Source organism: Aromatoleum buckelii (assembly GCF_012910785.2).
GTDB classification, from domain to species: domain Bacteria; phylum Pseudomonadota; class Gammaproteobacteria; order Burkholderiales; family Rhodocyclaceae; genus Aromatoleum; species Aromatoleum buckelii.
In genome coordinates, this window is sequence record NZ_WTVH02000008.1 from 343,705 (window position 1) to 401,375 (window position 57,671).

48 protein-coding genes (2 of these 48 only partly in view) are annotated in these 57,671 nt (G+C 65.5%); 25 read left to right on the forward strand and 23 right to left on the reverse strand.

Annotated elements, in window-relative coordinates; all coding sequences use genetic code 11:
• The 4 genes from GO608_RS03495 to GO608_RS03510 all read left to right on the forward strand — a co-directional run.
• On the forward strand, nt 1–1,285 hold the 3' portion of the coding sequence (locus GO608_RS03495) for a DUF927 domain-containing protein (protein ID WP_247002825.1). Its footprint begins 806 nt before the window's first position; only the last 1,285 of its 2,091 coding nucleotides appear in the window; the start codon falls outside the window, past its left edge; the stop codon is at nt 1,283–1,285.
• Complete coding sequence (locus GO608_RS03500; RefSeq protein ID WP_169197881.1) at nt 1,272–1,814, forward strand: hypothetical protein; 543 nt, start codon at nt 1,272–1,274, stop codon at nt 1,812–1,814. Before GO608_RS03495 ends, GO608_RS03500 begins: the two co-directional genes overlap by 14 nt.
• On the forward strand, nt 1,811–2,497 hold the full coding sequence (locus GO608_RS03505; protein ID WP_169197882.1) for a hypothetical protein: 687 nt from the start codon (nt 1,811–1,813) through the stop codon (nt 2,495–2,497). The genes GO608_RS03500 and GO608_RS03505 overlap by 4 nt, the downstream gene beginning before the upstream one ends.
• A gap of 366 nt (nt 2,498–2,863) precedes the next feature.
• Nucleotides 2,864–4,537 carry a DNA methyltransferase gene (locus GO608_RS03510; protein WP_211159289.1) on the forward strand — a complete coding sequence of 558 codons (1,674 nt, stop codon included), beginning with the start codon at nt 2,864–2,866 and terminating at the stop codon, nt 4,535–4,537.
• Between the two features lie 66 nt (nt 4,538–4,603).
• On the opposite strand, the gene GO608_RS03515 is transcribed toward GO608_RS03510, so the two are convergent.
• Nucleotides 4,604–5,857, reverse strand: a complete 1,254-nt coding sequence (locus tag GO608_RS03515) for an IS256 family transposase (RefSeq protein ID WP_169200664.1) — start codon at nt 5,855–5,857, stop codon at nt 4,604–4,606.
• A 108-nt stretch (nt 5,858–5,965) separates the two neighbouring features.
• On the opposite strand from GO608_RS03515, the gene GO608_RS03520 reads away from it, so the two are divergent.
• The 7 genes from GO608_RS03520 (at nt 5,966) to GO608_RS03550 (ending at nt 15,740) form a co-directional block, all read left to right on the forward strand.
• Nucleotides 5,966–7,651, forward strand: coding sequence for a DNA methyltransferase (locus GO608_RS03520; protein WP_247002827.1), 1,686 nt, complete (start codon nt 5,966–5,968; stop codon nt 7,649–7,651).
• 8 nt (nt 7,652–7,659) lie between these two features.
• Nucleotides 7,660–8,523 (forward strand): hypothetical protein, encoded by an 864-nt coding sequence (locus tag GO608_RS03525; protein WP_169200629.1) that lies wholly within the window; start codon nt 7,660–7,662, stop codon nt 8,521–8,523.
• A gap of 211 nt (nt 8,524–8,734) precedes the next feature.
• On the forward strand, nt 8,735–10,294 hold the full coding sequence (gene istA / locus GO608_RS03530) for an IS21 family transposase (RefSeq protein ID WP_169200634.1): 1,560 nt from the start codon (nt 8,735–8,737) through the stop codon (nt 10,292–10,294).
• A gap of 22 nt (nt 10,295–10,316) precedes the next feature.
• Nucleotides 10,317–11,051 carry an IS21-like element ISAzo4 family helper ATPase IstB gene (gene istB, locus GO608_RS03535; RefSeq protein ID WP_169200633.1) on the forward strand — a complete coding sequence of 245 codons (735 nt, stop codon included), beginning with the start codon at nt 10,317–10,319 and terminating at the stop codon, nt 11,049–11,051.
• Between the two features lie 200 nt (nt 11,052–11,251).
• A complete protein-coding gene (locus GO608_RS03540) occupies nt 11,252–11,851 on the forward strand; it encodes an AAA family ATPase (protein ID WP_169198335.1) in 600 nt (199 codons plus the stop codon).
• A 367-nt stretch (nt 11,852–12,218) separates the two neighbouring features.
• A complete protein-coding gene (locus GO608_RS03545; RefSeq protein WP_247002829.1) occupies nt 12,219–15,308 on the forward strand; it encodes a BPTD_3080 family restriction endonuclease in 3,090 nt (1,029 codons plus the stop codon).
• Nucleotides 15,309–15,398: 90 nt separating this feature from the next.
• Nucleotides 15,399–15,740, forward strand: a complete 342-nt coding sequence (locus GO608_RS03550; RefSeq protein WP_169198336.1) for a hypothetical protein — start codon at nt 15,399–15,401, stop codon at nt 15,738–15,740.
• A gap of 234 nt (nt 15,741–15,974) precedes the next feature.
• On the opposite strand, the gene GO608_RS03555 is transcribed toward GO608_RS03550, so the two are convergent.
• Nucleotides 15,975–17,045, reverse strand: a complete 1,071-nt coding sequence (locus GO608_RS03555) for a YsnF/AvaK domain-containing protein (RefSeq protein ID WP_169198337.1) — start codon at nt 17,043–17,045, stop codon at nt 15,975–15,977.
• A 279-nt stretch (nt 17,046–17,324) separates the two neighbouring features.
• Between GO608_RS03555 and GO608_RS03560 the strand changes: the two genes are divergently transcribed.
• The 10 genes from GO608_RS03560 (at nt 17,325) to GO608_RS03605 (ending at nt 31,110) form a co-directional block, all read left to right on the forward strand.
• Nucleotides 17,325–17,801 (forward strand): DUF2382 domain-containing protein, encoded by a 477-nt coding sequence (locus GO608_RS03560; RefSeq protein ID WP_247002831.1) that lies wholly within the window; start codon nt 17,325–17,327, stop codon nt 17,799–17,801.
• A gap of 259 nt (nt 17,802–18,060) precedes the next feature.
• A complete protein-coding gene (locus GO608_RS03565; RefSeq protein ID WP_169198339.1) occupies nt 18,061–18,831 on the forward strand; it encodes a sulfite exporter TauE/SafE family protein in 771 nt (256 codons plus the stop codon).
• Nucleotides 18,832–19,153: 322 nt separating this feature from the next.
• A complete protein-coding gene (gene rsmB, locus GO608_RS03570) occupies nt 19,154–20,434 on the forward strand; it encodes a 16S rRNA (cytosine(967)-C(5))-methyltransferase RsmB (RefSeq protein ID WP_169198340.1) in 1,281 nt (426 codons plus the stop codon).
• Nucleotides 20,394–20,987 (forward strand): DUF4390 domain-containing protein, encoded by a 594-nt coding sequence (locus GO608_RS03575; RefSeq protein ID WP_169198341.1) that lies wholly within the window; start codon nt 20,394–20,396, stop codon nt 20,985–20,987. Before rsmB ends, GO608_RS03575 begins: the two co-directional genes overlap by 41 nt.
• A complete protein-coding gene (locus GO608_RS03580) occupies nt 20,984–23,104 on the forward strand; it encodes a sensor histidine kinase (protein WP_169198342.1) in 2,121 nt (706 codons plus the stop codon). Before GO608_RS03575 ends, GO608_RS03580 begins: the two co-directional genes overlap by 4 nt.
• A 3-nt stretch (nt 23,105–23,107) precedes the next feature.
• Nucleotides 23,108–24,352, forward strand: a complete 1,245-nt coding sequence (locus GO608_RS03585; protein ID WP_169198343.1) for a sigma-54-dependent transcriptional regulator — start codon at nt 23,108–23,110, stop codon at nt 24,350–24,352.
• Between the two features lie 79 nt (nt 24,353–24,431).
• Complete coding sequence (gene trkA, locus GO608_RS03590) at nt 24,432–25,835, forward strand: Trk system potassium transporter TrkA (RefSeq protein WP_169198344.1); 1,404 nt, start codon at nt 24,432–24,434, stop codon at nt 25,833–25,835.
• Nucleotides 25,836–25,840: 5 nt separating this feature from the next.
• The gene (locus GO608_RS03595; protein ID WP_169198345.1) at nt 25,841–27,298 is read left to right on the forward strand and encodes a TrkH family potassium uptake protein; all 1,458 of its coding nucleotides are present in this window, start codon (nt 25,841–25,843) and stop codon (nt 27,296–27,298) included.
• A 101-nt stretch (nt 27,299–27,399) separates the two neighbouring features.
• Complete coding sequence (hemE, locus tag GO608_RS03600; protein WP_169198346.1) at nt 27,400–28,470, forward strand: uroporphyrinogen decarboxylase; 1,071 nt, start codon at nt 27,400–27,402, stop codon at nt 28,468–28,470.
• A gap of 468 nt (nt 28,471–28,938) precedes the next feature.
• Nucleotides 28,939–31,110 carry a primosomal protein N' gene (locus tag GO608_RS03605; protein ID WP_169198347.1) on the forward strand — a complete coding sequence of 724 codons (2,172 nt, stop codon included), beginning with the start codon at nt 28,939–28,941 and terminating at the stop codon, nt 31,108–31,110.
• Nucleotides 31,111–31,205: 95 nt separating this feature from the next.
• Here GO608_RS03605 and can read toward each other — a convergent pair whose 3' ends face one another.
• From can to GO608_RS03625, 4 genes are all read right to left on the reverse strand, one after another.
• On the reverse strand, nt 31,206–31,862 hold the full coding sequence (can, locus tag GO608_RS03610) for a carbonate dehydratase (protein ID WP_169198348.1): 657 nt from the start codon (nt 31,860–31,862) through the stop codon (nt 31,206–31,208).
• Nucleotides 31,863–31,884: 22 nt separating this feature from the next.
• Nucleotides 31,885–32,616: a uracil-DNA glycosylase family protein gene (locus GO608_RS03615; protein ID WP_169198349.1), complete on the reverse strand. Its 732-nt coding sequence runs from the start codon at nt 32,614–32,616 to the stop codon at nt 31,885–31,887.
• Nucleotides 32,617–32,629: 13 nt separating this feature from the next.
• Nucleotides 32,630–33,925: an AmpG family muropeptide MFS transporter gene (locus tag GO608_RS03620; RefSeq protein ID WP_343316758.1), complete on the reverse strand. Its 1,296-nt coding sequence runs from the start codon at nt 33,923–33,925 to the stop codon at nt 32,630–32,632.
• A gap of 90 nt (nt 33,926–34,015) precedes the next feature.
• Nucleotides 34,016–36,403, reverse strand: coding sequence for a putative bifunctional diguanylate cyclase/phosphodiesterase (locus GO608_RS03625; RefSeq protein ID WP_169198350.1), 2,388 nt, complete (start codon nt 36,401–36,403; stop codon nt 34,016–34,018).
• 213 nt (nt 36,404–36,616) lie between these two features.
• Here GO608_RS03625 and GO608_RS03630 point away from each other — a divergent pair, with 213 nt between their 5' ends.
• Nucleotides 36,617–36,934: a hypothetical protein gene (locus GO608_RS03630; protein ID WP_169198351.1), complete on the forward strand. Its 318-nt coding sequence runs from the start codon at nt 36,617–36,619 to the stop codon at nt 36,932–36,934.
• A gap of 55 nt (nt 36,935–36,989) precedes the next feature.
• On the opposite strand, the gene metW is transcribed toward GO608_RS03630, so the two are convergent.
• From metW to GO608_RS03680, 10 genes are all read right to left on the reverse strand, one after another.
• A complete protein-coding gene (gene metW, locus GO608_RS03635) occupies nt 36,990–37,577 on the reverse strand; it encodes a methionine biosynthesis protein MetW (protein WP_169198352.1) in 588 nt (195 codons plus the stop codon).
• Nucleotides 37,578–37,579: 2 nt separating this feature from the next.
• Nucleotides 37,580–38,707 (reverse strand): homoserine O-succinyltransferase MetX, encoded by a 1,128-nt coding sequence (metX, locus tag GO608_RS03640; protein WP_169198353.1) that lies wholly within the window; start codon nt 38,705–38,707, stop codon nt 37,580–37,582.
• Between the two features lie 167 nt (nt 38,708–38,874).
• Nucleotides 38,875–39,681, reverse strand: a complete 807-nt coding sequence (gene siaD / locus GO608_RS03645; protein WP_169198354.1) for a biofilm regulation diguanylate cyclase SiaD — start codon at nt 39,679–39,681, stop codon at nt 38,875–38,877.
• Nucleotides 39,682–39,683: 2 nt separating this feature from the next.
• The gene (gene siaC / locus GO608_RS03650) at nt 39,684–40,061 is read right to left on the reverse strand and encodes a biofilm regulation phosphoprotein SiaC (protein WP_169198355.1); all 378 of its coding nucleotides are present in this window, start codon (nt 40,059–40,061) and stop codon (nt 39,684–39,686) included.
• A gap of 13 nt (nt 40,062–40,074) precedes the next feature.
• Entirely contained in the window at nt 40,075–40,617 is a 543-nt protein-coding gene (siaB, locus tag GO608_RS03655; RefSeq protein WP_169198356.1) for a biofilm regulation protein kinase SiaB, read from the reverse strand.
• A 2-nt stretch (nt 40,618–40,619) separates the two neighbouring features.
• The gene (gene siaA, locus GO608_RS03660) at nt 40,620–42,626 is read right to left on the reverse strand and encodes a biofilm regulation protein phosphatase SiaA (protein ID WP_247002833.1); all 2,007 of its coding nucleotides are present in this window, start codon (nt 42,624–42,626) and stop codon (nt 40,620–40,622) included.
• A 48-nt stretch (nt 42,627–42,674) separates the two neighbouring features.
• Nucleotides 42,675–44,405 carry a phosphoenolpyruvate--protein phosphotransferase gene (ptsP, locus tag GO608_RS03665; protein ID WP_169198358.1) on the reverse strand — a complete coding sequence of 577 codons (1,731 nt, stop codon included), beginning with the start codon at nt 44,403–44,405 and terminating at the stop codon, nt 42,675–42,677.
• A gap of 3 nt (nt 44,406–44,408) precedes the next feature.
• On the reverse strand, nt 44,409–44,678 hold the full coding sequence (locus tag GO608_RS03670; RefSeq protein ID WP_169198359.1) for an HPr family phosphocarrier protein: 270 nt from the start codon (nt 44,676–44,678) through the stop codon (nt 44,409–44,411).
• 15 nt (nt 44,679–44,693) lie between these two features.
• Entirely contained in the window at nt 44,694–45,077 is a 384-nt protein-coding gene (locus GO608_RS03675) for a PTS sugar transporter subunit IIA (RefSeq protein WP_169198422.1), read from the reverse strand.
• 160 nt (nt 45,078–45,237) lie between these two features.
• Nucleotides 45,238–46,875: an ABC-F family ATPase gene (locus GO608_RS03680; protein WP_169198360.1), complete on the reverse strand. Its 1,638-nt coding sequence runs from the start codon at nt 46,873–46,875 to the stop codon at nt 45,238–45,240.
• 151 nt (nt 46,876–47,026) lie between these two features.
• Here GO608_RS03680 and GO608_RS03685 point away from each other — a divergent pair, with 151 nt between their 5' ends.
• Nucleotides 47,027–47,590, forward strand: coding sequence for a DUF3592 domain-containing protein (locus GO608_RS03685; RefSeq protein ID WP_169198361.1), 564 nt, complete (start codon nt 47,027–47,029; stop codon nt 47,588–47,590).
• A gap of 12 nt (nt 47,591–47,602) precedes the next feature.
• Here GO608_RS03685 and trhP read toward each other — a convergent pair whose 3' ends face one another.
• Entirely contained in the window at nt 47,603–48,949 is a 1,347-nt protein-coding gene (trhP, locus tag GO608_RS03690; RefSeq protein WP_169198362.1) for a prephenate-dependent tRNA uridine(34) hydroxylase TrhP, read from the reverse strand.
• A 377-nt stretch (nt 48,950–49,326) separates the two neighbouring features.
• Here trhP and GO608_RS03695 point away from each other — a divergent pair, with 377 nt between their 5' ends.
• Both GO608_RS03695 and GO608_RS03700 read left to right on the forward strand, forming a co-directional pair.
• Nucleotides 49,327–49,650, forward strand: coding sequence for a c-type cytochrome (locus tag GO608_RS03695; protein ID WP_169198363.1), 324 nt, complete (start codon nt 49,327–49,329; stop codon nt 49,648–49,650).
• Between the two features lie 124 nt (nt 49,651–49,774).
• Nucleotides 49,775–50,356 carry a beta/gamma crystallin domain-containing protein gene (locus GO608_RS03700; RefSeq protein ID WP_169198364.1) on the forward strand — a complete coding sequence of 194 codons (582 nt, stop codon included), beginning with the start codon at nt 49,775–49,777 and terminating at the stop codon, nt 50,354–50,356.
• Nucleotides 50,357–50,464: 108 nt separating this feature from the next.
• Here the strand turns inward: GO608_RS03700 and GO608_RS03705 are convergent, their stop codons facing one another.
• The 6 genes from GO608_RS03705 to boxB form a co-directional block, all read right to left on the reverse strand.
• Entirely contained in the window at nt 50,465–52,516 is a 2,052-nt protein-coding gene (locus GO608_RS03705; protein ID WP_169198365.1) for a M1 family metallopeptidase, read from the reverse strand.
• 332 nt (nt 52,517–52,848) lie between these two features.
• Nucleotides 52,849–53,409 (reverse strand): phasin family protein, encoded by a 561-nt coding sequence (locus tag GO608_RS03710; protein ID WP_169198366.1) that lies wholly within the window; start codon nt 53,407–53,409, stop codon nt 52,849–52,851.
• A gap of 155 nt (nt 53,410–53,564) precedes the next feature.
• A complete protein-coding gene (locus GO608_RS03715) occupies nt 53,565–54,146 on the reverse strand; it encodes a hemerythrin domain-containing protein (protein ID WP_169198367.1) in 582 nt (193 codons plus the stop codon).
• Between the two features lie 29 nt (nt 54,147–54,175).
• Nucleotides 54,176–55,384 carry a 3-oxoadipyl-CoA thiolase gene (gene pcaF, locus GO608_RS03720; protein ID WP_169198368.1) on the reverse strand — a complete coding sequence of 403 codons (1,209 nt, stop codon included), beginning with the start codon at nt 55,382–55,384 and terminating at the stop codon, nt 54,176–54,178.
• Nucleotides 55,385–55,416: 32 nt separating this feature from the next.
• Entirely contained in the window at nt 55,417–56,667 is a 1,251-nt protein-coding gene (gene boxA, locus GO608_RS03725) for a benzoyl-CoA 2,3-epoxidase subunit BoxA (protein ID WP_169198369.1), read from the reverse strand.
• Between the two features lie 61 nt (nt 56,668–56,728).
• Nucleotides 56,729–57,671 carry the 3' portion of a benzoyl-CoA 2,3-epoxidase subunit BoxB gene (gene boxB / locus GO608_RS03730; protein ID WP_169198370.1) on the reverse strand. Its footprint extends 479 nt past the window's final position, so only the last 943 of its 1,422 coding nucleotides appear in the window; its start codon lies beyond the right edge, outside the window; its stop codon occupies nt 56,729–56,731.

Below are 57,671 nucleotides of genomic sequence, written 5' to 3' on the forward strand. Positions count from 1 at the left end.
CGGACCGCGCGCTGATGACGTGATCTTCCAGAGTGGCGAACGCTCGCACGACGAGCATGGGCAGGCGGGAACGCTCGAGCGATGGCGCGACGAGATCGCGGCGCGGGCGGTGGGTAATCCGCTGTTCCTGCTGGCGCTGTCGGCGGCATTCGCGGGACCATTGCTCAAGCGCACCAATACCGAGGGCGGCGGCCTGCATTTTGTGGGCATTTCCTCGACCGGCAAGACGACGATTTTGGAAGCTGCCTGTTCGGTATGGGGCGGGCCGGGCTACCGGCGAAGCTGGCGCGCGACGGCGAACGGCATGGAAGGCGCGGCGGCGCTGTTCAATGACTGTCTGCTGGCGCTGGATGAAATCTCCGAGTGCGATCCGCGCGAAGTCGGCGCAATCGTCTATTCGTTGGGCAACGGGCGCGGCAAGCAGCGCGCAAGCCGAACAGGCGCGGCGCGATCAGTGACGCGATGGGCCGCGTTCATCGTTTCGACCGGTGAGCGCACCATCGGCACAACGATGATGGAAGGCGGGCACCGCGCTAAGGCCGGGCAGGCGGTGCGGCTGCTCGACATCCCGGCGGTGCGGCGTTTCGGCTGCTTCGACGAACTGCACGGCTTCCCGTCTGGCACCGCGCTGTCGGATGCGATCAAGCGGGCTGCGAGTCAACAGCATGGCCGGGCCGGGCGCGCGTTCCTCGAACGGCTGACGCATGACGAGCGCGACATGGCCGAACTGCTGGAGCGCATCAAGAGGCTATCTCCCTTCAACCCGCCCGACGCCGAAGGGCAGGACAAGCGCGCAGCGAGCCGCTTCGCGCTGCTCGCGCTGGCGGGCGAACTGGCGACCGAGTACGGCATCACCGGCTGGCCGGAAGGCGCGGCGCTGGATGCGGCGGTGATCGGTTTCGATGCGTGGCGAGCGATGCGCGGGCGCGGCAATGACGAGCGGCGGCAAATCCTCGACCGGCTCGCCGGCTTCCTCGAACGGCATGGGGATAGCCGCTTTTCCGACTGGACGGCGGAAGGCGTGATGGTCCGCGACCGTGCGGGCTGGTGGAAGCCTGACGATGCGGGCGGGCGGCTGTATCTCTTCAATTCGGACGGACTGCGCGAGGCGCTGAAGGGTTTCGACTACAAGCAGGCGCTCGATGTGCTGGAGGCGTGCGGAGTAATCTCCAAAGCGAGCGCAACCGGCGAACGCTCGAAAACGGAGAACATTGGCGGGCGCAAGGTGCGCGTCTACCCAGTCCGGTCGAATGCGCTGCATGGGGTGAGCAATGGCGCTGGATGACCTGCTCGCCAGACGGGAACGGGAGGCCGGAACGGCTGGAACGGCAGGCGTTCCGCCAGACGTTCCGCCGAATCCCTTGCAAACATTGGGCGGCACGGCTGGAACGGCTGGAACGGCAGAAAACGACAAAGGCCACTGCAGTTCCAGCGAAACGCCAGCGGCCGTCACCGCGTCCCCGATCCGGGCAACCGGCTGGCTGCTGCACTATGCCGACCGCGATCCGCTGGAAGCGTGGTTCGCGCCGGCGGTCAGTCACGAGGAGGTGCTGGCTGCGCACCGGGGAGCGGTGGCGGCTGAGCCGCTGGCCGAGGTACGCACGCCAGTACGCAACGAGGTACGCGGGGAATCGGCAGGGCGCGGCTGCTCGACCTGCCTACGCTGCAAGAGGCCAGGCCTAGCTCTTGGCTACTGCGGCGGTGGGCGTGACGATCTGCTGCCTGCCTACGGCGCGAATCACCCGCTGCGCAAGCTCCCTGACGATCAGGGCGCGGGCTGTGCCAGCTACACCCCGCACGAGGGCGGACGATGACCAAGAAGAAAGCACCCACGATCCTGAAGCCGAGCAAGGCGATTCCCTGCGCAGCCTCACAAGACCCGGATGAGACGCATCGCAACTATGCGCGGGCGATCACTGCGCCAGAGGTAGCCGCGTTCCGTATCGTCTCGGCGTGCGAGAAAACGGGGCTGACTGCGCAGCTCGACACCCCGGCCATGATACGGATGCTCAAGGACCAGAGCGAAGCCTTCAACCGTGGCGACATGACGCACGCCGAAGCGATGTTGTCGTCCCAAGCGACAGCGTTGCAGACCTTGTTCACGCGGCTGGCCGAGCGGGCGATGGAGCAATCAACAATGGCACACCTTGAGGGCTTCATGCGGCTGGCGCTGCGTGCGCAGGCGCAATGTCGCGGCACGCTCGAAACCCTGTCTGCGATCAAGAACCCGCCTGTGATCTATGCCAAACAAGCGAACGTGACGACAGGGCCGCAGCAGGTCAATAACGGGGTGGCGGCGCCTTCGCGCACGGGGGAAATCGAAAACGAGCAGAACAAACTATTGGAGGCGGATGATGGCAAGTGGCTGGACCCCGGAGCGGCGGGCGCGACAAGCGGAGGCGATACAACGCTGGAAGCCGTGGGAAAGCTCGACGGGGCCGCGCTCGGAAACAGGCAAGGCGACCGTGGCGCGCAACGCCGGCAAGGGCGGCACTAGGGCAATGCTGCGCGAGCTACGCAAGGCGCTGCGCGAGCAAGCAGAGGCGCTGAAGATAATCTGATCCGTAACCCGCATCAGTTTGCAGACCCGGCACTGTGCCGGGTTTGTCGTTCCTGGGGTGGCGTTTGCGACGCGCCCTGCGGTGCAGCGTGAAAGGATGCGCGAGGGCCCCCGATCCGCCGGCGTGGTTTCCACCAGTTCGGTTACCACTGCGGTTACCCCCAGAATCGGCGGTCGGTATCCGCCGAAGCCGACCGCAGAAGCACGAGCGCGGATACGCAACGACTTCAGAGAACTTCAGCTAAATAAGCGCCAGGGCATGACTGGACTGCCGACGGTTGGAGGGCAGCCCCTGCATGACAAATGCAGCACTCACAAGCCATAATCGACCGCAAACCGCCGCTGGTGGCCTGCGAACAAGAAGATCAGGGAGTGCTTTCCGTGTCCAGCCTGCAAGATCGCGTCATGCGCGCGATGCTTTCCGTCGTCCCGTCCGATGGTTCCACGATCGGCAATGCCGCCCTTCGCCGCGAGATCGGGACCCTGCTGCAGTCCGAGGGGCTGTCGATTAACGACGACGACTACTGGCCGGCCCATAGTGTTCTCGTCGCCGAGGGCGTGCTGTTGAAGGGGCAAGGGCGGGGCGGCTCAGTACGGCGCGCGAAGGTGGAGGACAAGGCCGCGTCAGGCGCACCCGGTGATCTCGCCGACGATGCTGATGGTTTTGCCCTGCAAGCGCAGCAGCCGCCCGAGTTGAGCACAGAAACCGCGCCGAAGGTCCCCGCTGCTGCGAAGCGGCCGGCAGCGCCAAGTGCGCGCAGTGCAGCCGGAGAGGCGGCGCAGATCATTTCCTATCGCCACGCCGATAGGCGCAAGAATAATCCGGAGGTCGGCATGGTGACGCCGGCCACGGACCCGGAGGCGGGCAAGACGCGCTGGGCCTACGATCCGCACCTCGACCCGGCACTACAGTTCGACCCCGGCCGCGCCAACATCGAGAAGCTGATCGACGACGCGCTCGCGTCGGGCGACACCCACCGGATGCGCGAAGCTCTGGAAGAGCTTAAGCGCCTGCAGTCGCCCTACCTGAACTGGGCAGGCAAGGCCGAGCGCACCAGTTTCGAGATCGACACCGTCAGCCTGCACGTGCATGAGCGCATCGATCCGGCCAGCATCCTGTCTGCGGTTCGCAAGGCGATGAAGGGCGAAGGCAAGGCTAAGGGGGCTGCGCACGCCATTCAGCCCGGCCTGTTCGATGCGCCCTTCGAGAACCTGCCGCTGCGCGATGCGATCGATTTCTACCGCCATGAACGCGGTTGGGCCAACCGGCTGGTTGCCGGCGACAGCCTACTTGTGATGAACAGCCTGCTGCAGAAGGAGAGCATGGCCGGCCGGGTGCAGATGATCTACATCGATCCGCCCTACGGCATCAAGTACGGCAGCAACTTCCAGCCCTTCGTCGGTAAGCGCGACGTGAAGGACCGCAATGATGCTGACCTCACACAGGAACCCGAGATGATCAAGGCGTTCCGGGATACCTGGGAGTTGGGCATCCACTCCTATCTCACCTACCTGCGCGACCGGCTGCTGCTGGCGCGCGAACTGCTGCATGAGTCGGGCAGCGTGTTCGTGCAGATTTCGGATGAGAACCTGCATCACGTGCGGGAGATTCTTGACGAGCTACTCGGCCCCGAAAATTTTGTGGCCGTCGTGACCGTCGCGAAGACAAGTAGCGCAACAAGCGAGCTGCTTGCGGGAGTCTCGGACTATGTAGTTTGGTACGCGAAAGATTCAACGAAGGTCAAGTACCGCGAGTTGTATCAAGTGAAAGAGGTCGGCGGGTCGGGAGCTGGACAATACACCTCATTGTTATGCCCCGATGGCCGAAAGACTCGGGTTGCAGACCCAGTCGCGGCGCTTAGCGAAGCACCAAAGGGCACCCGAGTCTTTCGACTCGACAACATGACCAGCCAACGACCTCCGGGTGATTTCCCTGTTCACATTCAAGGACGGGGGTGTCAGGATTTCTGTGTGTGAGGCGTGAAGAGACTGTTCCAACGGGGCCGCCTGCAGGCGGCCCCGTTGGAACAGTCGGTAGTCATTTTAGCCCCGGCCTGCTTCAAAGCGCTCGGCGTAAAGGATGGCGAACTGGTTCATCGCCTCTTTCCAGTCTTTGGCTGCCCGTCCCCAGTCGGCGGTGATGTTGCGCAGGGCGAGCCAGATCAGCTTGGTTGCCGCCTCGTCGCTCGGGAAGTGCCCCCGCGTCTTGATGATCTTGCGCAGCCGCGCGTTGATGCTCTCGATGGCATTGGTGGTGTAAATCACCCGGCGGATCGGGGACGGAAAGGCAAAGAACGGGATCACCCGATCCCACGCCCGGCGCCAGGCGGCGGCCACGGGGGGAAACTTCTCGCCCCACGGGCCTTGGGCGAATGCGTCGAGTTCGGCCAGCGCCGCTTCGGCACTCGGGGCGGTGTAGATCGGCCGGATTGCCGCCGCCAGCGCCTTGCGATCTTTCCAACTCGCGTAGTCGAGGCTGTTGCGGATCAGATGCACGATGCAGGTTTGCAGCGTGGTCGCCGGAAACACCGCCTCCAGCGCTTCGGGCATGCCCTTCAGGCCGTCGGTGACCGCAATCAGGATGTCGGTCACGCCGCGCGTCTTGAGGTCATTGAAGACCTTCATCCAGAATTTTGCGCCCTCGGTGTTCTCGATCCACAGCCCCAGGATGTCGCGTGTGCCGTCGGGCAGCACCCCGAGCGCCAGGTAGATCGCCTTGTTGCGGACCACGGCGTCCTCGCGGATCTTGACCCGAAGGGCATCGAAAAACACCACCGGGTACATCGGCTCCAACGGGCGGGATTGCCAGGCAGTGACTTCACCCATCACGGCATCGGTGACCGAGCTGATGAACTCGGGCGACACGTCGGTGCCGTATTGCTCGCCCAGAAATCCCTGGATCTCGCGGATCGTCATTCCGCGCGCATACATGGCGACGATCTTGTCGTCGAAGCCGGTAAAACGCCGCTCGTGCTTCGGGATGAGCACCGGCTCGAAACTGCCGGCGCGGTCACGCGGCACTTCGATCCGCAGCGGCCCGTCTTCGGTAAGCACCGTCTTGCCGCTCGCGCCGTTGCGGTGATTGCTGCTCTCGACCGGCTTGTCAGCGCCCGGCAGGTAGCCGAGGTGATGACTGAGTTCGGCGCCGAGTGCCCGTTCGATCAGCGCCTTCTTGAACGCCATCGCGGCCGCGTTGACCGCCTCGGCGCTCATTGGACCGCCGACGAACTGGTCAATCAGTTCTTTCGGAATGTTGGGCAGCGCCGCCGGTTGCTTCTTGCTCGTCTTGCTTGGCATACATGCTCCTTGCTGACATGTTATGCCTCACACACAAAATTTCTGACAGGCTCTCAAGGACGAGCGATTCGGCCAACCAATGGCTATTGGAAGACTGGTGAGTCCGGCATGGTGGCTCTTGCACAAGCCGGCAGATTGTCACTCGTCGGCAACACGTTATGTTATGTCAGATTCATTGACGACTTCCCCGTTTTTCCGTACTCGAATCTCTGGACGGACACAGTAACGTCTGGATTCTCAGATAAGAAGGTGTACGTGGTTCAGACGAACTCCCGCATAGTCGAGCGTTGCCTGCTGATGACCACTGACCCCGGCGACCTCGTGTTCGATCCAACCTGCGGTAGCGGCACCACGGCCTTCGTCGCCGAAAAATGGGGTCGCCGTTGGATCACCTGCGACACCTCGCGCGTAGCGGTCACTCTGGCCAAGCAGCGCCTGATGACTTCCAGCTTTGATTACTTCGAGCTGAAGTACCCCCATGAGGGCCTGAAGGGCGGTTTTATCTACAAGACCGTCCCGCATGTCACGCTGAAGTCGATTGCCAACAACCGGGACATCGACAGCATCTTCGAGCGGATGCACCCGGCGATCGACAGCGCGCTGGCAGCCCTGAACGTAGCCTTCCGCAAACATGCACCGACCTTCGAGTTCATTGTTAGGGAGGGCGGACGCAAGGGCACCCGTTTCGACTTCAGCGAAGCCGATGCCGGCTGGCTGGAATGGGAAGTCCCCTTCGATCCGCCGCTGGTGCTGGCGGCGCCGCTGCTTGAGGCATTCGATGCCTTCCACGCCGTCCGTCAGGCCATGCAGCGCCAGATGGACGATTCGATCGCCGCGCATGCTGATCAGGAAGTGCTATACGACCAGCCTGCCATCGCCAAGAACAGGCTACGCATTACTGGCCCCTTCACGGTCGAGGCCGTGCCCTTCCCGACGGTGAAGTCACTGGACGAGGCGAGTGGCCCGGATGAAGCTGACGCCAGCATCGCGCGGACCGGTGAGTCCGGTCGCCAGCACCAGTGGCGCGACGAACTGCTGAAGACCGGCATCCGCGGCAAGGGCGGCCAGATGCTGAAGTTTGCCGACCTGGAGGCACTGCCTTTCGACGGCGACATGGCGAACTTGCACGCCGTGGGCCACCTGGACAGCGGCGAGCGTGTCGTCGTGAGCTTCGGTCCGGAGCACGCCGCGCTGGAACAACGGCAGGTCGCCAATGCGCTCAACGAGGCCGGCAACCTGTTCCCGTTGCCGAAGATGATCGTGTTCTGCGCCTTCACCTTCGACCCGGAGGCCGCCAAGGACATCGACGCGCTCAAGGGCATCACCGCGCTCAAGGCGCAGATGAACACTGATCTGCTGACCGAAGACCTGAAGAAGGCACGCGCCAGCAACCAGAGCTTCTGGCTGATGGGTCAGCCCGAGGTCGAGGTGCGCACACTCAAGGACGGGCGCTACGAGGTCGAGGTGCACGGCTTCGACTACTTCGACACGGTGAAGGGCGAGCTCGTGTCCGGCGGAAAGCGAAACATAGCCATGTGGGCGCTCGACACCGACTATGACGAGCGCAGCCTCTTCCCGCGTCAGGTGTTCTTCCCGATGGCCGGCAAGGGCGAGGGCTGGGAGAAGCTGAAGAAAAACATCCGTGCCGAGCTAGATGAATCGCGCCTGCCAAAGTTCCACGGCACGGTCAGCCTGCCGTTCGAAGCTGGCGATAACCGCAAGATCGCTGTCAAGATCGTCGACGACCGGGGTATTGAGTCGCTGAAGGTGATGAACCTGTCCCCTCTTTCGTGAATAAGCCCATGCCCTACACTGCACTGCAATTTGACATCAAACACCTAGGTTGTATCGAGCGAGGGCGCTTTTCCCTCAAGCCGCTGACGCTGCTGTGTGGCCTGAACAATACCGGCAAGACATGGGCGATGTATGCGCTCTATGGCTTCCTCAACCAGCCCACAGCACCTTCAGGCCAAGCGCGCGCAGCAGCACTCGGGCTGGACGGGGTTTGCGAACAGTTGGAACGCGAGGGTACAGCCACGTTGGATCTAAGCGCATGGCTCAGCTCGTACATCGGCAAGCTCCTCGACGAATGCCACCGGGGGATGAAGCGCAGGCTGCCGGAGATCTTTCGTGCTGAGGCTGAGCTTTTCGAGCGCAGCCAGTTCAACTGGGTATGTGAGCAAGATACCCTGATCCAATCGGCCATAGCTCGGAGCCTTGAATACAGGCTGACGTTAGGTAGCGAAGGTAAGGAATATCTGCGAGTTGGCAAACCTCATGGTGATCCGATGGTGAAGATCACGCTGCTGAAAACAGGCTTTCCCGAGTTACCGCGCCTGCTCGTAGATCTGCTGATCTCTCATCTGGTTGGAAGGACCGAACGCCGTCAGGCATTCCTGATGCCGGCGGAACGTAACGGCCTGCACCTCTTCTTCAGGGAGTTGCGCAATCAGCGCACCGCCCTGCTGCATCATGCAGCCAAGGAGAAAATCGACCTAGCGAACCTGCTGCGGGATGTACTGCGCTCTCGCTATGCGGAGCCCATCGCCCACTACATCGATTGGCTCAATGAGCTTCCCGTGCGTCGGAAAGGCAAAAATGGCCCGTTCCACGTGTTGGCGGAAGACCTCAAGCGCCAGTTGGCTGCGGATTCCGACCCAACGTGACCGGTGAATCCGAAATAGTGTGACCGGTGATTCCGCGGGTCGTGACCGCGGATTCCGATTTGATCGTGACCGATTTCGGCCAGTTGTCGGAATGGGCGGTCACGATGTCGGAATCAATGGTCACGATCAAATCGGAACGGGTTTGTGAGGCCAAGCGTGGCAACGTCGTTTGTCAGGCCGGCTACCCTCGCGTGCTTTGCGCGGAGACGGGATGCCGGCGGAGCGGATTGCCATGCACAAGATCAGGGAGCTGTTACGGCTCAAATACGACTGCGCGCTGTCGCACGAGCGCATTGCCCGCGCGCTGTCGATTTCAAAGGGGGTGGTCGCCAAGTATGTGAAGGCGGCCGAGGAGTGCGGCCGGCCATGGGCCGAATTGTCCGCGGCCGACGAGGCGCAGCTGCGCGGGTGGCTCGGAGGGACGATGCGCCCGCGCGGGGCGACGGCGGGCTACGTGCCGCCGGATCTGGCGGCGGTGCATCAGGGGCTCAAGCGAAAGAACGTCACGCTGGCGTTGCTGTGGGAAGAGTACGTGCAGACGGCCGACGGGCCGAGCTATCAGTACTCGCGCTTTTGCGACCTGTACCGCGCGTTCGCCCGCACGCTCAAGCGCTCGATGCGCCAAGTGCACCGCGCCGGCGAGAAACTCTTCATCGATTACGCGGGCCACACGGTGCCGATCGTCGACGCCGACACGGGCGAGATTTCGCGCGCGCAGATCTTCGTCGCGGTGCTCGGCGCCTCGAGCTATACGTTCGCCTGCGCCACGGCGACGCAGTCGCAGGCCGACTGGCTGGGCTCGCTCGCCCGGGCGCTGGCCTTCATCGGCGGCGTGCCCGAGCTCGTCGTGCCCGACAATACGCGCTCGCTCATCGGTCAAGCCGACCGGTATGAGCCGCAACTGCAGCGCACCACCGCCGAGTTCGCCGCGCACTACGGCGTGGCGATCCTGCCCGCGCGCCCTTACAAGCCGCAGGACAAAGCCAAGGTCGAAGTCGGCGTGCAGATCGTGCAGCGCTGGATTCTGGCGCGGCTGCGTCACCGGCGCTTTTTCTCGCTGGGGGAGTTGAACGAGGCGATCGCCGCGTTACTCGAGCCGCTGAACACGCGTGCCTTCCGGCGCCTGCCAGGCTCGCGCCACGAAGCGTTCGAGACGCTCGATCGGCCGGCGCTGCGCCCGTTGCCCGCCACCGCGTTCCAGTTCGCCCAGTGGAAACGGGCCAAGCCCAACATCGACTACCACGTCGAGTTCGACGGGCATTACTACAGCGTGCCGTATGCGCTCGCCGGCCAACCGGTGGAGTTGCGCCTCACCGCGAGCAGCATCGAATGCTTTGCCGCAGGCCGTCGCGTTGCGGTGCATGCGAGAAGCCACCGGCACGGGGCTTTCACCACGCTCACCGAACACATGCCCGCATCGCATCAGGCGCACCGCCAGTGGTCCCCGGGCAAACTCATCGGCTGGGGCGCCACGGTCGGACCTCACACCGAGCAGGTGGTCAGCCACCAACTCGAACGCATGCCGCACCCCGAGCAGGGCTACCGGGCATGCCTCGGGCTGATGCGCCTCGGTCGTCAATACGGCAACGAACGCCTCGAAGCCGCGGCGACCCGCGCCGTCACCCTCGGGGCGATGCGTTACCGCAACGTCGCCTCGATCCTCAAGAGCGGGCTCGACCGCGCGCCGCTGCCCGCATCCACTGCGCAGCAAAGCGAGCTTGCGCTACCGGCCGCTCACGAGAACCTGCGCGGTGCGCGCTACTACCACTGATTCCACCCACCGGAGAACATCGATGCTGATGCAACACAGCCTGCAACAACTGCGCACCCTGCGCCTGGAAGGCATGGCCCGCGCCTTCGAGGAGCAGCTCACCCAGCCCGCCATCACCGCGCTCAGCTTCGAGGAGCGTTTCGCCCAGCTCATCGATCGCGAGATTCTGCTGCGCGACGGCAAACGCATCGAGCGGCTGCTCAAGGCCGCCCGCATCAAAGCCGCTGCCGCGTGCCTGGAGGACGTCGACTACCGCGCCGGGCGCGGCCTCGAGCGCAGCCAGATCGCCGCGCTCGGCACCGGTCAATGGATTCGTCACCACCAGAACTGCCTCATCACGGGCCCCACCGGCAGCGGCAAGACGTGGCTCGCCTGCGCGCTCGCCAACGCGGCGTGCCGGCAGGGCCTCGCGGCCTACTACGTGCGTCTGCCGCGGCTCTTCGAGGAGCTGCGCATCGCGCATGCCGACGGCAGCTTCAGCCGACGCCTCATGCAGCTCGCGCGCATGGATCTCATCGTCATCGACGATTGGGGCCTGGCCGCGCCGTCGGCTCAGGAGCGAAGCGACCTGCTGGAGCTGCTCGACGACCGGGTCGGCACGCGTTCGACCGTGATCACCAGCCAGCTGCCGATCGAGCACTGGCACACCTACTTGGGCGACCCGACCTTCGCCGATGCCATTCTCGATCGCGTCGTGCACGCCGCGCACAAGCTCGCCCTCAAGGGCGAGTCGATGAGAAGAAAGGAAAAGGCATGAGGCCGTGCGCGCGAGACGCCTTACCCACAGGCGCCCGCCCGCCAGCGTATGAGGCGCGCTGGCGGGCGCCTGTGGATAAGCCTGCATCAGCCCTCGAATCGAGCATCATCGTGACCGACGCGGTTAGAATCTGAACACCACGCTTCGCGCGCAGACCCCACCGGTCACGTTCGTCGGTGCAGGCGGTCACGTTCGTCGGAATGCGCAAGTTGGCGGGCGGGCGGTACGAAGTCGACGCGGAAGGAAATATCAGCTTCACGCCCTACAAAAAGCAGCGCGCCAAGGGTGGCGATATGCCGACGCTGGATCTGCATCTGACCTCTTCAACGGTTAAGAGCCTGTTCGGGCTGTGGTTCTATCTTGAACACCAAGCCCAACCTGGCGATGTCCTGATGATCGATGAGCCCGAACTCAACCTCCACCCCACCAACCAGCGTCAGATTGCCCGACTGATCGCACGACTTGTAAACGCAGGCCTACATGTTGTCGCAAGCACGCATAGCGACTATTTCGTGCGCGAGATAAATTCAATGATCATGCTTGGACGCCCCCATCCTGAACATGAGCGTCTGATGAAATTGGGGAGTTTCCTACCTGACGAGGTGCTGACGCCAGGGAAGGTTTGTGCGTATCTCGTCGATCAGCGCGAATTGCGGCCGATGGAGGTCACGTCTGACGAAGGCATTATTGCTATGACCTTTGATACGGAGATTCACTCCCTCAACGAAACCAGCGACGAGATCTATTACGCCTACCGTGACATAGAGATTGCTGGGCAGGGAGAAGGAGCAGGCGAATGAGTTTGGTGCAGACCTTCGAGGAGCTCATTGCGTCAGATTGGAGATTAGAGCGCATGGGGGGTGACTGGTTGGTCGTCGAGCCGGACTCCGAGAACAATCTTCTGCGAGTAGGAGGGGGGCGCTCGTTCGCCTTTTCCCTCGACCATAAGGCGCTCGATTGCTTTCCTTTCATGAAGCCCAACACCCCGCTTGAGGGTGTGCGCTCGACCTGCGACGCCATAATAGTGGCTGATGTTGGAGATCAATGCTTGGTGGTCGCAATAGAGATGAAGACCAGGGAGTCTGACAAGGGCAAGGCGTTGAAGCAGATCGAGTCAGGGCATCATTGGCTGTGTTGGACTCTTAGCCTGCTCCGGATGTACGACCATTGGCGGGGTCACTACCGTTTTTGCAGCATTGTCAGCCTGAAACCGCGGCAACAGGTACGCAAGGGCGGCACGTCCCGGCGCAGCGCGCCAGTCTTGCCCACGGCCCAGACAGGCCGGTCCGGGGAACCGATGTTTGTGCTCAAGAACCATCCAAGATTGAATCTCGTGGACCTGATCGACGCTCTTCCCCCCTCGCCTACAGGTGTTTGCCTGTGAGCGCGACGAGAACACTCATCATCAACTCGCCGTTCGAGGCTCCGACCCACCACTGGCGACGCAGGAGCGACAGCAGCCTCGAACTGATCGACGGCCGCCGTCCGGCCGGCTACGAGATCTTCGACACCCGTAACAACACGATCCGGAGCGTCGAGCTCGAGCTCGTCAACCGCATCCGAGAGCGCGTCGATGCGTGGCGGGCGGCCGGCTACCCGGGGGTGACGTCGGTGACGCGCCAATTGCTCGCGCACTGGCAGGACGAGGAGATCAGCCGGCAGTACGCGTTCTACTTCTGCCAGCTCGAAGCGATTAAGACGTTGATCTGGCACGCCGAGGCACCGACCGACTACAAGCAGGGCATTGCGATCCCAGGCGACGGCGGCGCGTGGGAGCGGATCTGCAACAAGATGGCCACGGGCAGCGGTAAGACCACGGTGATGGCGATGATCATCACTTGGCAGGTGCTCAACGCCCTGACCTATCCGAAGCGCACCAAGGACTTTTCGCGGGCGGTGTTCATCGTTGCGCCGGGTCTGACGGTCAAGGAGCGGCTGCAGGTCCTGCTCCCGGGGCATCCGGAGAACTACTACGACTCCTTCGCGCTGTGTCCGAATGAAGCCCTACGCCAGAAACTGAATCAGGTTGAGATCCTGATCGAGAACTGGCACAGCCTGATGCCGCTGAAGGAGCAGGATCGCTCCGTGGTGAAGAAAGGCGCGGAGAGTGACGAAGCCTATGTACGCCGGGTGCTCGGGAAACTCGCCGGCTACAAGGACATCATCGTCATTAACGACGAGGCCCACCACGCCTACCGCAAGCCCGCCGAGAGCAAGGTCAGCAAGAAGGAGGCGGAGGCGCTCGGCATCGACCTCGAAGAAGCCACGCGCTGGGTCGAGGGTCTGGACCGCATTCACAAGATGCGCCGCATCAGCCGTTGTTTTGACCTGTCGGCGACGCCGTTTGCGCCCACTGGCAAGACCAGCACCGAGGCAGCATTGTTCGACTGGGTGATTTCGGACTTCGGGCTCTACGATGCGATCGAGGCCGGGCTGGTGAAGACGCCGCGCGTGGTGATCCGCGACAACGCGCTGCCGAATGCGCAGACCTACCGCAGCAAGCTCTATCACCTGTACCGCGAGCCTGAGGTAGCAGAGGATCTGAATCACCGGGGGGCCGAGCCGCACGAGGCGCTGCCGCAGATCGTCCAGGAAGCCTATACCCTGCTGGGGGCCGACTGGCGCGAGACTTTGAAAGCTTGGCAGGCGAACAACCACACCTCGCCGCCGGTGATGCTGACGGTGTGCAACCGCACCGAAACCGCGGCGCGGATCGAATACTACTTCCGGTCGGGTGATGCGTACTGGCCTGAACTCCACGCGCCGAGTCGCACCCTGCGCGTCGATTCGAAGGTGCTCGACAAGGCGGAGGTGGGCGAAACCTCCGGCACTGACAAGGCGTATGAGGCGGTGCTGCGCGAGATCGTCGAGGCAGCCAACATCCTGCCGACGCGCAAAGCCGAACTCCTGGCACTGAAGAAAGAGGAACTGCTGCGCGCGATCATCGACAACGTCGGCAAGCGCGGCAGCGCCGGCCAGGAACTGCAGAACGTGATCTCGGTAGCGATGCTCTCCGAGGGCTGGGACGCCAAGAACGTGACCCACATCATGGGACTGCGCGCCTTCACCAGCCAGCTTTTGTGCGAGCAGGTGATCGGCCGCGGCCTGCGGCGGGTGTCTTACGACACCGAGCCGGTAGTGTGCCCGGATGGCAAGGAGCGGATGCTGTTCAAAGCCGAGTACGTCAACGTGTTCGGTGTTCCGCTGTCGGTGTTCGAGGATGTGGGTGCTGGGGGCGATGCGCCACCGCCTCCGCGAAACAGCACGCAGCTCGAGGCGATCCAGGAGCGCGCCGAGCTGGAGATCAGTTGGCCCAACGTGCTGCGGGTCGATGTGGTCGTGCACTCAACCCTGCGCGTCGATTGGTCGAGGATGCCGGCGCTCAAACTCGACCCGGCCAAGATTCACGTCAGCGCCGACATGGCACCCGCCCTGGGCGGCGCGACCGACCTCAGCAAGGCGGTGTCCATCGACCTGGCGAAGCTGCCCGAAGAGTTCCGACTGCAGCGTGTGCTGTTCGTGGCGGCGCGCAAGGCATTTGCGGAGATGCAGCACGGCTTCACCGGCAGCCGGGAATACCTCGTTCAGCAACTGGTGCGACTGGTTGAGGAATTCTTCCAGTCTGACCGGCTCGACATCCCCTCCCTGTTCCATCAGGAGCCGCTACGCAAGCGCATCCTGTTCGCGCTCTCGATCGACACCATCGTCCAGCATGTGGTCGATCATTTCCGGCAGGAAAACGCCGAGCGGCTGGAACCCGTGTTCGATAGCGAGTTTCCGATCGGCTCGACGCGCAACATGCGCACTTGGTACACGACCAAGCCTTGCATCGAGACGACCAAGTCGCAGATCAGTCACGCGGTTGCAGACAGCACTTGGGAAGCCTACACGGTCAATGTGTTCGAGCAGCGGGCCGACGTTGCGGCCTACGCGAAGAACGACCACCTAGGCTTCCAGATCTACTACCTGTGGCGCGGCAGTCGACGGCGCTTCGTGCCCGACTTCCTGATCGAGCTCGCCAACGGCAAGCGACTGGTGCTGGAGATCAAGGGCGAGGATTCGGACCAGAATCGGGTCAAGCGCATGGCGCTCGATGCCTGGGTGCGGGCGGTCAACACGCGAGGCGGGTTCGGAACGTGGTGCTGGGACGTGGTTAAGGCTGAGCCGTCGAAGGTCGATGATGTGCTCGTGCATCACGCTCGGGATGCGGGGGCGTCTGAACCGATTGGGGAAGGGATTCTGGTGGCGGCCGTTTGAGACGGTGTTCGGGACGTTGTTTGTCCGTACCCGCTGCAGTCGATGTTGAGGAGACAGGAGGGAATGAGGAGCGTACAGCGGTATGCATCCATGGCCCGCAAACATTGGACAGAGTGGCTGCCGAACAAGGTCGCTGAATTGAAGGAAGAGGGACAGTGGGAGATCTCCCTGCAGATTGCGGGGAAGCAGGCGTTCGAGATGGTGCTGGAGCTGATGCAGCAAGGCTTCCAGCAGCACGAAGCGGAAGAGGTCGCGCTGAAGGAGTTTGTGCTGCTACCCCCTGAGCCACCCGATGAGAACGATAGGGAGGCGAAGGAGACCGCTGCGCTGGAGGTGACGCATCACCAAGGCCGATGCATGAATCAAACCTGCCAGCGTGGCGAGTCTGTCGGTGCCGGCAGGGAAGTGCAGAGTTCGCGCACTGCACTGTAGAATCCGGCACCGTTCCATTGCGTTCTGCTCCGTTCCGCACTGTTTGTGCCCAATACTGTGCCCATGCGAAGAGATGAAAAGCGTGAATGTCATGCACTAAAAGGCGGCCGGATGATTTGCTCGCTTCTGCATCGGTAGCGACGCTTCCGAACGTGGAAGAGGTCGAAAAGCCTTCTGCAGATCGCCATCTTTTAACTGCCGGAGAGCATCGAGCCCGAGCCCTCCGGCAGCTTTTCATCGCTGTCCCGTCACACGTTCCCATCCGTGGCGCACCGCCAGCTTCATGCGCTCCCAGGTACCGCCGGGGTGGTCTCGGTCCCAGTCGCGTTGTGCGTCCGCCTCGATGTCGGGCCACATCCGTCCGCGATACCGCGCGTCGCTTGCGAGCGTGTAGCCGTAACGGTATGCGGGAGCGTATTCCTCGTACCGCCCGCCTTGCGTGGCATAGCGGGTCTGGAAGTCCTGCCGGTAATCCGGCTCGTATTCTTCGAAAGTGCGCAGCATCGTGCCTGTCGCGCCGGTTTCCCCTCCGTCGCGTTGGGTTTGCACTTCGGTGCGCCGTACCATGTCTTCAATCGTCTCGGTGTGCTCGGTGGCCTCTTTGCCCACTCTGACTTCTTCGACGACGCGAGCCGTCTTGCTGACGACGGCTTTCTCGGCGGTTTCCTGCACCTCGACGGTTTTCTCGGCGAACGCCTTCAGGTCTTCGCCGGTCGCGGGCCGGTCGACCGGGCGACGCTCGATCGTCGCGTGCTCTTCCCGCAGCTGGACGTTTTCGCGGACCGGCGTCTCGACGGTCCGCGAGACCACGCGCACGGTGCCTTTTTTCATCTGCCGCTTGCCGACGTCCAGTTGCTCCTCGACGACCGGCAGCACCGCCTTGCGCTCGTTCGCGATTTCTTCCGCGGTCAGCGGCGGGGAATCGGCGCGATAACCGGTCCAGCCCTGCTGGCGCCAGTATTCAGTGCGCTCGTCGATGTCGATTGCGCCGGCTTCCTCGAGCGCATCGCGCACCAAGTCGGTATCCGCATCATCGGGCAGATCGACAGTAAGCACGGTCGCACCGCGCCGGACCGCCTCCGAATAGGCGCCGACTTCATCCGAGTCGTCGGTGCCGAAGAGATTGCTGAAAAAACGGCCGATGCCGCTGAAGAATCCCTCGTCGCGCTCCTCGGTTGTCGAGTAGGCGGTATCAGCGGCCGTACGATGCAGCGCCGACCGGTCGAACCCCCGGCTCAGAAGGGCTTGTTCGGCAGAAAGGGCAGCGTCTGCAGTATCGAAAACACCCACGACAGTTTGCGTCATGTCTTGCTCCTCGATTGAGTTGAAGAAAGGCCAGCGGTTTCAGCAATCCGCATGCCCTTAGCTGGCGGTTTGCCGGACTGTCGCGACGCCTTTGCGGCGCTTCGCACCGTTCGCGGACTTACACACGCGAAGCGGGAATTACACCGTCCCCGGGGAAAATGAGCGGCGACGGGTGGAGAATTGGTGGAACCGGCGATCGCTCGCCCGGAGAATCGGCGGGACCGGCGATTGCTCGTCTTTTGGAACGTGCATACGGATCCCCTTGCGCTTTTCCAGACCATGCCTCCGTCAAAAAAACCCCGCCCCTCCGAGCAGAGCGCTCATTCGCCCTCGGGCAACGAAGAGAACGAGTCGACGCGGGTGATTCCGGTCGTCGAGGAAGAGGTTTCGATCGAACGGGTCACCGAGAACACCGGCGACAGCGTGCGAGTGCGCGTCGCGCTGCACGAGGAAACTCAGTACGTCCCGGTAACCGACGTCATCGAGGAACTGAGCGTCGAACGCGTCCCGGTAAACCGCTTCGTCGACCAACGGGCGGAGCCGCGTGAAGAAGGCGGCGTCCTGATCGTTCCGGTGTACGAGACGGTGGCGGTGGTCGAGCACCGCCTCCTGCTCAAGGAAGAAGTGCGCATCGTTCGACACCGCCGCGAGATAGAACGGAAGGAGGAAGTCGTTCTGCGCAAGGAGACAGCGATCGTCGAGCGTCGCGGGGCCGACGAGGAGGAATGGAAGCCAACCCCTCCAGCCGAACCTTAGCCAATAGGTGGGGAGATAGGGGGCTGTTAGAATTCGCCCTTTCGTTCCCGCTGTTCTGACTCGTTCTGCATGGTTTTCCAAAAGCGTGGCCATTCTGATCGGAAAGGCGATAAGCGGTGCGGCGCAAGGCACGCTGCCGATCCGGTCGCTTCTTTAGCGACGTGATCGGCGTGCGGGGTGGGTGCCGAGCGGCCGATCGATTCGGCATCGCAGCCGTGGCTCTGCGACGTGCTGTTTCACGTGAAACAGGCGTGCACTGATGGGCGAGGCCGAAACCGTCCTGTTCTTCCTCGGGCTTGCCGCCTTTCTTGCCGGCTTCGTCGATGCGGTGGTCGGCGGCGGCGGGTTGGTCCAGATCCCGGCGCTGTTCACGGCTTTTCCCGCGAGTCTCCCCGCGACGCTGTTCGGCACCAACAAGCTCGCGAGCATCGTCGGCACGAGCAGTGCGGCGATACAGTACGCGCGGCGGGTGGCGATTCCGTGGCGGGTCGCGCTGCCGGCGGCGGCCGCCGCGCTCGCCGGAGCGTGGTTCGGAGCGCGTGCCGTCGCGCACCTGTCGCCGGCGCTTCTCAAGCCGGTGATCCTGCTGCTGCTGATACTGGTCGCAATCTACACGTTCATGCGAAAGGACTTCGGCACGGCAGATGCAACGGCCGAGCCGCAGCATGCGACCGCGCTGGCGCTGCTGGTCGGTGCGAGCGTCGGGTTCTACGACGGTTTCTTCGGGCCGGGGACCGGAAGCTTCCTGATTTTCCTGTTTGTCCGTTTCCTGGCGATGGATTTTCTGCGCGCGTCAGTGACGGCCAAGATCGTGAATGTCGCGACGAACCTCGCGGCGATCGCGTTTTTCACTTCGCACGTCGCGATTTTGTGGCAGGCCGCCGGTGTGATGGCCTGCTCGAACCTCGTCGGCGCGCTCGTCGGTTCGCGGCTCGCGCTGCGTCACGGCGCGGGATTCGTGCGGAAAATGTTTCTCGGCGTCGTGACGGCGCTGATCGGGAAGATGCTTTTCGACCTCATCAGGGGGTGATGTCACGTGAAGGTTTCACGTGGAACACGCACCTGCGCTTCGACGTTCGGCTCGAATGACGGGTTTGCCATTGCCGGAGCATATTGCTCGGCCGGATGCGATCGAGACCGAAGGACTGCCATCATTCGAAGACGCCCCGATAAACGCCTTGCCGGACGCGGAATTATCGCGCTGCAGTATTACAATGGCGCCACGCACTGCATCAACAGACGTTGCCAAATTACCTGTGCACTTCGCCTCGCGTAGCCTGCGGGGCAGGGTGCCATTCAGCAAAGCTCCGATTCCCGTGACCATTTCCTCCCGACCGGCCAAAGGCCGCCCCGTGCTTCCGAACGACGGTCTCGGCTATGCGCTGCTGCAGGCGGCGTCTCTCGTCGAAGCGGTCCTCGGAGGCGCCAATTTGACCGAGGCTTACGAGCGGCTGCTGCGCGCCAATCCCGGGTGGGCGGATGCGACGCGCGGTGCGGTTCGCGATCTGGCGTGGGGAACGCTGCGCGACTACGGGCGCGGCGACGTCGTCCTGCGCCACCTGCTGCACAAACCTTTGCCGGTCGCGCTGCATGCACTGTTGCTGGTTGCGCTGCACCGCCTCGAGCACCGTCCGGATCAGGCGCACACGGTCGTGGACCAAGCGGTCGATGCGGCTGCAGTTCTCGCGCTGGGGCTCAAAGGCGTCGTCAACGGCGTGCTGCGCAAGCGGCTGCGCGACGAGCACGAGCTGGCGGCGCTCGTCGAGGCGGACGAGGCGGCGCGCTATCGCCATCCGGCGTGGTGGGTGGCGCAGGTGCGTGCTGCGTGGCCCGATGACTGGGAGGCCGCGCTCGAAGCGGGGAACCAACGGCCTCCGATGGCGCTGCGCGTCAATCGCACCCGAGCGGGTGTCGAGGCAGTCGAAGCGGAACTGCGCGACGCAGGAATCGGCTGCCGACGGCTCGCGAACGATGCGCTCGTGCTCGACAAGCCGGTGCCGGTCGCGAGCCTGCCAGGCTTCGTGACCGGGCGCGTTTCGGTGCAGGATGCGGGGGCGCAGTGGGCAGCGCGGTGGCTGGATCTCGCGCCGGGCCAGCGGGTGCTCGACGCGTGCGCGGCGCCGGGCGGCAAGGCTGCGCATATCCTCGAGACGATGCCGGTCGAGCTCGTCGCGCTGGAGCTCGATCCGAAACGCGTCCAGCGCATCCACGACAATCTCGAGCGGCTCGGCCTGCACGCGCAGGTGCTGAGGGCCGATTGCCGCGCCCTCGACGCGTGGTGGGATGGCCGGCCGTTCGACCGCATCCTTGCCGATGTTCCTTGTTCGGCGTCGGGGGTCGCGCGCCGGCATCCGGACATCAAGTGGCTGCGGCGACGCGAGGACGTACGCCGTTTCGCCGCGCAGCAAGCCGACATCGTCGACGCGCTGTGGCCGACGCTGGCGCCCGGCGGCAGGATGCTTTACGTCACCTGCTCCGTTTTCAACGAAGAAAATGCAGCCCAGGTCGCGCGGCTGAGTGGCCGTCATCCCGATCTCGAGCGGCTCGAGATCGACGGCAGGCTCGAGCGTCAGTTGCTGCCTGCTACGGACCATGACGGTTTTTTCTACGCGCTCCTTGGCAAGCGTCGCTAAGCTGCTGCGGGCCGCGCTGCTCGCGCTGGTCCTGGGCTTGCTGTCGCTGCCGGCCGTCGCGGAAGGGGATATCGGCTACGCCGAGATCGTCGCGAGCGAAGAGGGCTACGTCGTCAACGCCGACATCGACCTCGACCTGAACCAGCGGCTGGCCGATGCGGTGACCCATGGCGTGTCGCTGTATTTCACTGCCGAATTCATCGTCGAGCAGCCGCGCTGGTACTGGTTCGACGACACTGTCGTCGAACGCTCGCTGAACTTCCGCCTTTCGTACCACGCGATCACGCGCAGCTTCCGCCTGTCGGTCGGCAACTTCCACCAGAGTTTCGACACGCTCGATTCAGCGGTGCGGACGATGCTGCGGATCCGCAACTGGCAGATCATCCCCGTCGACGAGCTCGATACGGGCGAATCGTATCGGGCCGCGTTGCGCTTTTTCCTCGACACCAGCCTGCTGCCGAAGCCGTTCCAGGTCACCGCGCTCGGCAGCCGGGACTGGAATCTCGGGACCGACTGGATGCGGTGGACGTTCCTCGCCGGCGCCCCACGATGAAACGGGTCCTGCTGATCGTCGTGGCGGCGGTCGCCGGCATCTCGCTGTTTTTACTGGCGTCGGCGAGTTCGAACACCGATCTGTTCGCCAAGAGCTATCCGTATCTGCTCGCGATCAACGGCGCGGTCGCCGTCGCCCTCGGCGGACTGGTCGGTTTCCAGCTGCGTGCGCTGTGGCGCGAGTACCGCGATCGCCAGTTCGGCTCGCGGATCAAGTACCGGCTGATGCTGATGTTCGCCCTGATGGCGCTGGTCCCCGGCATCATCGTCTATGCGGTATCGCTGCAGTTCGTCGTCCGCAGCATCGAGTCGTGGTTCGACGTGCGCGTCGATTCCGCGCTCGAAGGGGGCATCGCGCTCGGGCAGAACGCGCTCGACTACCTGGCGTCGCAGGTCGGCGACAAGGCCCAGGACATGGCGCTGGAGCTCGAAGGGGCGACGCCCGTTTCACCGACCTTGCTGAATCGCCTGCGCGAACGCGCCGGCGTCAGCAGCGCTTCGGTGATCGGCTCCAATGGCCAGGTGCTGGTGACCGTGTCCGGCGAATTCGGCGGCTTCCTGCCTGATCTCCCGACCGTCACGCAGCTGCGCCAGGCGCGCCAGACGCAGCGTTATCACATCGTCGATACCCGTCCCGGCGACGGGCTGAGGATCCGCGTCGTGGTGCCGATCCCGTCGCGCATCCTCAGTGCGGAGGCGCAGTATCTGCAACTGAGCCAGCCGGTCCCGGAAACGTTTGCGCGCCACGCCGAAGCGGTCCAGGAAGCGTATCGCGAATACCAGCAGCTCACGCTCGGCCGCACCGGACTGAACCGCATCTACACGCTGACGCTGACGCTGACGCTGCTGCTCGCGCTGCTTGCCGCGGTCGCGGTCGCGTTCATCCTGTCACGCCGCCTCGTCGCGCCGCTGCTGATCCTCGCCGAAGGCACGCAGGCCGTGGCGCAGGGCGACTTCAGCCCGCGCCAGGCGCTGCCGGCGCACGACGAGCTCGGCGTGCTGACGCAGTCGTTCAATCGCATGACGCGCCAGCTCGTCGAGGCGCGCGATTCCGCCGATCGCAACCGCGCGGCAGTCGAGTCGGCGCGCGCCTATCTCGAAAGCGTGCTCGCGAACCTGTCGACCGGCGTGCTCGCGTTCGCCGGAGACGGCACATTGCGCGCCGCGAACGCCGGGGCAATGGCGATCCTCGAGGATGAACTGAGCGGTTTTGAGGAGGTGCCGCTGGCGCAGTGGCCGCGCCACCAGAGCTTCCGCGACGCGCTGCTGAAAGGTTTCGACGAGCATGATGGCGACTGGCACGAGCAGGTGGAGTTCCCCGGCGCCGACGGCAGCACGCAGACGCTGTTGATCCACGGCGCGCGGCTGCCGACCGCTTCCGGGGGCGGCCTCGTCGTCGTCTTCGACGACATTTCCCGGCTGGTCGCTGCGCAACGGACTGCCGCCTGGGCGGAAGTCGCGCGCCGGCTCGCGCATGAAATCAAGAATCCGCTGACGCCGATCCAGCTGTCGGCCGAACGCCTTGCCTACAAGCTCGCCGACCGAATCGATGCGGAAGGGCGGGAGATCCTCGAGCGGGCGACGCGCACGATCATCAACCAGGTCGAGTCGATGAAGAATCTCGTCAATGGGTTCCGTGATTATGCGAGACTGCCGGGCCCGGTCATCGGCAGCGTCGACCTCAATGCGCTGATCGCTGAGATCCTCAACCTGTACGAGAGCTCGCCGGTGCAGGTGCGCGCCGAACTCGAGCGCGGCCTGCCTGCCGTGGCGGGCGACGCGACGCAGTTGCGGCAGGTCATCCACAATCTGCTCCAGAATGCCGAGGATGCGCTGGCCGAACAGGACGACGGCGTCGTGACGCTCGTCACGCACGGGGAAGGGGACCACGCCGGACTGCTGATACGGGACAACGGGCCAGGCTTCCCGGCGACCGTGCTGGCCCACGCGTTCGAGCCGTACTTCACGACAAAGAGCCGCGGGACGGGCCTCGGCCTCGCGATGGTGAAGAAGATCATCGACGAACATGGTGGAGAAATCCGCCTGATGAATAGAGACTCCGGGGGCGCCGAAGTCCGCATCCGCTTGCGGCTCGCACCCCCGACCAGCGACAAGTGACCCATGGCGAACATACTCATAGTTGACGACGAAGTCGGCATCCGCGAGCTGCTCTTCGAAATACTCAGCGACGAAGGGCACGACATCGTGCTCGCGGAGAACGCTGCCGCGGCCCGCACCGCGCGCAACGCCGCGCGCCCAGACCTCGTGCTGCTCGACATCTGGATGCCCGACACCGACGGAATCACGCTGCTGAAGGAGTGGTCCGCCAACGGGCAGCTGACGATGCCGGTGGTGATGATGTCCGGCCACGGCACGATCGACACCGCGGTCGAGGCGACGCGCATCGGCGCGATCGACTACCTCGAAAAACCGATCGGCCTGCAAAAGCTGCTCGCCGCGGTGAAGCGCGGGCTGCAGCGCCCGGCCGCACCGGGCGCGCCGTCGCCGCTGACGCTCGCCGCGTTTACCCGTTCGGTGCCGCTGCGCGAGCTGCAGCGGCTGATCCAGCAGGTCGCGGTGACCTCCCGCGTGCTGCTGTTGCGTATCGGCGCCGGCAGTCTCGCGGAGCTCGCGGGGCGCAGCTTCCAGGCGAAAGGGGCGCCGTGGCTGGATCTGTCCTCGGTGTCGCCGCCGCTCGACGTCAACCAGCTGCAGGCCTGCCAAGGCGGCGTCCTGTTCGTGCCCGAACTGTCGCGGCTGGCGCGTACGCAGCAGAAGAACCTGGCGTTCGCGCTCGAGCGCCTCGAGCGCTACGACCTGCGCCTCGTCGTCGCGACCGACCACACGCTCGACGCGCTGGTCCGCGAAGGGTGGGAGGAGTCGCTCGTCGCGCGACTGTTCGAAGTCAGCCTCGCGCCGCCGTCGATCGCCGATGTGCGTGACGACCTGCCCGAACTCGCGGCGCAGCTGCTGCTGCATCTGGTCGAAGCGGGCGAGGTGCCGCGCCGGCAGTTTTCGACCGGTGCGCTGAACACGTTACGCGCGCAGCCCTGGAGCGGCGGATACAACGAATTGCGCGCCGCGGTGAAGTCGCTCGCGCTCGGCACGCTCGACGAGGAGATCGGCATCGCCGACGTGCGGCGGCTGCTGATCCCGTCCACCGAAGGTCACGTCGGCGTGTCCCTCGACCAGCCGCTGCGCGAGGCGCGCGAAGCGTTCGAACGACTGTACTTCGAGCATCATCTGCGCCTCGAAGGCAGCAACATGACGCGGCTGGCAGAGAAAAGCGGGCTCGAACGCACCCATCTGTACCGCAAGCTCAAACAGCTCGGCCTGCAGGCCGGACGCCGGAGCGAGGAAAATTGAACCCGACCGGCGGGGTGAAATGCGGCTTCCCTGCCGCTGACGGGCGCGTAGCCGCAAGGCGCAGCAGGAGATCCGGACGGTGAAGATCATCATCCTCGGCGCCGGACAGGTGGGTGCCTCGGTCGCGGAAAATCTCGTTTCCGAGGCCAACGACATCACGCTCGTCGATACCAACGCCGAGCATCTCGAAATCCTGCGCGACCGCCTGGAACTGCGCACCGTGCTCGGCAACGGAGCCTCGCCTCAAGTGCTGCGCGACGCCGGTGCCGATGACGCGGACCTGCTGATCGCGGTGACCCAGTCGGACCAGACGAACCTCTGTGCGTGCCGCGTCGCGAAGACCGTGTTCAACCTGCCGACGCGCATTGCCCGACTGCGCTCCACCGATTTCGTCGAGCATCCGGAGCTGCTCAACAGCGACAACTTCGCGGTCGATTTCTCGATCTGCCCGGAGCAGATCGTCACCGACTACATCAAGCGCCTGATCGCGTTCCCGGAGGCGCTGCAGGTGCTGGAATTCGCCGACGGCGTGCTCAGCCTGATCTGCGTCACCGCGTTCGAAGGCGGGCCGCTGGTGGGCCATCCGCTGAAGGCGCTGCGCTATCACATGCCGAATGTCGAAGTGCGGATCGCCGCGATCTACCGCCTTGGCGAACCGCTGATTCCCGAAGGCGATACGACGATCCTGCCCGGCGACGAAGTGTTCTGCCTCGCTGCGACAGTGCATATCCGGCAGGTCATGCGCGAGATGCGCCGCTCGGACCGGGTGACGCGGCGCGTCATGATCGCCGGCGGCGGCAACATCGGCCTGCGGCTCGCGCGTTCGATCGAGGGGGACTACAACGTCAAGGTGATCGAAGTCGACAAGCACCGCGCCGAGGCGATCGCGACGCAGCTGAGGCGGGCGCTGGTGCTGCGCGGCGACACCACCGACGAGAAACTGCTCGAGAACGAAGGCATCGACGAGATCGACCTGTTCCTCGCACTGACCAACGACGACGAAGACAACATCATGTCGACGTCGCTCGCGAAGCGGATGGGCGCGCGCCGCACGCTGGCGCTGATCAACCGCCGCAGCTATGCCGACTTGGTGCAGGGCGGGCCGATCGACATCGCGATCTCGCCGGCACAGACTTCGATCGGCTCGCTGCTCGCGCACGTGCGGCGCGGCGACGTGGTCGCCGTGCACAGCCTGCGTCGCGGCGCGGCCGAAGCGCTGGAAATCATCGCGCACGGCAACGCGAAGGACTCGAACGTCGTCGGCCGCGCGATCGAGGACATCGCGCTGCCGAAGGGCGCGACGATCGGCGCGATCGTGCGAGAGGAACTGCGTCCCGACGGCAAGGTGATGCGGCGCGGGGTCGTCATTCCGCACCACGACACGGTGATCGCAAGCGGCGACCACGTGATCGTTTTCTGCACGCACAAGAAGCTCGTGCGCCAGGTCGAGAAGCTTTTCCAGGTCGGCTTCACGTTCCTGTAGAAACCATGCGCAGCTATTTTCCGGTCCTCAGCGCCCTCGGCCTGATCGTGACGATGTTCGGGGTGCTGATGGGCTTTCCGCTCGCGGTGTCGTTTTTCCTCGACGACGGCGCGACCCGGGCATTCGATGACGCAGTGCTTGCGACCTGCGCGGCCGGGTTGGTGCTGTGGGCGCTGACGCGCCGCGTCAAGCGCGACCTGAAGCCGAGCGACGGCTTCCTGCTCGTCGCACTGACGTGGGTCGTGACGCCGGTCTTCGGCGCGATTCCGCTGTTCGGCTATTTGCCCGGCCTGTCCGTCCTCGACGCCTACTTCGAGGCCGTGTCCGGCCTGACCGCGACCGGCGCGACAGTCCTCAGCGGTCTCGACCAGATGCCGATCTCGATCAACCTGTGGCGCACCTTCATGCACTGGATCGGCGGCATGGGCGTCATCGTGCTGGTGGTCGCGATCCTGCCGCTGCTGGGTATCGGCGGCCGGCAACTGTTCCGCGCCGAAGTGCCGACGCCGATGAAGGAGTCGAGCCTCACGCCGCGCATCACGGAGACGGCAAAAGGTCTGTGGACCGCGTACATCCTGCTCACTGCGGCGTGCGGGCTGAGCCTGTGGCTCGCCGGCCTGGACGGCTGGCAAGCGCTGATCCACGCGTTCACGGTGACGGGCCTGGGGGGCTTCTCGAGCAAGGACGCCTCGCTCGGCCATTTCAACAGCGTGCCCGTCGAGATGGTCGCGATCGCGTTCGCGCTGCTTGCGGGACTCAATTATGCGACGCACTACCTCGCGCTGGTGCGCCGCAGCCCGCGCCCGTACCTGTCCGATCCCGAATTGCCGTTCTATTTCGGCGTGCTGCTCGCGAGCGTCGCGGTGCTGACTGCCTACCTGATGAGCGTCGAGGCGCACGCCGGCTTCCTCAATACGCTGCGCTACGTCGCGTTTCATGTCGTGTCGATGTCCACGTCGCTCGGGCTCGCGACTTACGACTACACGCTGTGGCCGATGTTCGCGCAGATGTGGATCCTGTTCCTCGGCAGCTTCATCGCCTGTTCCGGTTCGGCCGGCGGCGGGATCAAGATGATGCGGGCGATCATCCTGTACAAGCAGGTGTACCGCGAGATCGTGCGCTCGCTGCACCCGAATGCGGTGCATCCGGTGCGCCTCGGCAGCCAGCCGGTGTCGGAGGACATCCTGCACGCGGTGCTGGGCTTCAGCTTCATGTACATGGTGAGCATCGTCGCGTTGACGCTGGTGCTCGCGGCCACCGGCCTCGACATCATCACCGCCTTTTCCGGCGTCGTCGCGTGCCTCAACAACACCGGCCCCGCCCTCGGCGCGATCGGCCCGGCGTCCAATTACGCCGGCCTCAACGATTTTCAGACCGCAACACTGGCGTTCACGATGATCCTCGGGCGGCTCGAAATTTTCACGCTGCTCGTCGTGCTGACGCCCGTTTTTTGGCGGCGCTGACGCGGCTTTGCCGCGCGCCATTGCAGGCCGGGGTCGGCATGACGGCGCAAAACGCGGATAATCGCGCTTTGCCTCGAACCGGCAGACAAAAGGACATAACCGTGAGCCGTCTCCAGAACGACACTTTCCTGCGCGCGCTGTTGCGCCAGCCCACCGACCACACGCCGCTCTGGATGATGCGCCAGGCCGGACGTTACCTGCCGGAATACTGCGAGACGCGGCGCCGCGCCGGCAGCTTCCTGAACCTGTGCAAGAGTCCGGCGCTCGCGTGCGAAGTCACGCTGCAGCCGCTGGCACGCTACGACCTCGACGCCGCGATCCTGTTCTCGGACATCCTCACGGTACCGGATGCGATGGGACTGGGGCTGTACTTCGCCGAAGGCGAAGGCCCGCGCTTCGAGCGCCCGCTGCGCGACGAATGGGAAATCCGCAACCTCGTCGCCCCCGACCCGCATGCCGAACTGCAATACGTCATGGATGCGGTCGCCGAGATCCGCCGCGCGCTCGGTGGCAGCGTGCCGCTGATCGGTTTCTCGGGCAGCCCGTGGACGCTCGCCTGCTACATGGTCGAAGGCGGCTCGTCCGACGACTATCGCCGCATCAAGACCATGGCCTACACGCGGCCCGACCTGCTGCATCACGTGCTGCGCGTCACCGCCGACTCGGTCGTCGCCTACCTCAATGCGCAGATCGAATCGGGGGCGCAGGCGGTCATGGTGTTCGATTCGTGGGGCGGCGTGCTGTCGGAAGCCGCTTATCGCGAATTCTCGCTGCCGTACCTTGAGCGCGTCGTCGCCGGCCTGATCCGCGAACGCGACGGCGAGCGCGTGCCGAGCATCGTGTTCACCAAAGGCGGCGGCTTGTGGCTCGAGAGCATCGCCGCGATCGGCTGCGATGCCGTCGGACTCGACTGGACGATGGATATCGGGCGCGCGCGCGCGCTCGTCGGAGACAAGGTCGCGCTGCAGGGGAATCTCGATCCGGCGATCCTGTTTGCGCCACCCGAAGTGATCGCGACCGAAGCGAAGCGGGTGCTCGATGCGTTCGGCCCGCATCCCGGGCATGTGTTCAACCTCGGCCACGGCATCTCGCAGTTCACGCCTCCCGAGGCGGTATCGGTGCTCGTCGACACCGTGCATCAGCACAGCCGCAAATTGCGCGGCGGACGCTGAGCGCCATCGGAATCGCACCCTCCGCACGCCCGCCTGGTGCGCTGCTCCGGGCGGTTCGGCGCGGGGGAGCGACGAGTCTTCATGACGACGGAATCGGCCAGGCTGTCGGGCGTCGAGCCGCTGCTGTCAAGAAGAAAATATTTAGAAACAGCTTGACTTATGCACACTCCGCCGTTCCCGCGCAAAGCTGCACGACAAGCGTCCGCGATATTGCGCTGCAAGAATAAGTCACTGAAAAACATGAAGAAAAAATTTGCTTACTGTTAGGGCAAAGTGACTGAATGGCTTGCTGCGTACCGGATTCAGGACGTTTCACCCAAGCTGTTCACAAAGTTATCCACAGAATATGTGGACAAGCCGATTAAGGGTTATCCGGTAGAAGGCGGCTGCAATTTTTTCACCCGCCACACGACTGCTTCGGCACGTTTTCGACTGCACGAGAAAGACCCACGAAGGTATGAATCAGACATGCGGATCGTTCGCGTTTCCCTGCCGGTTCCTCTGCCGCAGCTCTTTGATTACACGTCTGAAGATGCGACCGAAGGGGATGTCGGGCGTTGCGTCCGTGTGCCGTTCGGCCGCGGCGAGAAGAGTGGCGTCATTGTCGCGATTGCCGACGATTCCGCGATCGATGCGGCGCGGCTGAAAGCGGTACGCCACGTCCAGCGCGAAGTCGCGCCCCTGCCACGCGACTGGCTCGAACTGGTCGCGTTCGTCGCGCGCTATTACCACGCGCCCCCGGGGGAAGTGATCGCGCTGGCGCTGCCGCCGGGCCTGCGCCGCGCGGACGCCGTGAGCGACCGCGAAGCGGATCCGCTGCTCGACGTCAGCGACGCAGGCCGCGCCGCTCTTTCGGCGCCGCGGCGGCCGAGCCGGGCGCTTGCGCTGCTGCGCGATCTGGTCGCGCTCGGTGTCGTGCGGCACAGTGTGGCCCGCGCGCTGCCGTCCGGGGACGCGCTCGCCGACGCGCTGCGCCGTGGCTGGATCGTCGGCGTGCGGCGCGCCAATCCCGCCGACGCCGCGGGCGAACTGCCGCAGCTGACGGCCGAGCAGGGCGCGGCGCTCGACGCCGTGCTTGCCGCCGGGCCGGGCTTCGTGCCGTGGCTACTGCAGGGCGTCACGGGCAGCGGCAAGACCGAAGTCTATCTGCGGCTGGCCGCGCGCACGCTCGAAGCCGGCCGCCAGGTGCTGATGCTGGTGCCGGAGATCGCGTTGACGCCGCAACTCGAAGCGCGCGTCGCCGGCCGCTTCCCGTCGGCAACCGTGATCAGCCTGCATTCGGGGCTCGCCCCGGGGGCGCGCTCACGCGGCTTCGTGCAGGCGCTCGAGGGCCATGCCGACATCGTGCTCGGCACGCGCCTGGCAGTGTTCGCCGCGCTGCCGCGGCTGGGGCTGATCCTCGTCGACGAGGAGCACGATGCGTCGTACAAGCAGCAGGAAGGCGTGCGCTATTCGGCCCGCGACGTCGCCGTGTGGCGCGCGCGGCAACGCGACGTGCCGATCGTGCTCGGCTCGGCGACGCCGTCGCTCGAAAGCTGGCAGCACGCGCGTGCCGGGCGCTACCGCAGCCTGCGCCTGTCCGCGCGCGCGGTGGCGAGCACGCTGCCGGCCGTACGGCGCATCGACACGCGGCGCGTGCGCCTCGACGAGGGCCTCAGTCCGGCGCTGCAGGCGGCGATCGGCGAGCGCCTCGCGCGCGGCGAGCAGAGCCTCGTGTTCATCAACCGCCGCGGCTACGCGCCGGTGCTGTCGTGCCCGTCCTGCAGCTGGGTCAGCCCGTGCCCGCACTGCTCGGCGAACCTCGTTGTGCATCTCGCCGACCGGCGGCTGCGCTGCCACCACTGCGGCTGCGACAGCGTGATCCCGCGCGTCTGTCCGGTGTGCGGCAACCAGGACATCCAGCCGTTCGGCCGCGGCACTCAGCGCATCGAGGCGCGGCTGGTCGAGCTTTTTCCCGACGCCCGCGTACTGCGCGTCGATCGGGACTCGGCGCGCACGCGAAAGCAGTGGGAGGCGATGCTCGCGACGATCGCCGCCGGCGAGGCCGACATCCTCGTCGGCACGCAGATGATGGCGAAAGGACATGATTTTGCGCAGCTCACGCTGGTCGGCGTGGTCGGCGCCGACGCCTCGCTGCACGCGGCCGACTTCCGCGCGCCGGAACGCCTGTTCCAGCAGCTGATGCAGGTCGGCGGGCGTGCCGGCCGGGCGCACCTGCCTGGCGAAGTGCTGATTCAGACCGAATACCCGGAACATCCGCTGTACCGCTGTCTGGTGCGCCACGACTTCGACGCCTTTGCCGCGCGTGCGCTCGACGAGCGCCGCCAGGCGGGGTTCCCGCCCTTCACCCATCAGGCGATGCTGCGCGCCGACGCGCCGGCGCTCGACGACGCGATGAAGTTCCTCGCCCATGCCCGCCGCCTCGCCCAGGACAGTGCGCCCGAAGGGCTGCAGGTGTTCGACGTGGTGCCGATGCGCATGACCCGCCTCGCGCGCCGCGAGCGCGCGCAGCTGCTCGTCGAGGCCGGGGAACGGGCGCTGCTGCAGGAATTCGTCGGGCGCTGGATCGCCGTGCTGCGCGCCCAGCGGCTGCCGCGCGACTTGCGCTGGCAGCTCGATGTCGATCCGCTGGAAGTTTGAGAGCCCCCAGGAAACGGCTTTGCCGTTTCCGCCCCCCGAGGGGGACAAGAAAACCTGGGGGGCCCTGCGTTTTCTTGAGAGCCGCCGTCCGGCCCTCAGCGCAGATTCGTGGGCAGTGCGCTCACCGCGTCGCGATAGCGCTCCAGCGCTTCGCCGCGCGACGCCGCGCTGACGCCGAGGTCGCGCACCAGTCCGTCGCACAGGCCGTAGCACCAGCCGTGGAGCATCACCGGTTGGCCGCGTTCCCACGCTTCGCGCAGCACCGAAGTCTGGCTGATATTGACGACCTGCTGCATCACGTTGAGCTCGCACAGCTGGTTGATGCGCTGCAGCGGATCCTCGATCGCCGTCAGCATCGTCTCGTGCAGGTCGCGCACGTCCTGCACATGGCGCAGCCAGTTGTCGATCAGGCCGAGCCGGCTGTTGTTGAGCGCCGCACCCACGCCGCCGCAGCCATAGTGGCCGACGACGAGGACGTGCTTGACCTGCAGGACGTCGACGGCGTACTGGATCACCGACAGCGCGTTGAGATCGGTATGGACGATGACGTTTGCGACGTTGCGGTGGACGAAGACCTCGCCCGGTGCGAGGCCGATGATCTGGTTGGCCGGCACCCGGCTGTCGGAGCAGCCGATCCACAGGTATTGCGGCGACTGCTGGTTTGCGAGGCGGCGGAAATAGGCGGGATCCTCGCCACGAATGCGCTCGGACCAGTTGCGGTTGTTGGTGAACAGCTGATCGATTTCGTGCATCGTTTCTTCTCGGCAGTGATGATTAGGGAGTCCAGATGTCGAGTGCTTCGAGCTGGCGGGTCGCCGCTTCGGCCCAGCCGCGGTTCGCGGCCGGATTGGCCGGGCTCGGGTGGAGGATGCGCGCAACCCGCAGCGCACGCCCGGCGAGCACCTCCGCGGCACGGTTTTCCGCCCAGGCGCCGACGCCGACCACCCATTCGGGTTCCAGGGTATCGACGACGCGGCGCAAGTGGTCGTCGCAGGCCGTCAGCAGTGGCCCGGATTCGGCGGGGGGAAGCTTGTCCGGCGTGAGGTTGCGACCTTCGGCGAAAAACGCCAGCGGACAATAGTTGGCGACGAAGTGGCTCGCGAAGAACACTTCCGGCGTGCCGAAGCGTTCGCGGAACAGTCCCCACAGGCGGCGGCCGCTGACTTCCGAGCGCGGGCACGCGAAGCCTACGATCGGACGCTTCGGGTTTTCCACCGCCGGTTTGCTGACCGGGCCGGCCAGCCCGAGCCAGTCGCGCACCGCCGCAACTTCGCCGAACGGCACGCCGGTCTGGGTCATGCCGAACGGGCCCGGATTCATGCCGATGAACAGCACCCGCTTGGGCCCGGCGCCGTAGCGGCGCAGGTAATTCTCGTGGATCGTCCACGCGTAGTCGAGCGGGTTGTAGACGTGGCTGACGGGGGGCGCGAAGCGCATGCCGTCGACTTCCCGGGCCAAGGCGCGGGCAGCGGCGATCAGGGCGCGGACGGAAGGGTCGGTCGTCATGGCGTGTGGTCTGTCAGGCGCGGCCCGGCATCGCGGCGACCGCTTTCGCTTCGCCGTTCCACGGCGCAATCTTCAACAGCAGCAACATGCCCGGAATGGCGAGGAAGAAGCATGTCCAGAAAAAATCGTACCAGCCCATGCGCTCGACGAGCCAGCCGGCCGATGCGTTGATGAACGTGCGCGGCATCGCCATCAGGCTCGTGAACAGCGCAAGCTGCGTCGCAGTGTAGGCGGGATGCGTCGTGCGCGCCATGTACGCGACGAACGCGGTCGTGCCGAGGCCGACGCCGATCGCTTCGCCGCCGATGACGATCGCGAGCACTGCGAGGCGGCCCGCATCCGACGGCATCGGCCCGAGCCACGCGAGCCAAACGAAGCCGAGGATCGTGACGACCTGCACGAGGCCGAACAGCCACAGCGCGCGGTTGATGCCGAGCCGCAGCATCCACAGCCCGCCGAGGATGCCGCCGATCACCGACGGCCACAGGCCGGCATTCTTCGCGACGATGCCGATGTCGGTCTTGCTGTAGCCCATGTCGAGATAGAACGGCGTCGCGAGCGCAGTGCACAGCGAGTCGCCGAGCTTGTAGAGGAACAGGAACGCGAGCACGAGCAGCGCCGAACGCAGGCCGTGGCGGCCGAAGAACTCGCGGAACGGCTCGACGACCGCCGCGCGCAGCGTGCGCGGCGTGCCCACGGCTTCGCGCGGCTCGTTCGAGAAGATCGTCATCGCGACGCCCGGCAGCATGAAAAGCGCAGTGATCACGAACACCGGACCCCACGCGAGGTGGTCGGCAAGGATCAGCGACAGCGAGCCGGGCACGAGCCCGGCGACGCGGTACGCGTTCACGTGGATCGCGTTGCCGAGGCCGAGCTCGATCTCGGGGAGGATTTCGCGCCGGAACGCGTCGAGCGCGATGTCCTGCGTCGCCGACAGCAGCGCGATCGCCGCGGTCAGCCCGACGACGAGACCGAGGTCGGTGACGGGCGACAGCTGCCCGAGCCACGCGATCGCGGCGACCAGCCCGAGCTGCGACACCAGCATCCAGCCGCGCCGTCGGCCCAGCCACGGCAGGATGCCGAAGCGGTCGAGCAGCGGTGCCCACAGGAACTTCCAGGTGTAGGGGAACTGGATCAGCGCGAACGCGCCGATCGCTTTCAGCGACAGGCCTTCGGTCTTCAGCCAGGCCGGCACGAGGTTCAGCAGCAGATACAGCGGCAGCCCCGACGCGAAGCCGGTGAAAATGCAGATCAGCATGCGGCGGTTCAACAGGACTTCGAGCCAGGCGGGGCGGCGCAATTCGGACACGAGGGGACACTCGGCGAGGGGTGGCGGGCATTATCCCAGATTGCGCCCGGTGATCCGCGTTGCCGTCGAGGAAGGTGACGACCGAGACCGTCAGGCCGTCCGCCACACGCTGCGCAGCGAGTTTTCCACGACGTCCGCAGTCACCGGGCGGCTGAAATGGAAACCCTGCAACTCGTCGCAGCCGAGTTCGCGCAGGCGCGCGACTTGGACCGCGGATTCGACCCCTTCGGCGATCACCGAAAGCCCGAGGTTGTGCGCGAGCGACACGGCCGCGGCGACGATCATCGCGTCGTTCGCGTCGTGCTCGATGTCGGACACGAAGGAGCGGTCGATTTTCAGGTGGTCGAGCGGGAACAGCTTGAGATAGGACAGCGACGAGTGCCCGGTGCCGAAATCGTCGATCGCGATGCGCACGCCGAGATCCTTCAGCGCCTGCAGCAGCGCGACCGCTTCGCCCGGGTTGTCCATGACGGCGCTTTCGGTGATTTCGAGTTCCAGCAGTCCGGGGCGCAGGCCGTTCGCGGCGAGCGTTGTCGACACCGTGTCGACGAGGCATTTTTCGCGCAGCTGGCGCACCGACAGGTTGACCGAGATGCGCACCTCCGGCAGCCCGGCGTCGAGCCACTGCCGCGCCTGCCGGCAGGCCTCGCGAAGAACCCACGTGCCGATCTCGACGATGACGCCGGTTTCCTCGGCCAGCGGGATGAAGCGCAGCGGCGCGATCAGCCCGTCCTGCGGGTGACGCCACCGCACCAGCGCTTCCAGCCCGGTGAGGTGCCCGTGGCGCGAGTCGAACTGGGGCTGGTACCACAGCTCGAATTCGCCGCGTGCGACAGCGCCGCGCAGCTTGCGCTCGAGATCCAGCCGCGCGGTCGCGGCGCGGTTCATCTCGTCGGTGTAGAACTGGAACTTCGCGCGTCCCGCGGCTTTGGCGTGATACATCGCGGTGTCGGCGTTGCGCATCAGCGCCGCCGGGTCTGCGCTGTCGTCGGGAAACAGGCTGATGCCGATCGACGGCGTCGTGTGAAGCTCGGTCGCTTCGACGCAATACGGCGCGGAGAGCTGCGCGAGCAGCTTCGCCGCGACGTGCGTGACGTCGTGGGCGCCGCCGATGCCTTGCAGCACGACGACGAATTCGTCGCCGCCGAGACGCGCGACGGTATCCGTTTCGCGCACCGCCTCGCGCAGGCGCCGCGCGACCTGCTTCAGCAGTTCGTCCCCGACCGGATGGCCGAGGGAGTCGTTGATGTGCTTGAAACGATCCAGATCGAGGAACATCACCGCCAGCCGCTGCCCGTTGCGCCGCGCCTCGGCGACCGACAGCTGCAGTCGGGCGGTCAGCGAGAAGCGGTTGGCGAGGCCGGTCAGCGTGTCGTGGTAGGCCAGATGCTGGATATCCGCCTCGGCGCGCTTGCGGGCGGTGATGTCCGAAAAAATCGCGATGAAATGCGTGATCTCCCGCGTCTTGGGATCGCGCACGCCGTTGATCATCAACGTGCGCGGATAGCGCTGCCCGTCGCCGCGCAGGCCTGTCGTTTCTCCGGACCACGAACCGTGCGCGCTGACGATCGCCCATACGGTGCGGGAATCGGGCCCGCCTGCGCCCTCGCCCTCCTCGCCATGGTCGCTGCCGGGGCGAAAGCAGGTGCCTTGTGCGGCCGCTGCTGCGATCCCGGTGATCTGGGTGTAGGCAGGGTTGACCGAAACGATGCGATGGCCGAGGTCGGTGATGACGATCGCGTCGGGGCTGTTCTCGAACACCTTGTCCGCGAGCTGGAGGCGCTCCTCGTCCCGCTTGCGGGCGGTGATGTCGGCATAGGTCGTGACGAAGCCGCCCTGCGGCAGCGGCTGACCCTGGACGAGCAGCACCGTGCCGTCGCGCCGACGGCGCTCGAAGCTGTGTGGCGCCGGCTGAAGCGCGCGGGCGAGAAGATCCGCGACGATCTGTTCCGGGTCGCCAGGGCCGTACTCGCCGCGCGCGGCGTTATAGCGGAACAGCGTCTCGAGCGACGGCAGGCTCCCGGCGAACAGGTCCGGCGGGAAATCGAGCAAACGCTTGAATTCCTCGTTGCACGCGACGAGCTGCAGCTCGTGGTCGACGAGCGACACGGCGCACGGAATGTTGTCGAGGATCGTCTGCAGCATCGCCGCCCGCTGCACCAGTTCATTTTCGCCGGAATGGTGTGCGGCGATGCCGGCATCGCTTGTCATGAAGGTGCCCGCCCCGGCCGCGCTGGAAAGCTGCCCGGCAGCGAGCGCCTGGCGGCGGCGACGGTAACGGCGATAGATCGGCCGTCCACCGGCGAGCAGCACCGCCAGCGTCAGCATTCCGGCGCCGAAACCGGCAGTCGCCGGCGCGGGAGCCTCCAGGGCATCGCTCGCCCCGGCAGCTGCGCCCGAGGCGAGCGCGAGACCGGCTGGTGCAGCGAGGACGACGGAAAATGCGAGCGAAAGGAGAACCGTCTTGTGCGAAAACATGCCAGCAGGTTATGAGCGGTTGGGAGTGTTGCCATCCGGAGCCCATCCGCGCAGGACCAGCCCAGTCTGGGGCGATTCTGACAGCCAGTTTCCAGGCTTACAATCTTGCACTGCAACGATACGCCCGCGTATGGGCTTGTCGGCGCCGCCACGGCACCCGAGAATGGGCGTTCGTGGCAATCCAATTAATAACCACTGGGAAGGGAGACGAACATGAGCCAGCACGTCCTTGTATCGTTCGGCGCGGGACGCGAATACGAATTCACGGTGCACGAAGCCGACACGGCGGGCCTGACGAAGGATCAGGCGCGTGCCTGGCTGTCGCACGAGTTCGAGACGCTCGAATGCACGCCGTCGAACCCGATGGGGAAGATTCTTGCGCTCGACATGATCCTCAACGTCGCGAAATACGGCGGTGAGGAGCGATTCAGGCAGGCCGGCGAGTGGGCGCGGCGCTTCGCGGCAGTCACCGCGGTCGCGCTCGGGCGCCCGGTGCTGAAAGTGGATGTCGCGAACTTCGTCGTCGGTTGAGCTCTCGTAGTCCGCCGTAGCGGCCGCGCAGTACGGCGGCCCGTTGCGGGCCGGGTCAGTCGGGGCGGCCGAGCCGATACACGGCGACGCTGGCGAGAAAGTTGGGTTCTTCCTCGATCAGCGTGCTCTCGTCGAAAGCCAGTCGCTCGCGCACGACGATGCCGTTCATCGCGCACAGCGCGTCGAAGTCCGCGATCGTGAAGAAGCGCACGTTCGGCGTGTTGAACCACTGGTGCGGCAGGCTTTCCGATACCGGCATGTGGCCGTTGAGGATGCTCTGGCGGTGGCGCCAGTAGCCGAAGTTCGGAAAGCTGACGACCGCTTCGCGCCCGACGCGCAGCATCTCGGCGAGGATGCCTTGGGTGTTGTGCATCGCCTGCAGCGACAGGCTCATGATGACGTGGTCGAAGAAACCGTCCTCGAGGCCGGCGAGGCCTTTTTCCATGTCCATCTGGATCACATTGATGCCATTGCGGACGCAGGCCAGCAGCTTGTCCGCGTCGTTCTCGACACCGTACCCCTGGACCTGGCGGACTTCGGCGAGATGCCTGAGCAGGCTGCCGTCGCCGCAGCCCAGATCGAGCACCCGCTCGCCCGGCGAAATCCACTTCGTGATCACTTCGTAGTCGTAGCGGTAGGCCATCGTCAAACCTTGATGCGGTCGAAATAGGCCGCAAGCAGCCCGTGGTAATGCGCGTCGTCGAGCAGGAACGAGTCGTGCCCGGCGTCGCTCTCGATCTCCGCGTAGCTGACGTTGCGGCGGTTGTGCAGCAGGCTGTAGACGATCTCGCGGCTTCTCGCCGGCGAGAAGCGCCAGTCGGTCGAAAAGGACACGACGAGGAAGTCGGCGCTCGCGCGCGCCAGCGCCGCCCGCAGCAGGCCGCCGTGCTCGAACGCGGGATCGAAGTAGTCGAGCGCCTTGGTCGTCAGCAGATAGGTATTGGCGTCGAAAAAACCGGCGAACTTGTCGCCCTGGTAGCGCAGGTAGGATTCGATCTCGAACTCGACGTCATAGCTATACACCGCCTTGCCGTGGCGCAGCGTACGGCCGAATTTGTCGGCCATCGCATCGTCGGACAGGTAAGTGATGTGGCCGAGCATGCGCGCGAGCTTCAGCCCGCGGGCCGGGACGACGCCATGCTCGTAGTAGTGCCCGCCGTGGAAGTCCGGGTCGGTCAGGATCGCCTGGCGCGCGACTTCGTTGAACGCGATGTTCTGCGCCGTGAGCCGCGGCGCCGACGCGACGAGCACCGCGTGCCCGATGCGCTCCGGATACTGCAGCGTCCACGACAGCGCCTGCATGCCGCCCAGGCTGCCGCCGACGACCGCGGCGAAACGTTCGATGCCGAGCCGGTCGGCGAGCCGCGCCTGGGCGCCGACCCAGTCCTCGACAGTGACGAACGGGAAATCCGCGCCCCATGGTTTGCCGCTCGCCGGATTGATCGAGGCGGGGCCGGTCGTGCCGTGGCAGCCGCCCAGGTTATTGACGCCGATGACGAAGAACTTGCGCGTATCGAGCGGCTTGCCGGGCCCGACGAGGTTGTCCCACCAGCCGATGTTGCCGGGGTCGTCCGCATAGTGGCCGGCGACATGGTGAGAGCCGGACAGCGCGTGGCATACCAGCACGGCGTTGCTGCGCGCGGCGTTGAGCTCGCCATAGGTCTCGTACAGGAGTTCGTACTCGGGCAGGGCGTCGCCGCTGCGCAGCGGCAGCGGCTCGGCGAAATGCGCCCGCTGCGGGACGACGGCGCCGACGGATTGGGGTTGGATCATGTTGTTCGCTGTAGACAAAAAAACCCAGCCGGCTGGGAAACGCGGACTGGGTCGCCCTCGCTTTAGCCGGATTTATTGAGCGCCCGCAAGCTGTGGTTCAAATCGGCGCGTGGAGGCGAAAAATTAGCGTGGCCGTGCGCAATTGTCAAATTCGCCGGACGACCGCCTCACCGGGCGAACGCGATGCGATCCCGCCCCTCGTGCTTGGCGAGGTACAGCGCGTCGTCGACCCGTTTCATCAATTCCGCCAGCTCCTCGCCCGGGCGGCAGCTGCCGACGCCGAGCGAGACGGTGATGCGCAGTTGCCGCTCGCCGATGATGAACGGATCGCTCCCGACGCAGGCGCGCAGCCGTTCGGCGTTGTCACCTGCGGTGCAGGGTTCGGTGTCCGACAGCATCACGAGGAACTCTTCCCCGCCCCAGCGCGCGCACACATCGTATTCGCGCACCGACGCCGCGAGGCGTGCGGCGACGGCCGTCAGCGCGTGGTCGCCGAACTCGTGTCCCCAGGTGTCGTTGATGTCCTTGAAGTGGTCGATGTCGATGATCATGATGACGAACGAGCGGCCACCCCGCTGGGCACGCAGATGCTCCTCGCGCAACCGCTTCAGCGCATGGCGTCGGTTCGGCAGCCCCGTGAGTGCGTCGCGGTGGGACAGCCATTCGAGGCGCTGGTTGAGTTCGCGCAGCATGCCCTGGTATTGGTCGCTGATGCGCACGATCTTTTCGAGCCTGCGCAGCTGACGGCGGTAATTGACGGCATGGCCGGCACCGCGGTCGCGCTCGGCGGCCTGGTAGTGGTCGCTGATGCGGGTGATGCGCTCGAGTTGGCAGAGGTGGTCGGAAAAGGCGTCGTAGAGCTCGGCGAGCGGCGCGCGCAACGGATTGTCCCGGTGTTCGGCATCGCTCAGCAGCGCATCGATGCGTTCGGTCAGCGGGCGCTCCCCGGGCGGCAGGGGAAATCCTGAGTTCATTGTCACGAACCCGGAATGATCTCGAACGGGAACGTGTAGTCTTCCTTGAACTCGGCAGCCAGATCGGCGACGCGCTCGTTGTCACGGTCATAGCGCCAATTCACCGTGACCGCCTGCCCGCGCTCGTGCGCGTCCTGCAGCGCGTCGAAGATGTCCATCATCGCCCGCACGCTGCTCGTGTTGAGATACATCAGTTTCAGCTCGAGCGTCAGCGGCTGCAGAACCTGGTCGAGAAAGCCGGCGAGCCAGTCGATGACCGGCTGGAACAGCTCGAAGGAATTTTCCGGATAGGAGTCGCCGCTCATTTCCAGCCGCCCGGCTGTCCGGTCGGTGCGGATGAGGGGAGTCGATTCGGTGGCAGGAATCTCGAAATCGTTCACTTCGGACCTCAGTTCAAATCACCACGCGCAGGCTGAAGAAGGCGTGCTGGGGGTCAAGGGTTTTCACGCTGCACGCGAGCGGCTGGCTCGCGCGGCGTGCCAGGTCGATCAGCCCGAGTCCGGCGCCGGTCTTCGCCTGCGGGTCGCGGGGCTGGCGCATCTGGGTCTTGAACGCGGCTTTCAGCGCGGCCCTGTCGAGGGCGGCGAGTTCGCCGATGCGCGCGACCAGCGCCTCGCCGTCGTCATGGAGCACGACATTGCCGGCACTGACGACGTAATGCCCCGCCTCGTCGCGCGAAACGATGATCGTCGCTTCGGCTGCGGCGCCGCTCACGCCGCTCGACGCGGCGTAGTGGCGGATGTTCTGGCTCAGCTCGATATAGGCCGAAAAAACGTCGGTGATCGCCGACGGGGATTCGGACAGCCCCTCCATGTGCTTGCGCAGGGCCTTGCCGATCTCCTCCATCAGCGTGGCCGAGAACGGCCCGTTGAAGCCCAGCATGATTCCCTGGCGCGAGAACGCTTCGCGCAAGGACAACACATCCACCTCTTCCATCCTTACTCCCCGGAAACAGGGCCGGGCGTCGCCGCCCGACCTGGAATACGAAAACCGATCACCGTGATGTCATCGCGCTGCGCCCAGCTTCCCTGATGGTCGGCCAAGTGTCGCCGCAGCGCTTGTTCCTGGCTCGTCATCGGCTGCGCCGCGGTCTCGCCCAGCGCGACTGCGAAGCGGCGCGTGCCGAAGCCGTAGCCGCGTTCGCCTCCGGCTTGGTCGAGGAACCCGTCGGTAGTCAGATAATACGTGCAGCCAGAGCCTTCGGCGATGATGACATTCTCGTAAATTGCGCGCTGCCGCTCGCCGATGCTGCGCCGGCTGCCGCGAAGCTGCTCGCACTGCGTGCCCTCGCAGCGGTAGAGATCGACGTGCGCGCCGGCGAAGGTCACGCAGCCGGTCGCGACGTCGACGTGGCACAGGCCCACGTCCATGCTGGTCGCGAGATGGCGGCTCGCCGCATCGCCCGGCAGCAGCGTACGCGTCGCGCTGTCCATGCGCGTCAGCAGCGCTGCGGGATCCGCCAGTCCGAGTTCCTGGACGGCCAGGTCGAAGCCGGCATGCGCGATCATCGTCATGAACGCGCCCGGCACGCCGTGCCCCGCGCAATCGACGATGCCGACGAGGAACTGTCCCGGCGCCTCGCGGAACAGGTAGAAATCTCCGCCGACGGTGTCGCGCGGCTGCCACAGCACGAAGTGGTCGTCGGGCAACGCGTGCAGCAGCTCGCGGTGTGGCAGCATCGCGTGCTGGATCAGGGCGCCGTAGCGGATGCTGTCCTGGATCTGCCGGTGCGTTGCCGCAATGCGGTCGCGCGCCTGGGCGAGATCGCGGGTGCGCTCGGTGACGCGGCTTTCGAGTTCGCTGGTGTGGGCGTCGATCTGGCGCGCCATGCCGTCGAAGGCGCGCGTCAGCGAGCCGAGCTCGTCGCTGCGGCGCGTGTGCAGGCGCTGGCGATAATCGCCGATGGCGATGCGCTGCGCGGAGTCGGTCAGCTGCACCAGCGGCCGCAGGATCAGTCGGTCGACGCCCATGCTGACGGCGACCGCGAACAGCAGCAGCAGCGCGATCGCGCCGAGCGCAAGCGGCCACAGCACGGTTTCGTCGATGACCTGCGCGGCGCCCAGGTCCACGGCGGTGATCACGTACCAGTCGAGCGCCGGCACGTAGGCCCCACCGAGGACGCGCGGCTGGCCCTGCAGATCGACGCGCAGGGCGCCGCCACTGCCCGGTGCGTCGCGCAGGCCCGCGAGCATGCCGTCGAGCGCTTCGCGATCCGCCCCGTCCTCGACGAGCCCGTGCAGCGTGCGCCGAGGGGCGGCTTTGGTCAGCGCCGCGTACTCGATCAGGGACTGGTCGGGGTGGGCGAGAATCGCGCCTTCGCCATTGATGATGAAGTTCGTGACGCCCGAATCGACGGTGCCGACGAAAGTGGCGAGAAAGCGTGTCAGGTCGAGCCCCGAGCCGGCCAGGCCGAGCACCCGCCCGCCTTCGGCTTCGCGCACCAGCACATTGAACCAGACTTTCGTGACCTTGAGCTTTTCGTCGACGTTGACGTTCAGCGCATATGGGCGGGCGTCGCGAACCGTGGCGAAATACCACCCGTCCTTGGGGTCGCCGCGCTGCAGCGTGTAGCTCGGCTTCACCCACGCATCGGGTGCGGTGCCGTCGCTGAAGTAGTAGTGCCCGCTGTCGTTGGCGATGAGAAACACCGAAGCGTCGGTGAACGCGCGCCGGAACCGTTCGGCATCGATGCCCGCTTGCCCGGAGTTGTCCGTACCGCGCAGGAAGCGTTGCACGCTTTCGAGTTCGGCGAGCCGCTGCGACAGGCTCAGCTCGCGCGTGATCAGCGTGACGAGCTTTTGCGCCTGCAGCAGCGCGTGGTTGCGCGCGAAGCCGGCGCCGAAATGATCGCGGAAGGCGTCGAGGCCGGCCCGTCCGGCCAGCAGCGCGAACAGCCCCAGCAGCGCCAACAGCGCCGCGAGCCACAGGCCCGATTTCCCCCGCAATCCCAAATCCGCTCTCCGTTCCCCGTATCGCTGCGTGGGTGCGCCGGCTCAGCCGGCCAGTCGCAGCACCGCCTCGCGTATTTTCGACTGCTCGTCCATCTTAAGGATGCGCTGCACCCGCGGCGCGAGTTCGCCGACGTCCGCGCGCAGCACCTGCTGCTTGATCTCGAGGATGTTGCCGGGATGCATCGAGAAATTGCGCAGCCCCATGCCGAGCAGCAGCAGCGTATACGCAGGGTCGCCGGCCATCTCGCCGCACACCGACACCGGCAGGCCGAAGCGCGCGCCGGCCTGGATCGTGCCGCTGATCAACTTCAGCACTGCCGGGTGGAGCGGGTCGTACAGATGCACGACGGCTTCGTCCGAGCGGTCGATCGCCAGCGTGTACTGGATCAGGTCGTTCGTGCCGATCGACAGGAACGACAGGCGCCGGATGAACATGCCGAGGGCGAGCGCAGCCGCCGGCACTTCGATCATGCCGCCAACGGCGAGCCGTTCGTCGAACTTGACCCGTTCGGCGCGCAGTTCGACCTTGGCCTTTTCGATCAGCGTCAGCGTCTGGTCGATTTCGTGCGCGTGCGCGAGCATCGGGATCATGATCTGCAGCTGCCCGTGCGCCGACGCGCGCAGCAGCGCGCGCAGCTGCGTCTTGAACATCTGCGGCTCGGCGAGCGAGTAGCGGATCGCGCGCAGGCCGAGCGCCGGGTTCGGTTCGAAGCGCGTGCCGACGCCGTTGAGCGCCTTGTCCGCGCCGACGTCGAAGGTGCGGATCGTCACCGGCTTGCCGGGCATGGATTTCACTACGGCGCGATAGGCTTCGTACTGTTCCTCCTCGTCGGGCAGCGCGTCGCGGCCGATGAACAGGAACTCGGTGCGGTACAGGCCGACGCCGTCGGCATTGACGGCCTTGACCTGGTTGAGGTCCTTCGGCCCCTCGATGTTCGCCAGCAGGTTGACGTTCTCGCCGTCGAGCGTCGTCGCGCGCGTGTCCTTGAGCCGGTTGAGCTTCGAGCGCTCGACTTCGAGCTCGGTGCGGCGCAGCCGGTATTCCTCGACGATATGCTCGTCGGGTCCGACGATGACGACGCCGCGCGTGCCGTCGATGATCAGGAGCTCGTCCTCCTCGACGAGCTGGCGGATGTGGTGCAGCCCGACGACCGCCGGAATGCGCAGGCTGCGCGCGACGATCGCGGTGTGGCTGGTCGGGCCGCCGACGTCGGTGACGAAGCCGCCGATGTTGTGGTCGCGAAAACCGATCGTGTCGGCCGGCGACAGGTCGTGCGCGACGACGATCGTGCCGAGCCCGTCGCGGCGTTTCGCCGGCAGATGACCCGGATGGCCGAGCAGCACCTTGACGAGGCGCTCGACGACCTGCACGACGTCGGCCTTGCGTTCGCGCAGGTACGGATCCTCGATCTGCTCGAACTGCTCGACGACGTGTTCCATCTGCTGAACGAGCGCCCACTCGGCGTTACAGCGACGCGCTTCGATCAGCTCGCGCGCGGCGTCGACGAGCATCGGATCGGACAGCATCATCAGCTGCAGGTCGACGAAGGCGCCGACCTCGCTGTGCGACTGGCCCGTCGTCGCGGCGGCCTTGAGGCCGATCAGCTCGCCCTGCACCGTCGCCACCGCTTCGTCGAGGCGGTCCATTTCCTCGGGCAGGTATTTGCTCGAGACGTGGTAGTGATTGACCTCGAGCATCGCGTGCGAGACGAGATGGACGTGACCGATCGCGATGCCCTGTGAAACCGGCAGGCCGTGGATCGTGAAGGGCATTGCTTACTCTCCCTCGCCGAATCGGTCCGCGATCAACTCCAGGATTGCCTCGAGGGCGGCGTCGGCATCCCGTCCCGCCGTATCGATCGTGATCCGCGAGCCCTGCGCGGCGGCCAGCATCATCACCCCCATAATGCTTTTGGCATTGACGCGGCGGCCGTTGCGCTCGAGCCAGATGTCGGCGCCGTAGCTGCTCGCTGTCTGCGTGAGTTTCGCCGACGCGCGCGCGTGCAGGCCCAGCTTGTTAATGATTTCGGTTTCAGCTCTCGGCATCGCGGGTTCGCCTGGTCACTGGATGTGCACAACGCCGTCGCAGCCGCCCGCGACGGCGCGCTGCACGAGCGTGTTCATGTCCCGTTCGCGGTAAGTCAGCACGCGCAGCAGCATCGGCACGTTGACCCCGGCGATGACTTCGATGCTCCGCGGCACCGCGAGCTTCGTCGCGATGTTCGACGGCGTCGCGCCGAAGACGTCGGTCAGCACCAGCACACCGTGGCCGCTGTCGGTCCACGCGAGCATCTGGCGCGCGAGCGGCAGCATGTCGAGTGGATCGTCCTGGGCGGAGACGCCGAGCTGCACGGTTTGCGCGGGGCGTTTGTTGAGCACGTGGCTCGCGCACTGGATCAGCGATTCGCCGAGCGTGCCGTGCGTAATGAGGAAGATGCCGATCATGGTGGACAAAGGAAGTGTTTCGGCGATTGTAGCCGACGAAGGGGCAGCTGCCGCGAATGCCGTAGTGGAGCTTCCGGCCCCGGCGGTGCGCCGCGGTGCCGGGGCACAAAAAAGCCGCCCTCGCGGGCGGCTTTCGCCGGGCGGGCCGTCGAGACTCAGCTCACTCGAGCCCCTGGCTCGCGAGGTATTCCTCGTACGTGCCGCGATAGTCGGTGATCGTGCCGTCGAGGCGCATGTCGATGATGCGGCTTGCGAGCGAGGACACGAACTCGCGATCGTGCGAGATGAAGATCAGCGTACCGGAGAACTTTTCGAGGCCGGTGTTCAGCGACTCGATCGATTCCATGTCGAGGTGGTTCGTCGGCTCGTCCATCAGCAGCACGTTCGGCCGCGACAGCATCAGTTTGCCGAACAGCATGCGGCCCTGTTCGCCGCCGGAAATGACGTTGACCGGCTTTCTCACGTCGTCCCCGGAAAACAGCAGCCGGCCGAGCGTGCCGCGGATCAGCGTCTCGAGATCGCCGCCTTGCGAGTCGACGGTGACGCGCGCGTAGTCCGCGATCCATTCGGTCAAGCTCTCGGTGCCGGCGAATTCGGACGCATGGTCCTGCGCGTAGTAACCGGGCTTTGCCTTCTCGGCCCATTTGACGGCGCCTTTCTGCGGGGCGAGGCCTCCCGACTGGGGGCCGACGAGCAGCTTCATCAGCGTCGTCTTGCCGACGCCGTTCTCGCCGATGATCGCGACTTTCTCGCCCGCCTCGATCGCAATCGAGAACTTGTCGATCAGCGGCTTGGCCATGCCGTCGTACGCGAACGACAGGTTCTGCACTTCGCAGGCGAGGCGGTGCAGCTTGTCCTTGTCATCGTAGTCGAAGCGGATCCACGGGTACTGGCGGCTGGACGGCTTGACGTCCTCGGGCTTCAACTTGTCGATCAGCTTCAGGCGGCTCGTCGCCTGCTTGGCTTTCGATTTGTTGGCCGAGAAGCGGCGCACGAATTCCTGCAGATCCTGGATCTTTTCCTTCGCGCGGGCGTTCGCGGACTGCTGGCGCTGGCGCGCGAGCGTCGCCGCTTCCATGTAGTCGTCGTAGTTGCCGGCGTACACGGTGATCGTGCCGTAGTCGAGGTCCGCCATGTGCGTGCACACCTGGTTCAGGAAGTGGCGGTCGTGAGAGATGATCACCATCGTGCTGTCGCGCTGGTTCAGCACGTCCTCGAGCCAGCGGATGGTGTTGATGTCGAGGTTGTTCGTCGGCTCGTCGAGCAGCAGGATGTCGGGGTTCGCGAACAGCGCCTGGCACAGCAGCACGCGCAGCTTCCAGCCCGGGGCGACGTTCTTCATCGGGCCGTTGTGCAGTTCCGTGCCGATGCCCACGCCCAGCAGCAGCTCGCCGGCGCGCGCCTCGGCAGTGTAGCCGTCGTACTCGGCGAACTTGCCTTCGAGCTCGGCGGCGTGCATGTAGTCTTCTTCGGTCGCCTCGGGGTTCGCATAGATTGCGTCCTTCTCGACCATGCACGCCCACATCTGCTCATGGCCCATCAGCACGACGTCGAGCACGCGCACGTCCTCGAAGCCGAACTGGTCCTGCCTGAGGTAGGCCATGCGCTCATGCGGGTCCTTCGACACGTTGCCGGCGGACGACTCGAGTTCGCCGCACAGGATTTTCATGAACGTCGACTTGCCCGCGCCGTTGGCGCCGATCAGGCCGTAGCGGTTGCCTTCGCCGAATTTGACGGAGACATTCTCGAACAGGGGCTTGGCCCCGAACTGCATGGTGATGTTGGCGGCGACGAGCACGGCGGAATCCTGATTTTCAGATAAAACAAAGCTTTGCATTATAGCGCAGAAGGGTGCGGCGCGCCGGAGCTGCTGTTGCAGTGTGGGATTCGATCCCATTTTTTTGCGTCCGGCTCTGGTGTCGCTGCCTTATCGGCGGCAAACTTGAGACATGTCTCCGATCCGCCTGCTGCCGTCCTCTCCGCTTGCCGCGTTTCGCGCGGTAGCCCTGGGCATCGGGCTGCCCCTGCTCGGCGTCGGGCTGCTGATGGCGGGGTTGCTCGGGGTCGTGTCGTATGGCGTCCTGCCCTTCATGGAGTCGCTGCGCAGTCGCCACTGGCAGCCGGTCGAGGCCGCGATCGAATCCGTGAGCCTGCATGCGCCGCCGTCGAGCCTGCATCCGCCGCTCGATTCGGTGCAGATCCGCTATCGCTATCGGGTCGGAGACGCCGACCACGACGGCATGCGCTACGATCCGCACGACGGGCAGTATGCGCGCGACTCGAGCCAGTCGATCGTGGCCGGCCTGCAGGCTTCGCCGAGGATCACGGTGTGGGTGAATCCTTCCGACCCGGATGATGCGATGGTGTTCCGCGAGCTGCGGTGGGCAGTGTTCCTTTTCACGTTCCCGGCGCTCGCGCTCGCGCTTGCGGGGGGGCTGATGCTTTTCGCCGGCATGCTCGCATGGAACCAGGCGAAGCCCGGCCGGCGGGCGGGCAAGCCAGACCAGCCTTAACCGGGCGAGTCGCTACAGGAAGCGGGCGATGAAGCACGGCGCCGCGCCGCGGGCAGCTGCGGGCAGCGGCAGCCATACGCGCCGCCCGGCGCCGTGAACGCGCCCGATGGGTGCGCCGGCGGCATCTTCGAGACGTTCGAGGCACACGGTGTCGTTGCCGCGCGGATGCACGAATTCGAGCCGGTCGCCGATGCCGAAAGCGTTTTTCACCTCGACTTCCGCCAGGCCGCGCGCCGCATCGAAGTCGAGCACTTCGCCGACCAGCAGGCTGCGCCCGGATTCGGAGTGACCGCGCAGGTAGTTCTGGTGGTCGGGCGTGTGATGGCGCTCGTAGAACCCGTCGGTGTAGCCGCGGTTCGCCAGCCCTTCGAGCTCGCCGAGCAGGTGCACGTCGAACGGCCGGCCGGCGACCGCGTCGTCGATCGCGTGACGGTAGGCCTGGCTCGCGCGCGCGACGTAGTACGGGCTTTTCGTGCGGCCTTCGATCTTCAGCGAATCGACGCCGATCGCGACCAGCCGCGCGACGTGCTCGACCGCGCGCAGGTCTTTCGAATTCAGGATGTAGGTGCCGTGCTCGTCCTCCTCGACCGGCATCAGCTCGCCGGGCCGGGTGCCTTCCTCGATCAGCCACACGCGCTCGCTCGCCGTGTGCCGCGCGCCGCCGCCGAGCCCCGCGTCTTGCGGCACGCGGCGCACGTCGCCGCTGTCGTCCTCGGCCGCATCATGGACTTTGTAGTCCCAGCGGCACGAGTTCGTGCAACTGCCTTGGTTCGGGTCGCGGTGGTTGAAGTAGCCCGACAGCAGGCAGCGGCCCGAATAGGCGACGCACAGCGCGCCATGCACGAACAGCTCGAGCTCGACATCCGGGCAGGCGTCGCGGATCTCGGAAACTTCGTCGAGCGACAGTTCGCGCGACAGGATGATCCGCTTGACGCCGAGCGACGCCCAGAAGCGCACTGCCGCGTAGTTCGTCGTGTTCGCCTGCACCGATAGATGAATGGCGACGTCCGGCCAGCGCTCGCGCACCATCATCATCAGGCCCGGATCGGCCATGATCAGCGCGTCGGGACCGAGCGCGACGACCGGTTCGAGGTCGGCGAGAAAGCTGCGGACTTTCGTGTTGTGCGGGTAGATGTTGTTGACGAGGTAGAACGCCTTGCCCGCGGCGTGCGCCTCGTCGATGCCTTGCGCGAGCGCCTCGAGCTTGCCGAAGCTGTTGTTGCGCACGCGCAGCGAGTAGCGCGGCTGGCCGGCATAAACGGCATCGGCGCCGAACGCGAACGCGGTGCGCATCATCTGCAGCGAACCGGCGGGGGCGAGGAGTTCCGGAAAACGGAGCGGGGGTGTCGTGGCGGGCATCGGAGGGAAACGGGCAAACCGGCATTCTAGGGGGCAGCCGGGTCGGCGTGTGGCGCCATTCTTCGGCGAACGAGGCATTCGCCGTCGTTGCCGGGGCGAGCAGAACCTTTCCCGGCGTCCTGTAATTTCTGCCGTTGGTCTCTCCCGGTTTCAGTTTCGAGCGCATCCCTGCAGGGTCGCAGTTTGCTTCGCTTGTCGCGCCACCGTTTTTCACGACTCGAGGAACCGCTCCAATGCGTACGAGCCTTTCACTTGCTTTTGTCGTCGCGATCACACTCTCCGCGTGTGCGGAAGACCGGGACCCGGACCCTGTCATGCCGCTCCCGGAAAGGAGCTCCCGGCCGCCGAACCCCGCAGGACCGGAGCAACCCCAGCCCGTGCCGCGTTCGTATCCGACCGGAGAAAAGCCGACCGACCCGCATCTGGCGAAGGGCTACGAGGTGTACCGGGAAGGCTGCATGGGTTGCCACGACAGCGGTGCGGCCCAGGCACCGGTCCTGACGAACAGCGATGAATGGCGCGAGCGGATCGACAAGGGCAAGGAAACGTTGTACCGGCACGCGATCGACGGCTACCACGGCAACAGCGGATTTTGCCCGCCGAAAGGCGGTAGTCCCGGTTCGTGGAGCGACGATGAGGTGCGCGCGGCGGTCGATTACATCATGTTCACCCTGGCGCGTGCAGTCACGCCCGAAGAGTAGAGGGAGAGGGCACCGGGCACGCGAATGGCTGGGCCGCGGACGGTCGGACGGCGACGGACCGCAAGGTACAGCCCGTGCCCGTCGGTCGGTCGGCTGCTCTCTCGTTGATAAAAAGGAGATGGACATGAAAAAAAGAGCACTCGCAGTCTCGACGAACATCCTCGCGCTATCGCTTGCGGTCGCTGCCGGTTCGGCTTTCGCCGAAGGCAGTTTGCAGTACAGCCAGGCGACACAGCCGCCCACTGAGCGGACGAGCCAGGGCGAGGCCCGAAACGAGCGGCAACCAAGTCAAACCGCACCGGCACAATCAGGACAATCAGGACAATCGGCCCAGTCGGGGCAACGAGGCTCGGAAGGGCATCCAGTCGTCTACATGCTCGTCCCGATCGCCGTGGCCGACCGGGATCCGGCGATGAAAGAGGGCTGCTGGGCCAAGTTCCATGACGATCAGAACTACCGTGGCGACACGCTGACGCTCGTCGGACCGGTCGACATGCCGGATATGACGGGGCCGTTCGGCATCGACTGGAAAGACAAGATCAGCAGCGTCGAGACCGGACCGAAGGCGACGGTGCAGGTCTACGACAACGAAAATTTCGCGGACCTGGTGTCGACCTTCAAGCCCGGACAGAAAGTGCAGGACGTCAGCAAGAAGATGGGTTTTTTCGATGAGTTCTCTTCGCTGAAGATCAGCTGCACGAAGTAGTCCGCCACGGCCACCCCGGAGCTGCTCTGCGCCCCCAGCGTGGGGAGCCGGCCTCGGGCTCGGGCAGACAACGCCGGCGCTGACGCGCCGCCGTCCCGGTGCCGGACCCTAACGGTGACTCACCGGGACGGAAACCGGCTCCGCCGCCCACACTCCGCGCGCGACGGCTTTCGCGCCGTCGAAGACCAGCCAGCTTTGCTGTCCGTAGTGCGGCAACGGGCGGCTTGCAGCGGTGACGGCACCCGCATCGGCGGCAGCGACGATGGCCAGCGCAACCCCCGAATCGAGGCGCAGCGTCCACATTCGCAGCGTGCCTTTTCCGGCGACCTCGGGCGGCGGGGGCGGGAGTGCGTGACTCTCGAGCCAGCGCAGGACGTGACCGTGCTCTCCGATCACGAGCAGCGGGCGGTCGTCGGGCGGGAGCTCCGCAGCCTGCGGCCCGAACCGATGATCGAGCAGGCGCATCGCCAGCGACCGTGCGGAGGTCGTGAAAGTCGCGTCGCCGAGCGTGACGAGCGCGGTCCGTTCATCGAACTGGAGCTCACGCAGAATCGGCGGCGCTTCCTGGCGATGAAGCCGCCGCAGCAGCCGGTTCTCGGGATCGAGGGTGATGCGGGTCGCTGCTTCCTCCGCGCCGAGTTCGAGTTCGAAGCGCTGTTCGAGGCGCTCGAGCCGCACGCGCCGGGTTTCGTCGCCATCGGTCGTGCCGATGCGCAGCGGCACTTCGATGACGTACGGCGGCGCGCGCTGCGTCAGTGTCACGGCCACGTGGTCCTCGGCGGCTCGCCCTTCGACGAGCGCGACTTCGGCGAGGCCGGCACGCTCGAGCCACTGCGCGAAGAAGTGTTCGAGCCGCTGGCGCGACTCCGCTTCGAACGCCGTGCGCAGGTCGTCCCAGTCGGCGACGCGGAAGCGCTGCGTCTGCCAGAAACGCCGGATCGCGCGATCGAACGCCGGCTCGCCGATGCGGTCGCGCAGCATCACGAACATCATCGCCGCCTTGCCGTAGCCGATCGCCTGGTCGACGCCGTGCGTGCGCGACGTGAAAGCTGCCAGAGGCCGGTCGGCACCGGGCGGAATGCCCGACAGCTCCCTCAACCAGCCCTGGCGCATCGCGCGCGCCTTGTCTGCGCCAGCGCGCTCGGCGTAATGGTAGTCGGCCATGAACGTCGTCAGCCCTTCGCTCCAGTTGCCGCTCGCGTAGTCGGGATAGACGCCGTTGCCCCACCAGTTGTGCAGTACCTCGTGGCCGAGCGAGGTGGCTTTGATGAACGGTAGCTTCAGCACCTCGATGCCGAGATAAGTCAGCGTCGGCATGCCGAAGCCGGTCGGGGTCGGACTCGAGACGACGGCGAAGCTCGTGAACGGATAGGGGCCAATCCAGCTTTCGTACAGCGCGAGATAGTCGCGGACCGCGTCGAGATAGCCGGCGGCGAGCGGCGCGAGTTCGCCGTGGAAATAAGTGCGCAGCACGATCGGCCGGCCGTCGCTCGAGCGCACGTGCCGCTCGGTGATGCGGTACGGACCGGCGATCAGGTCGATGCCTTCGGCCGGGTGCGGGAACTCGAACCGGGTGACGAGCCGCCCGCCGCGTGCGGCCTCGGACTGCAGGTGGCCCGCGACGAGGCCGTGTTGCCCTTCGGGAAGGTCAATGCTCAGCGTGAACGCGTGCAGCAGCGCGCGACCTTGGCGTGCGGCCAGCGGATACCACGCGCTGGACGATGGGAGGAAGCTGCCGTGAGGATCCGCAACCGGTTCCTGCATGCCGAGGGTGTCGCGATGTTCGACGCCGGGCGCAAGAGCTGCGAGCGTGCCGTGCCAAGACAGTGCGAGGGTGCGTCCGGCTACTCCCGCGGGAACCGACCACCGCTGCAGCGCGCCTTGACGGTGGGGCCAGAGCTCGACAGGCTCCCCGTCGATGCGCAGCGGGCCCGCTTCGAAGCGGGCACTCAGCAGGAGCTCGAACGCGGCTTCGCTGTCGATCGTGATTTCGGCTTCGCCGGACAGCTCGCGCCGGCCGGGGTCGAGGCGTACGGCGAGCCGGTAGGTTGCGGCCGGCGCGCTGGCCGCAGCCGCCCCGATCGGCGACATCTGCGCCGAGGCGGGATTCAGGATCACCGGAAGCGACAGCATGATCAGCAGGGAGATAGCGTGAAACATTTGTCCGCGGCTCTCGCAGCGTCGCTCAACACAGATGTCTCCGGGTGGAAGCACCCGGGACGCGTTCGGGGGCGGGATACGGACGAGGCTTGACGTGGGCGGTGCTGGGGGGCGCGGAGTGCGCCGAGACGGTCTGCTGGTTCACGGTCGCGCTCCTGACGAGGCAACAACGGGAAAGGAACTCAACGAGTTTTGACGCAGGCGAAATCGGGGAGGTTCCGGGCAAGGATCGTCCGGCCGGGAAAAACTCCGGCGCCCGAAGGCGCCGGAAAGTCTGATGCAATTGAGGACCCAACTTAGGACGACGGTCGCGAGGCCGCCGTCGCGAAAAATCAGTCGTTCTTCTTGTGCGTCGCGGCAGCGTTCGCTTCGATCGCCTTGATCGTCGCGTCGGCTGTCGCAGCGACGTTGGCTTCGGTGATTTCGACAGCCTGTCGAGTTGCCTTCGTCACGCTCTCATAGGTCGAGTTCGCCGTTGCAATTGCCGAGCGCATCGCGGCAACTGCGACCTCGCCACCCCCCGGCACGGACCGGGCCGCTTTCTCGATTGCAATGATCGCGAGCTTGTTCGCCTCGGCGAACTGCGCTTCGTAAGGCTTGAGGCACTCTTCGAGGCTCTGCGCGACGATCTCGTAGCCGCTGCGGTAGTACGCAAGCGATTTCTGCGCGAGCGGCTGGGCGAACGACGACTGCAGATCGAGGATTTCCGTCGGATTCTTCGCCGCAAGCAGCGCGCGGACGAATCCGCTGCCGTCTTCCAGCGCCGAACGCGCCGTGTTCAGGTTCAGGGCAATCAGACGCTCGACGGACTCGAAAGCCGTGGTCGCGGACTTCAGGTACGTGTCGAGCGCGGGCTTGGCGAGGTCGCTGAACGGGTTGGGGGTATTGGTCATGGCACGCTCCTGGAGGGGTCGAAACATTCGGCAATCGCAGGCAGGCCCGAGGTCGGGGAAGATTATCCTGCTGCAGTGCACAATTCCATTGTAGTCGTCGGCCCCGACAGGTCAAGATGTTTTGTGCATTGCAACATTTGTTACGCAGCACCGACTCATGCGCTGCTGCCGAATCCGATCGGCGCGGGCGCCAGTTTCAGGATGCGCTGGTATAACGCTTCGGCTTCTTCGCGCGGCTTGATGCCGAACAGCGGGTTGTCGTTCTCGCGGAACGCGACCGCGATCTGGGCCCACTGCTCGGCATCGAGCACCCGTTCGGCGATCGGCAGAAAGACGTCTTCCTCGGTGCGCAGGTGCTCCCATTCGAGTTCCGCGTAGCGGTCGGCAGCAGCGAAGAACGCGTCGCGCGCGTCGCCGTCGCCACCCTGGAAAGCGACGAGCTGCTTTTTCAGCTCGTCGACCATCGGATAGCCGAGCGCATGCTCGCGTTCGAGGCGCGCGATCAACCCGTCGGCTTCGCGCGTGCGGCGTCGCACTGCGGCGAACAGATACTTGTCTTCTTTCGGATGGTGCCAGCGATCCGGATAGGACACGATGTAGTCGAGGATCGCGCGCAACACCGGGAAATTCGGCACCGCTCCGCGGCGCATCTCCTTGACGAGGTAGCGCAGCGAATACAGCACTGCGCTGATCGCGAGATGCTCGTCCCTGATGATCTGGATGGCTTCCGGTTTCACGCTGGACCTCTTTTCCCGTGCGGGACGGATTACACCCGCTCGATTGCGAGCGCGATCCCCTGGCCGACGCCGATGCACATCGTCGCCAGGCCGAACCGCCCCCCTGTGGCTTCGAGCTGGTTCAGCGCCGTCGTCACGAGCCGTGCGCCGGATGCGCCGAGCGGATGGCCGATCGCGATCGCGCCGCCGTTCGGGTTCACGTGCGCGCCGTCGTCCGGCAGGCCCAGCTGGCGCAGCACGGCGAGCCCCTGCGCGGCGAACGCTTCGTTGAGCTCGATCGTGTCGAAGTCGCGCACCGACATGCCGAGCCGTGCGAGCAGCTTGAGCGTGGCCGGTGCCGGGCCGATGCCCATGATGCGCGGCGCGACGCCCGCCGCGGCGCTGCCGAGGACGCGGGCGCGCGGCGTGAGGCCGTGGCGCTTGACCGCTTCTTCCGAAGCCAGCAGCAGCGCGCATGCGCCGTCATTGACGCCGGACGCGTTGCCGGCGGTGACGCTGCCGTCAGGGCGCACGACGCCCTTGAGCTTCGCGAGCGTCGCCAGCGTCGTGTCCGGACGCGCATGCTCGTCGGCGGCGAGCACGAGCGGCTCGCCTTTCTTGCGCGGTACTTCGACTTTCACGATCTCGCGCTCGAAAAAGCCGCGCTCCGCAGCGGCAGCCCAGCGCTGCTGGCTGCGCAGCGCGAACGCGTCCTGGTCGGCGCGGCTGACGCCGAAGTCGGTGGCGACGTTCTCGGCGGTCTCGGGCATCGAGTCGATGCCGTATTGCGCTTTCATCAGCGGGTTCACGAAGCGCCAGCCGATCGTCGTGTCCTCGATTTTCGCGCTGCGCGAGAATGCGCTGTCAGCCTTGCCGAGCACGAACGGCGCGCGGCTCATGCTCTCGACGCCGCCGGCGATCATCAGCTCGGTCTCGCCTGCACCGATCGCGCGCGCGGCCATGCCGATCGCGTCGAGGCTGGAGCCGCACAGGCGGTTGATCGTGCTGCCGGGCACTTCGACCGGCAGGCCGGCGAGCAGGGCGGCCATGCGCGCGACGTTGCGGTTGTCTTCACCGGCCTGGTTCGCGCAGCCGTAGAGCACGTCGTCGACAGCCTGCCAGTCGACGCCGGGGTTGCGCTCGACGAGCGCCTTGATCGGCAGCGCGGCGAGGTCATCGGCGCGCACGCTGGACAGCGTGCCGCCATAGCGGCCGAACGGGGTGCGAATCGCGTCGCAGATGAAGACGGGGCGGGTCATGAGGGCTTTTCCTTTTCCTTCTGCGGTGAGGGTCAGTAGGTTTCGACGTGGAAACGCGCGTTGGCCAGCAGCTTCGGCTGCAGCGCCTCCCAGTCCGCGCCGTTCGCGCGACAGATGTCGCGGAATGCTTCGAGTACGCCCGATTCCATGCCTTTCAGGCCGCAGATGTAAATGTAGCAGTTGTCGTCGTTGAGCATCCGGAACACCTTGTCGGCGCGTTCGCGGATCGAATCCTGCACGTATTTCTTCGGCTCGCCGGGCACGCGCGAGAACGCGAAGTTGATGTCGATGAAGTCTTTCGGCAGCTTCTGCAGCGGGCCGAAGTACGGCAGCTCGGCCGGCGCGCGTGCGCCGAAGAACAGCACCAGCTCGCCGCCTTCGTTCTGCGCGAGGCGACGACGACGGCGCTCGGTCATCGCGCGCATCGGCGCCGAGCCGGTGCCGGTACAGATCATCATGATCGACGAGCCGGGATGGTTCGGCATCAGGTAAGTCGAGCCGTAAGGCCCGGTGACCTGCACCTTGTCGCCTTTTTTCAGGTCGCAGATGTAGTTCGACGCGATGCCGCGCGCAGGCTTGCCTTCATGGTCCTCGGTGACGCGTTTGACCGTCAGCGCGAGGTTGTTGTAGTGCGGACGCTCGCCGTTGCGCGGGCTCGCGACCGAGTACATGCGCAGCAGGTGCGGGCGGCCTTTCTCATCGGTGCCCGGCGGGATGATGCCGATCGACTGGCCTTCGAGCACCGGGAACGGCGTCGAGCCGAAATCGAGTACGACGTGATGGATGTCGCTCGAAGCGTCCGCGTCGGTAAGCCGGTAATTGCCGGTGACAGTCGCGGTGATCGGACGCGTCGGTGCGTACAGGTTCACGTACGGATGCGACGCGGACCACGGCGCGAGCGCCGGGCCACCCTGGCCGGCAGTGGCGACTTCGGTGATGTGCTGCACTTCGGCCGGCAGGTCGTCCTCCGGGCGCGCGACCGCGAACGGCGCATCGACGTTGTCGAGCTCGGTGGTGTCGGGCAGCACGTCCCACTTGAACTGTTCTTCGAGGCTGTACGGCTTGACGCGCTCGACGTTGCGCCATGAATCGATCGCGCCGGTCGGGCACGGCGGCACGCACGCGAGGCAACCGTTGCAGATATCGAAATTGACGACGTAGTTCAGGTTGTCGTGCGTGATCGCATCGACCGGGCAGGTCTCCTCGCAGGTGTTGCAGCGAATGCAGATTTCCGGGTCGATCAGATGCTGCTTGGCGATTGCGTGCTCTACGGGCGCGTTCATGGCTGTCTCTCTCCACTGGGGCGGGGGCGGGCCTGCGCCCGTCCCCCGTTTTTGCGATGGCTTAGTTGAAACGCACGTACTCGAAGTCGATCGGCTGGTTGTTGATGCCGCGACCCGGCGCTGCGATCCAGTTCGCGAACTTGCCGCGCTCGACGCACTGGCCCATCAGCGAATGCACGTACAGGCGGTCGCTCTCGGTCGGCAGCCAGTTGCTGTGCTGGTGCGTCCATTCGGCTTCGGACAGCAGGCGACCATCCGGGCTGACATGCGAGCCGGCGAACATGCCGATGCGGCGGTTGAAGCCCTTGTGCGGCAGCGTGAAGCGGAAGTTGAAGCCGAATTTCGCCGGGATACGGTTCCAGCGGTCGATGCCGGCCTGCACGTCCGCAATCCAGTCGTCGCGCAGGCGCTCGTTCAGCGCCGACAGTGCCGGCACGCGCTGCGTCACGATCTGGTCGCCGGCGACGTCCATGACTTCGTATTCCGAGTTCTGCAGCTGGTGGTCGTCGCCGATCTTCTCTTCCTCGAAGCGGCCTTTGAGGCCGTTCGTGTAGTAGGTCGCGGCGTTCGACGAGATCTCGGCCCCGTACAGGTCGCTTGTGACGCTGTAGTGGAAGTTCAGGTATTTCTGCAGCGTCGGCAGGTCGATGACGCCGGCGGCGCGCAGCTTCGCAGGATCGTCGGTGCCGAGCTCCTTCATCATCTCGCAGGTGCGCTGGATCACGCGGGCGACACCCGATTCGCCGACGAAGAGGTGGTGCGCTTCCTCGGTCAGCATGAACTTGCAGGTGCGGGCGAGCGGGTCGAACGCCGATTCGGCCAAGGAGGCGAGCTGGAACTTGCCGTCACGGTCGGTGATGAATGTGAACATGAAGAACGACAGCCAGTCCGGAGTCTTCTCGTTGAACGCAGTGAGGATGCGCGGGTTGTCGGCGTCGCCCGAACGGCGTTCGAGCAGCGCTTCGCCTTCCTCGCGGCCGTCGCGGCCGAAGTGCGCGTGCAGC

Bases quoted from the DNA above. Each gene is read 5' to 3' on its own strand.
- GO608_RS03555 (WP_169198337.1), bottom strand. From the start codon at position 17,045: ATGACGCAAACTGTCGTGGGTGTTTTCGATACTGCAGACGCTGCCCTT.
- GO608_RS03710 (WP_169198366.1), bottom strand. From the start codon at position 53,409: ATGACCAATACCCCCAACCCGTTCAGCGACCTCGCCAAGCCCGCGCTC.
- GO608_RS03595 (WP_169198345.1), top strand. From the start codon at position 25,841: ATGCGCAGCTATTTTCCGGTCCTCAGCGCCCTCGGCCTGATCGTGACG.
- boxA (WP_169198369.1), bottom strand. From the start codon at position 56,667: ATGAACGCGCCCGTAGAGCACGCAATCGCCAAGCAGCATCTGATCGAC.
- istB (WP_169200633.1), top strand. From the start codon at position 10,317: ATGCTGATGCAACACAGCCTGCAACAACTGCGCACCCTGCGCCTGGAA.
- can (WP_169198348.1), bottom strand. From the start codon at position 31,862: ATGCACGAAATCGATCAGCTGTTCACCAACAACCGCAACTGGTCCGAG.
- GO608_RS03540 (WP_169198335.1), top strand. From the start codon at position 11,252: ATGCGCAAGTTGGCGGGCGGGCGGTACGAAGTCGACGCGGAAGGAAAT.
- ptsP (WP_169198358.1), bottom strand. From the start codon at position 44,405: ATGCCCTTCACGATCCACGGCCTGCCGGTTTCACAGGGCATCGCGATC.
- GO608_RS03550 (WP_169198336.1), top strand. From the start codon at position 15,399: ATGGCCCGCAAACATTGGACAGAGTGGCTGCCGAACAAGGTCGCTGAA.
- GO608_RS03685 (WP_169198361.1), top strand. From the start codon at position 47,027: ATGTCTCCGATCCGCCTGCTGCCGTCCTCTCCGCTTGCCGCGTTTCGC.
- GO608_RS03605 (WP_169198347.1), top strand. From the start codon at position 28,939: ATGCGGATCGTTCGCGTTTCCCTGCCGGTTCCTCTGCCGCAGCTCTTT.
- metW (WP_169198352.1), bottom strand. From the start codon at position 37,577: ATGGCCTACCGCTACGACTACGAAGTGATCACGAAGTGGATTTCGCCG.
- siaB (WP_169198356.1), bottom strand. From the start codon at position 40,617: ATGGAAGAGGTGGATGTGTTGTCCTTGCGCGAAGCGTTCTCGCGCCAG.
- GO608_RS03705 (WP_169198365.1), bottom strand. From the start codon at position 52,516: ATGTTTCACGCTATCTCCCTGCTGATCATGCTGTCGCTTCCGGTGATC.
- pcaF (WP_169198368.1), bottom strand. From the start codon at position 55,384: ATGACCCGCCCCGTCTTCATCTGCGACGCGATTCGCACCCCGTTCGGC.
- metX (WP_169198353.1), bottom strand. From the start codon at position 38,707: ATGATCCAACCCCAATCCGTCGGCGCCGTCGTCCCGCAGCGGGCGCAT.
- GO608_RS03515 (WP_169200664.1), bottom strand. From the start codon at position 5,857: ATGCCAAGCAAGACGAGCAAGAAGCAACCGGCGGCGCTGCCCAACATT.
- GO608_RS03520 (WP_247002827.1), top strand. From the start codon at position 5,966: ATGGTGGCTCTTGCACAAGCCGGCAGATTGTCACTCGTCGGCAACACG.
- siaD (WP_169198354.1), bottom strand. From the start codon at position 39,681: ATGAACTCAGGATTTCCCCTGCCGCCCGGGGAGCGCCCGCTGACCGAA.
- GO608_RS03675 (WP_169198422.1), bottom strand. From the start codon at position 45,077: ATGATCGGCATCTTCCTCATTACGCACGGCACGCTCGGCGAATCGCTG.
- GO608_RS03625 (WP_169198350.1), bottom strand. From the start codon at position 36,403: ATGTTTTCGCACAAGACGGTTCTCCTTTCGCTCGCATTTTCCGTCGTC.
- trhP (WP_169198362.1), bottom strand. From the start codon at position 48,949: ATGCCCGCCACGACACCCCCGCTCCGTTTTCCGGAACTCCTCGCCCCC.
- GO608_RS03560 (WP_247002831.1), top strand. From the start codon at position 17,325: ATGCCTCCGTCAAAAAAACCCCGCCCCTCCGAGCAGAGCGCTCATTCG.
- GO608_RS03585 (WP_169198343.1), top strand. From the start codon at position 23,108: ATGGCGAACATACTCATAGTTGACGACGAAGTCGGCATCCGCGAGCTG.
- GO608_RS03565 (WP_169198339.1), top strand. From the start codon at position 18,061: ATGGGCGAGGCCGAAACCGTCCTGTTCTTCCTCGGGCTTGCCGCCTTT.
- GO608_RS03700 (WP_169198364.1), top strand. From the start codon at position 49,775: ATGAAAAAAAGAGCACTCGCAGTCTCGACGAACATCCTCGCGCTATCG.
- GO608_RS03580 (WP_169198342.1), top strand. From the start codon at position 20,984: ATGAAACGGGTCCTGCTGATCGTCGTGGCGGCGGTCGCCGGCATCTCG.
- GO608_RS03575 (WP_169198341.1), top strand. From the start codon at position 20,394: ATGACGGTTTTTTCTACGCGCTCCTTGGCAAGCGTCGCTAAGCTGCTG.
- GO608_RS03510 (WP_211159289.1), top strand. From the start codon at position 2,864: ATGCAGCACTCACAAGCCATAATCGACCGCAAACCGCCGCTGGTGGCC.
- GO608_RS03525 (WP_169200629.1), top strand. From the start codon at position 7,660: ATGCCCTACACTGCACTGCAATTTGACATCAAACACCTAGGTTGTATC.
- GO608_RS03615 (WP_169198349.1), bottom strand. From the start codon at position 32,616: ATGACGACCGACCCTTCCGTCCGCGCCCTGATCGCCGCTGCCCGCGCC.
- GO608_RS03500 (WP_169197881.1), top strand. From the start codon at position 1,272: ATGGCGCTGGATGACCTGCTCGCCAGACGGGAACGGGAGGCCGGAACG.
- istA (WP_169200634.1), top strand. From the start codon at position 8,735: ATGCCGGCGGAGCGGATTGCCATGCACAAGATCAGGGAGCTGTTACGG.
- GO608_RS03505 (WP_169197882.1), top strand. From the start codon at position 1,811: ATGACCAAGAAGAAAGCACCCACGATCCTGAAGCCGAGCAAGGCGATT.
- GO608_RS03670 (WP_169198359.1), bottom strand. From the start codon at position 44,678: ATGCCGAGAGCTGAAACCGAAATCATTAACAAGCTGGGCCTGCACGCG.
- GO608_RS03630 (WP_169198351.1), top strand. From the start codon at position 36,617: ATGAGCCAGCACGTCCTTGTATCGTTCGGCGCGGGACGCGAATACGAA.